The organism is Martelella sp. AMO21009 (genome assembly GCF_053484295.1).
Genome location: NZ_JBAKFR010000003.1, coordinates 1 through 52,478, shown reverse-complemented (window position 1 = coordinate 52,478; position 52,478 = coordinate 1). Strand labels below are relative to the sequence as shown.

Below are 52,478 nucleotides of genomic sequence, written 5' to 3'. Positions count from 1 at the left end.
GGCGATCAGGCGTGGATACTCCGGATAGGTCGCCTCGACCAGCTTCGCCGTGATCGTGCGATTGCCGATCTCGGCAGAGATGCGGCGATCGTCTATCCTTAGCGATATTGTTCCGGTCTCCGGCAGCGCCTTTGCAAGGATGCCGACCATCTTGTCGGAGATGATGATGCCGGGCAGATCGGCCGGGCTGTCGAAGGAATCGATCACGCGCACCGTCAACAGGTGGCCGTTCGACGCTACCAGCGCAATATCATCCGCGCGGCGGTGAAGATGGACGCCTTTCAGATAGACGCGATCCTCTTTCTGGCCCGCCATGGCAAAAGCCGTTTCAACGAGCGCCTGGCGGAAGGGCTGGGCGTCGACGGTGATGGGCTTGGCGGTCATCTCCGGCAGGGTCGGGAAGTCCTCGGCCGGGAGGACAGGCAGGCGGAATTTCGAGCGGCCGGATTTGACCGTGACATCCTGCAGGGCGTTGGCCTTGGCGTCCGCATTGGCGATGGTGATCGCGCCGTCGGGCAGGCTCTTGACGATCGACAGCAGCATGGCGGCCGAGACCGTAAAGGGCTCGAAGCCTTCCGCCGCATCGGCCGCGAAGCTGACGGTGATCTCGATATCCAGATCCGTTGCGCGGAGCGTGAGCCTGTCCGGATCGTCCGCCCGCTCAAACAGGACATTGGCGAGGATCGGGATGGTGTTGCGGCGCTCGACCGCGCTGTTGGCCGTTTCGAGCGCAGAGAGCAGCGCGGATTTTTCAGCGGTGAACATGGACGGGCTCCTGACGCAGGGCTTCGAGCTTTAACTGGGTTGACGGCGCCAGCAGGCGGACTTCGGGCGCGAGCTCGCGCAGAAATGTGAGGGCATCCTCGGCCTGACCGCGCGCGATCAGATTGGCGAGATGCTCGACATCTTCACGCGAAGCGTTGAAGCATCCGAGATCGCGCTGGTTGACCTCTTTGCGGATATCGTCGTCGCTCAGGGCGTCGATCACGTCGCTGCGATCGATCGCGACTTCAAGTTTGATTGTATCGCTCATCGCTCAATCCTCGCCTTCAGGTGCGGGGATCATGCCGAGCGCGATCATGTAGGTGTCGAGCACGGCTTCCTCTTCCATGCGCTCGCTCTCGTCGAGCTTGCGCAGCGCGATGATCTTGCGCAGGGCCTTCGTGTCGAAGCCCGTGCCCTTGGCCTCGGCGTAGACATCCTTGATGTCGTCGGCGATGGTCTTCTTTTCCTCTTCCAGCCGCTCGATCCGTTCGATGATCGAACGCAACTGGTCGCGGGCAATGCCATGTGCATCTGTCATGTCGGTTCTCCTCAGAAGGGAATGTCGTCGTCGAGATTTTCGCGGGACGGAAGGTCGCGGCCCGGCTCACGCGTGGTTTCGCGGCCGTAATCGTCGGGATCGGTCGCGGGCGGCGGGCGGTTTGAGCCCGTACTGTCGAGCATGGTGAGGACGGCGTTGAAGCCGTTCAGCACGACCTCTGTCGTGTAGCGGTCCTGACCGTCATTGCCCTGGTATTTGCGGGTGGAAAGCTGGCCCTCGATATAGAGCTTCGCGCCCTTCTTCAGGTATTGCTCGGCGATCTTCGCCAAGGCTTCCGAAAAGATGACGACGCGGTGCCATTCGGTGCGCTCCTTGCGCTCGCCGGTGGCGCGATCGCGCCAGCTTTCCGATGTGGCGATCGACAGGCTGGCGATCTTGCGGCCATCCTGCATTGTGCGGATATCCGGATCGCGGCCGAGATTGCCGATCAGGATGACCTTGTTGACGGAACCTGCCATCTCGTCTTCCTCACACTCTGGCCGCGCGGGGCTGCTGACCGGCGAAGATCGGCAGGAGGCGGCACATGTCGTTGAATTTTTCCTCGGCCTTCATTGGCGGCCAGGGCTTGATTGCGCCGCGCGTTTTCGGCGGCCTTGAAGGCGGCAGGGTGCGGGCGGCGGCGGGGCCGAACAGGGCTTCCACCTCGGCGCGCAGCATGCGGTTGTCCATGTCGTGCACGGCGGCATGGCGGGCATTGGTCCAGTGCTCGGGCGGGGGCAGGCCTGCGGCGTGGCAGATCGCGCGATCCCAGCCGGCCTTGATGCGCGCAGTCGCGAGCATGAAGTGGTTCGCCGCCTCGGCGCTTTCCGTGCGGATGGTGGCGGCGATCAGTTGCTGGGCCGGGCGCGTCCAGTCGCCGATGAGGTGCTCATGGGCATCATGAATGAGGAACAGCGCCGCGGTGAAATGATCCGCGCCCTCATTCAACAGCGCGTCGGCGCCCATGACGGAATGCTGGGCGACCGAATAGGCCGGGCCGGGCGCCGTGCCATTGAAACGGGCGATCTTCGAAAGGCCTTGCGCGATCCGGTCAAAGAAAATCTCGGCGGGGTTTGGTGCCGCAAGGTCCATCAGCGTGCCGTTGGCGCGAAAGGCCTGGACGGGGTATTCGGTGAGGCGGGGGATCATTCCGGCACCTCGCCGACTTCGACCAGGACGGGCGGGTGCACAGTGCCGAGAATGCGCAGCACGACCGGCGCGCCGGCGGCGATGCGTTCAAGCTCGGCCGGGTCCGGCATCCATGCCGTTTCCATGACCGGCGTGCCCGGGCCGTTGACGGTGTCGTGCACCGTCGTATCGCGCACGGCAAGGCCGATATAGCCCTGGCTTTTGCCGATCACGCGGTTGTGGAATTTGATCACTCCGGGGATCATGCGTCACACTCCTGTGCTGGCCGCGATCGCTGCATCGTAGGCGGCGAGCTGGTGGGCGGCGGTGATGATGAGGATGGCGAGGCCTGCGAGGATGGCGGGCCACAAAGCCCGGCGCATGGCGGCGCAATCGGCCTCGGTGAGCGGGTGGCGGGCGGTCATGCGATCACCTGCCTTTCGTCGTCACAAACGTGACCCCAGCGGATCACGGCGGACGGCTGCATAGGAAAGGTGACCAGAGATATTTCCCAAAGGTCTATCTCCAGCAGGCTTCGCGTTGCAGATGCGCCCGTCACCTCGCCACGGACGGTCCGGTAGCCAATGGAAAGGCCATTCAGAAGCCCTCTTTTCAGCATCGCGCGGGCTTCCCACTCTGCGGGCGCTTCGCGGGACAGGGAGCCCTCGACGTAAAGGCCGCATTCATCCTCGCGGATCGCGGACCATCTTCCGATAATCTTGCGCGGATCGTGCTGAAGCAGCATGGGAACGCTGGACAAGCCCTTGAGCCGAAGCGTCTTCGCAAACGCGCCACGGGCAACGATGTCGCCGCCGCGATCGATCACGCCAAATCGGCAGGCGTAGCCGGAAAGACGATCGCTCATGCCGCACCGCCTTCGCCTTTCAGGCGGGCGCGGGCGTCGTCGGAGAGGGGGAGGAAGGCGGCTTGCCAGTCGCCCTTGATCCATGCGCTGATCGCGCCCTTGATGACGGGGGCGTCTAGGCCTGCGGTGAGCAGGGCGGCGACGAAGGCTTCCATGGCGCAGGGGCGGCCGTCTTGAGGAACGATCGCCAGAAGACCTTGCCGAATGGCGACTTTCGCGCCCGCCTGAAAGCACTCAATTGCAAGATAGGACGAAGACGAGCCGTCAATCGTATCTGCCCTGCTGTCCATAGCGTCAATCATCTCTTCGCTCATGGGCAGGTCTGGCATTTCGTAGGGTGCCATTAAGTCGCGCCGGTTCATGTCGCGTCTCCCTTTCTTGCGGGATGGACTCCTTTCCCGGCCAAAACTAAGGTTGAGGGGCCGGGTGCGGTGGTGTTGAAAAAGGGGTGGCTATGTCGAAAGATGACGAGTGGGAAAATCTCGACTACAAGAACGGGACGCAGATTGTCGGTGCGCTCCTGAACCTGCAGATTGCCGTTGGCCGGCTTCTGGCCACGCATCCCGATCGCGAAGCTATTCTTGAGGATATGGAGGAGCATGTTGGCATCCTCGCCGAAGATCTTGAGGCGCACAGGGCGGCAGGCCGCGCGGATATGGCGAAGCTGTTTCACGATCTTCACGCCGGCGCGCAGGAAAACTACCATGACCTGATCGGCACGGTCGGGATGCATGAACCCGATCATTGATCCGCCCCCGCCTTGAGACGGATGCCGCGAAATCTATTGGTTTCGGAACGGCGGGCGAATATTCCCTTGTCCCAAAGCGCCCGCGAGATCTGTCGGCGAAACTCGCTGATGTTCAGCGGCGTCTCTCCAGCCTTCTTGGCGTACCAGAGGTAGGCGGTATAAAGATCGCCCGGCGACAGTTCGTCGGATTGGTCGCTTGTCGTCTCGATGCTGTCGAGCAAGCGCTGAAGCGGGGACGCCATTGACCTTTTCCGCCGCGCCGATCTGCGCTTCAGAAGTTCTGTGACGATGAAAATCGGCCCCAAGACCATGGACTGGGCAGCAATCGCGGTTTCCGCGTCGGTGCAGAGTGCGACCACAAAACCACCAAGGGCCGTGGCTCCAGCGCCGACCGCGAAGGCATGCGGGTTGTCGCCGAAACGTCTCGTCAGTCTTGCGGACATCATCTCTTCCTTCCCGTGGGGTGATGCCGCCGCGCGGGTGGGGAACGGGCCTGCGCGGCGGCGGGGTGCGGGCCGGACGGTTGGCCTGCTGGGAAGAATGTTGCATTACGTGCAACTGTCTGTCAACTTTTAAATTGCATATCATGCAACTCGTTGAATGGTCTGCCGTGCGTATTGCTTGCTTGCGGTGCAAAAAAAAGCCCGCGTGAGGCGGGCTTTTCAGAGACGGGCATCCGAAGAAATAGGTTAGCTATCCGTCTTTGCGGCTTCTTCCTTGGTCGCCAGATAGTGCTCTATTCGGGCGAGGCTCTCGGCGTTGTCCTTTGCCCATCCGAGTAACGCTGCCAAGCCGAAGGCCAGAATTGCGCTGCAGAAAAGCACAGCCGCCATTGTGAGTTGAATGTCGGATGGTGCGGCGATCGCGACCAGAGCTGACAGGCAAAGCCACAGAGCTCCGATGATGTAAAGAAAAACTCTCACGGTTACCTCACCAATTACAAGCGTCGCGCAGCGGTTTGATCACTTCATTGAGGCCAGAAATATCATATTCGGCGAGGACTGAATTCTGTCCGTAGGGCGTGAATTGCAACAGGAGCCTGTCGGCTTCGAGCATTCTTTTTATGAAGGGGATCGCGCGGTCTCCGCGCCAAAGCCCGAGCGCTTCATTGCTGGTTGATGCGTCCATGTCGATCTTGTCAGCCGGCTCATCGTCAAGCCGGTATGTGACCTCACCATAATTACTGTAATCGCTCGATGCCAAATGGCAGTCGGTGCTGACGTAGAATGAGGTTACATTGTCCATGCAACGAACGATGATGGTCGCCGGACTGTTACTGTATCGACCGCAGTATATATCCTCTTTAGAGTCGTTCTGGATAAACACATTGGTCATATCGGTTAGCTTCGATGTCTCGCTTCGAACGCGCCATGCAGAACCGTCGGCCTTGGCGATGTTTACCGAAGGCGACCGGCCGCTCGCCTTGTCGTAGCAACTGAGGCGATCAAGGTTATTGCTGATAGCGGCACATGCCTGGATGTCGGCTTCTTCTGCACTTGCCGGTAGGATCGTGAGCGCAACAGCAACGCTCGACAGACCTAACAAGGATAATCGCATTTTCCCCTCCAAATTCATGCAACCTTGAAGTGGTAACCCACAGGCGAGGGGAAGGCAATCATATCAGCGGCGATAGCGTTGTACGCGATCGAGGCGGAGTAATGTGAGGCGAAGGTTAGCCGTCCGTGCCAGTTGGCTTGTCGTTGAACAGGATCTTCAGCATGTCGAGGGCCTGCTGGCGCTGTTCCTCGCTTCGGTCCCGGAACATGCGGGTGATCCAGTCGTCGTCCGGGTGGCGAAACAGTGATGAGATGTCATCGAGTTGGAAAAGGCCCGCCAGAGCTTCAAGGTAGTCATACTTCGGGATGGTGCCGCCCCACCAACGGGACACGAGGCCCTTATCCACGCCAAGCTCGCGGACGATATCCTTCTGTCGCATGTTTCGATGCGCTGCCCACTCGACGATGTAGTGGACGCGTTTGGGCGTTTTATCCGCGTGAATTCTGACCGGGTTGCTCATTGCGCAACTGTACAAAATCCGTCTCCGATCATCGTTATGACGCCATGCAACTTTTTCTCTTGGCAAATGTTGCAAGATATGCAACCTTTGCCGCATGGGACAGGTTAGCGAAATCGCGAAGTATCGCGCTGAGAATGGCGGAATGAGCCAAGACGCGTTTGGCCGCCTATTCGATCCGCCGGTTGATAAATCGACGGTTCATCGGTGGGAGCGCGGCAGGTTGTCGGTTCGCCGCGCAATCGATGTGGAACGCATCACAGGCATTCCGCGCTGGCGCCTGTTGCCCGACATCTTCCAGCCATCGGAGCCCGCCCAATGACCCGGTTTGTTCTGATCATCATGGCCGGTCTGGCGGTTGCCGCGTTTTCGGCGATGCCGCCGATCGTGGGGCTTTGCGTGGGGTCGTTCGCGGCCTGGACGCTGTTCCTGATCGGCGAGGGCTGCGCCCTGCACGGCGAGGACCTGGCCGACGACCTGAAAGACGAGTGGGAGGATTATTGATGACGCGTTCATTTTCCACTTTCCTTGAGGATCTTGGTTTTCCGGCCGCGTGCTGCCGTTTCGGTGAAGTCCTTCACCATGGCTATGGCCCGGGCGATGGCGGGTTCTGCCTCATAGGTGAGGGCCTCATGCGAGAAATCCGGCCCATCCTTGATCTTGGCGATCACCTTGCGCTCGACGGCGGCGATATCGTGCTCCGTCAGACGCTTCTTCCGGGCGGCGGTCGTGATCTCTCCATAGAGATCGAGGGTCATGACGTTGACCAGAAGCTGCGTGAGCTCATGCGGGGTTTTCGGGTGCATCCGAGGTTCCTTTCCGTGCTGCTTTCCATGGGCTGCGATGCCGCCATTCGCGTGGAGGCTGCATGACCCGGGACTATCCGACAATTCCGTCGCAACGTCGAATCGACCTTCCGCGCATCGGGCGCTCCTCCTCCCCGCCCGTGGGAAATGCGCGGTTGCGGCCCGGCCTGTTCGTTCCTGCCAGACAGGCCGGGCGGGATTGCTGTTCATGGTCGTGTTCTCCGTCTTCCTATTGCGTGACGGTAGGCCCGCGCGCGGGGCGGATCACCGCAGAATTTTTCGAAAAATCTTCCTTGCATTTTCCGGAGGCTCGCCATGCGCGTGATCACTGAAGACGACGGGCGCGCGCTGAAGGCCGCATCGCGGCGCGCGGTGCGGGCGGCAGGCGGCGGCGAGGCGCTTTCGCTGGTCTCGCGGGTCTCGGCCGCGCAGCTTTCCAAATACGGGCTTGCCGGCGACGAGCATGCCGAGACCTTCATGCCGCTCGACGTGGCGCTTGAGGCCGACCGCGAGGCGGGCGCGCCGATCATCGCCGCCGCCCTTGCGGCCGCGCAGGGGTTCCGGCTGGTCTCGGCCGATGGCGAGGATCATGCGCATGATCTCGATTACCGCGACGTGACCACGGTGAGCGTTGCCTTTGCCGGGTTTCAGACCCGGATGCATGAGGCGCTTTCCGACGACGGCAAGGTGGACGAGGCGGAACGGCGCGCGATCATGCGCGATTTCGACAAGCTGATGCGGGCGCTGTTTCATGTGATGGGGCGGGTGTGATGGCGGGGCTTAATTCCTGGCTGGTTGCGCATGGACCCGACACGACCGTCGACATGCTGGCGCGCCTGACGATCGAGAGCGGTCGCGACTGGCGCTCGCCGGAGCGGCTGCGGATACCGGCGCCGGCGCGGCGATCGGGGGCGCTCTATAGCGAGGCCGGATTGAACGAAGCCTGCAAGCTGACCGAGGTTTGCGGCTTCAGCATGTGCCATGTGTGCGGGGGCAATGACATCTATGACGCGCCGTTTACCTGCGGGGATGCGTCATGAAGTGGACCCCTGAAAAGCTCCAGGAAGCGGCCGCGATGAAGCGGGACGGCTGCACCTATGGCGATATCGCCGCACATTACCGGGTTTCGCGGTCATCCGTGCTCGGGATCGCCAATCGCAACCGCGATCTGTTTCCCAAGGAAGACGAGAGCGAACGGGCTGCGCGCTATGAGCAGCGGCGTGGGGCTGAGACCGCGCCGGAAACGACCGCCGCGCCGCGCTTTCAATGGACGGATGCGCTGCGGGCCGATGCGGCGCGGCTTTATGCCGAGGGGCGAAACGCCCGGCAGATCAGCGAGGCGATGGGGTGTTGCTATTCGAGCGCGACGAAGATGATCGCGGCGAACCCCGCTCTGTTTCCGAAGAAGAAGCGGGTTGTCGCGGCGAAGGCTGCCAAGGCGGTGAAGCCTTCGGCGCGGATGGCAGACCTGGCGCTGCCGGGGCGGCCGGATGGTTCCGCCGCCAAGCCGCGCGCGGTGGAAGTTGACCTTTCGCAGTTCTCGATCGCCGGGGTTACCCCGAAAACCATACTGACGGTCGGCGCAGGCGAATGCCGGTTTCCGCTTTCGCCAGCCGATGCCGCCGGCGGGCCGGATATGCCGGTCTGCGGCGCGCCGGTGCGGGCGGGCGCGAGCTGGTGCCCGACGCATTGCCGGGACGTGTTTGTCGAGCGGGAGGAAGCGGCATGACCTTCGACGAGGACGATATCACCCGGTTCATGGGCTATGTCGAAAAGCTGCCCAATGGCTGCTGGTTCTGGACCGGGGCGCGCTCGCGCGGGAAGGGGAACCGCAAATGGTACGGGTCTTTCCGGGTCAAGGGCAAGGTGGTGCGGGCGCATCGCTTCGCCTGTGACGCGATCGGCGGCAAGCGCCTGAAACCGGGCGATCATCGCGATCACACCTGCTGTTTCTCGCTCTGCGTCAATCCCGACCATCTCGAAATCGTCACCCATGAGGAAAACCAGAAGCGGAAGATCGCGCGGAGGGCTGTGGCATGAACGCCTATGTCGATTTCCTGAAGGCCAAGGTGCAGATGGCGAAGGTGGGCGGGTTTGTCGTCGAGGATGACGATATCAATCCGATCCTGCTGCCGCACCACCGGGCGATCGTGAAATGGGCCTGCCTTGGCGGGCGGCGGGCGGTCTTCGCGGCGTTTGGGCTGGGCAAGACCGTCATTCAGCTTGAGATCATGCGGCTGGTGCTGGCGCATGCCGGCGGGCGCGGGCTGATCGTGATGCCGCTTGGCGTGCGGCAGGAGTTTCGTCGCGACGCGGCGATGCTGGAGACCGGCGCGCATCCGAAGATTACCGACCGGCAGCGGCGCGCGCTTGCCAAATGGCGGAAGGGGCGGGCCGATCGGTCTTATGGCGTGAAATTCATCCGATCGGTCGACCAGGCCGGGGAGACCGGGCTTTACCTTACCAATTACGAACCGGTGCGTGACGGCAAGCTTGATCCGCGGGCTTTCACCTGCGCCTCGCTGGACGAGGCGAGCTGCCTGCGCGGCTTTGGCGGCACGAAGACGTTTCGCGAGTTCATGCGGCTGTTCGACGGGATCGCCTACAAGTTCGTTGCGACCGCGACGCCGAGCCCGAACGAATTTATCGAGTTGCTGGCCTATTCCGCCTTCCTCGAAATCATGGATGTCGGCCAGGCGAAGACGCGGTTCTTCAAGCGCAATTCCGAGAAGGCCGACAGCCTGACGATCCATCCGCACAAGGAACGCGAGTTCTGGCTTTGGGTGGCGAGCTGGGGGCTGTTTGTCGAAAAGCCCTCCGATCTCGGCTTTTCCGACGAGGGCTATGACCTGCCGGCGATCGACGTGCGCTGGCATGAGCTGCCCGCCGACCATGCCTCTGCCGGTGCGGAGAAGAACGGGCAGGGGCGGCTTTTGCGCAATGCGGCGGCCAGCCTTTCCGATGCCGCGCGCGAGAAGCGGGAGAGCCTGCCGGCGCGTGTTTCGAAGATGATGGATATCCGCGCCGAGGATCCGGGCGCGCACCGGCTGATCTGGCACGATCTGGAGGCCGAGCGGGCGGCGATCGAGGCTGCGATACCGGGGATTGCCACGGTCTACGGCTCGCTCGACCTCGATACGCGCGAACAGCGGATCATCGACTTTTCCGAGGGGCGGTTGCCGGAGCTTGCGGGCAAGGCCTCGATCATGGGTTCGGGCTGCAATTTTCAGCGGCATTGCCACTGGGCAATCTTCCTCGGGATTGGCTTCAAGTTCAACGATTTCATCCAGGCGGTGCACCGCATCCAGCGCTTTCTTCAGAACGAGGAAGTGCGCCTCGACCTGATCTACACCGAGGCTGAGCGGCCGGTGCGCGAGGCGCTGGAGGCGAAGTGGAAACGCCACATAGAGCAGAGGGCGATCATGACCGGGATCATCAAGGAATACGGACTGTCTGCCGCCGCAATGGCGGAAAGCCTGACGCGGGCGCTGGGCGTGGAGCGGATCGAGGTTTCCGGGCCGGGGTTCCGGCTTATCAACAATGATTGCGTGATGGAAACGCGGACGATGGCGGCCGACAGCGTCGACCTGATCGTCACCTCGATCCCGTTTTCCACGCAATACGAATACTCGCCGAACTATGCCGATTTCGGCCATACCGACGACAATGACCATTTCTGGCGGCAGATGGATTTCCTGATCCCCGAGCTGCTGCGGGTGATGAAGCCGGGGCGGATTGCCGCGATCCATGTGAAGGACCGGATCGTGCCGGGCGGCATGACCGGGCTCGGGTTTCAGACGGTCTATCCGTTTTCCGATGATTGCGTGCGGCGTTTTGTTCAGCACGGCTTCGGGTTCATGTCGCGCAAGACGATTACCACCGATGTCGTTCGCGAGAACAACCAGACATATCGCCTTGGCTGGTCCGAGCAGTGCAAGGACGGGACCAAGATGGGCAATGGCATGCCGGAATATCTGCTGATCTTCCGCAAGCCGCCGAGCGATGCATCCAACGGCTATGCCGACGAGCCGGTGAAGAAGGAAAAGCGGATATGGGACGAGGAAGCGAAGGCCTGGAGCCCTTCCGAGGGGTATTCGCGGGCGCGCTGGCAGCTTGATGCGCATGGATACATGCCTTCCTCCGGAGACCGGCAATTGACCGTGCCCGAGATTGCTGTGCTGGAGCATCACCAGATTTTCAAGCTGTGGAAGGCCTATAGCCTCGATGCGGTTTATGATTTCGAACATCACGTGAAGATCGCCGAGGCGCTGGAGGAGCGGGGCATGCTGCCCTCGCGCTTCATGCTGTTGCCGCCGCATTCCAAGCACGCGGATGTGTGGACCGATGTGACGCGCATGCTTTCCATGAACACGCTGCAGGCGGCGGCGGGAAAGGAAATGCATCTCTGCCCGCTGCAGTTCGACATCGTGGACCGGGCGATCGCGCAATATACCGAGGCCGGCGAGACGGTGTTCGACCCGTTTGGCGGGCTGATGACGGTGCCCTACCGGGCGATACGGCTGGGGCGGCAGGCGATCGCGACCGAGCTGAACCCGGGCTACTTCCTCGACGGCTGCAAATATGTGCAGGCGGAAGCCGAGAAGATGGCGATGCCGAGCCTGTTTGACCTGATGGAGGCCGATGCCTCCGGAAAGGCGGCGGCGGAATGAGCGGCAAGCGGCTTTACATCATCACCGACGATGCGCGGCGGGCCTGCCTGACGGTGTTCGGGATCGGGCTTTACGGTTTGCCGGACTGGGCCGAGATCGTCACCACCCCGGAGGGGATTGAGGCCATTCCCGCAGGATCGCTGCACCGGGGGCTCTGGCATATCGAGAGTTCCGATAGCCGCACGCTGCAGCGGCTGGCGACCGAGCGCTGGGCGCGGGGCGAGCTGGTGACCGCGCCGCAGGCCTTCATGGACAAGATCGAGGCGATGATTGCCGCGCGCGACTGCAGGCCGGATGCGCCGGCGGCTGCCGACGCGCCGGGCGCGGCCGCGATCGCCAGCGAACCGAATCGACAGGCAACAGCGAGGAAGGCGAGCAAATGGCACTGATCGAATTGAACGCCGACTGGGAAAAGCGCGAGTTCGGCGTGTTCGGCCTGGCGCGCGATGCGTGGCGGGTTTTGAGCGAGGCCGAACGGCGGGAGGCCGAGGCCTTGCGGCGGGAGAAGCTTGCCGAATGGGGCGAGCGGCCCGCGCGGACGCGGGAGGCGGGCTGATGCGGCGATACCGGATGCGTGGCGAGCGGGTGCCGATCCTCCTGGTTGTGGCCTTAAACCGCCATGAGGCGGCGCGGGCGATGGAGGCGCATGGGCTGGATTTCGCGCGCATGGAAAACATGCGGATCGTGACCAAGGCCTATCTGCTTTCGCAGTGGTCGGCCGGGGCGGCTTATATCACCGCTTTTCGCGAGACATGGGGCGCAACGGCCGAGGGGCGGGCGTTGGACGACGTGCTTTCGATCCGCACCCGCAGCCATGCGCTGCGCCCGGCGAACGAGCGCGATCTGGCGCCGCTGATGCGGGTGATGAGGGAGGCTGCGGAGTGATGCGATACGGCTCCGTTTGTTCCGGCATCGAAGCGGCCAGCGAGGCGTGGAAGGCACTTGGCTGGCAAGCCGCGTTCTTTTCCGAGATCGAGGCTTTTCCCTGCGCTGTGCTGGCGCATCGATACGGCTCCAACCTGCCGGGGGAGCCGCTTTCGCAAAACGGCGTGCCGAACCTTGGCGACATGACGAAATTCGAGGAGTGGGATGATTATGCAATCGACATTCTCGTTGGAGGCACACCGTGCCAGGACTACTCCATCGCAGGACAGCGTCTCGGCATGGCTGGGGATCGCGGGCAGCTCACCCTCACATATATTGGCATTGCTGGGCGATATCGCCCCCGGTGGGTGGTATGGGAGAACGTCCCCGGTGTTTTCTCGACCAATGGCGGACGCGACTTTGCAAGACTTCTGGGCGACCTCTCGGGCCAGAAGATCGACGTGCCGAAAGGGGGCTGGCGAAACCACGGGATCGTTGCCGGCATCCCCGACGCCTACGGCCGCGCCTGGTGCGTGCGTGACGCTCAATATGTCCGAGTGGACGGCTACGAGCGCGCCGTACCACAACGACGGCGACGTGTGTTCGTTGCCGGATATCTTGGAGACTGGCGCCCTGCCGCGGCGGTATTACTTGAGCCCGAAGGCATGCGCGGGGATCCTCCGCCGCGCCGAAAAACTGGGAAAGAAATTACCACCGGCGTTGCAGCAAGCCTTAACAGTGGTAGCTACCCGGACGGACGCGGCGGCGAGGCGCAAGAAGTAGTCGTCGGCAGCGGAGAAATAGCCTTTGACTGCAAAGGGACACAAGTCCAATTCTCGACTGACGGGACTGCTCCGACTCTCAGAAGCATGGGGCATAGGAATAGACGCCAGAACGCTGGTGGGCATTCCGCAGTGGCATACGATATGCGCGGCCGAAAAGGCGGCGCGCAGTTCGAGGGTCCCCACGATACAGCAAGTATAAGAGCCAGCTCCGGAGGATCGTCTCGGTCCTACGTTTCATACCCGTGGACTGTGCGACGATTAACGCCCCTGGAGTGCTCCAGATTAGACGGCTTTCCCGATGACCATGCGCGCATTCCGTGGCGCGGGAAACCCGCCAGCCAGTGCCCGGATGGGCCGCAATACAAAGCCTATGGCAATTCCATGGCGATCAACGCGATGCGGTCGATCGGCCGGCGGATCGAGTATGTCGAGGCGGTGATGCGGGAAGGGCGCTGGTATGTCTGAGATCATCGACGCCTTTGTTGCCGAGGCGCGGGCGATCGCGCTTGCCGATTATGCGGGGCGGATCGGGCGGGTGCCCGTGCGCGGGGCGGAATGGACCGGGCCTTGCCCGTTAGCCGGCGGCAAGGACGGGTTTGCGGTGAACCCCGGCAAGGGCGTGTGGAACTGCCGGAAATGCGGGCTTGGCGGGCATGATGCGATCTCGCTCGCCGCGCATGAGATGGGGCATGACCTGAAAAGCCGGACGGGGTTTCTGGAGGCGTGTGCTGCGGTTCTGGACCGCGCCATACCGGATCCCGACCAGCGCGAGAGCGATGAGGAGCGGGCGGCGCGGGAAGCGCGGATGGCGGCTGCGCGGGAGAAGGCGAAACGCCAGGCCGAGGCGCATGCAGAAAAGCAGAACCGGTATCGGCAAATAGAGATCACGAAGGCGCGCGGCCTCTATTTTCATGCATCGATGGTGGCCGGATCGGCCGGGCGCGCCGTGCGGGACTATCTGCGGCTGCGCTGCGGGGCGGATATGGACGATGCCGTGTTCGAGAATATCCGGTTCGACGACCGGCATACCTATTGGCACGACAAGGATGAATTCGGCAATCCGCTCTCGCTTCATGTCGGGCCGGCGATGATTGCGCCCTATGTCGATCTGACCGGCAGCGTGACCGGGTGCCATGAGACGTGGATCGACCTTGCGAACGCGCCGAAATACCGGCCGGCACTGATCTGCCCCAAGGAAGGCAAGCGGCTTTCCGCCAAGAAGATGCGCGGCGCGAAGAAGGGATCGGTGATCCCGGTATGCGGCGATCTTTCGGCGCGGCGATGGGTGCTTGGCGAAGGAATCGAGAATGTCGCCGCAGTGGCCGCGCTTGAGGGGTTTCGGGCCGATACATTCTATGGCGCGGCTGGCGATATCGGCAATCTTTGCGGCCCGGCCGAGGGGCGCGAGCGGCACCCGACGCTGACCATGACCGACAAGCGCGGCCGGGTGCGCGCGGTGACCGTGCCCGGGCCGATGCCGAAGGCGGGGCTTGCGCCCGGCGAATGCCTGGATGCGCCAGACCATGTCGACGACCTGGTGCTTGTCGCCGATGGCGACAGCGAGCCGGTGGAAACCGCCTTTGCCATGGCGCGGGCGGAACGGCGGTTTGAGCGGCCGGGACGCGTGGTGGCGACCGCGTGGCCGCCCGAAGGGGCAGGGGACTTTTCAGAAGTGATGACGGAGGCGGATTTTGCCTGAGAACAAGAAGAAGAAGGGCGGGCTTTCGCCGGAGGCTGAGGAGGCGATTGCCAAGAGGGCGGCCGGGCGGGCGGCCTATCTGAAAAACCCGGACCCTTTGCCGGTGCTGGAGGCTGAGGAGGAGGAATCTGTCCTTGATCTCTCGGCCGAAGAGATCACCGAAGAATGCGCGGCGCTGCCCGAGACCGACATTGGCAATGCCAACCGGTTTTTGACGCGGTATGGCGATCGGGTTCGCCATGTCACGCATGTCGGCTGGCACGGCTATGATGGCCGCCGCTGGCTGGAGGATCAGTCCGGCGCGAAGGTTCGGGTCTGGGCGCATCGCACGGCCGAGATGATCGACGAAGAGGCGATCAGCCTTGATTGTTCGGAGCGGGAACGCGCGGACATCGATGCCGGGCGGCAGGCGCGCGAGGAAATGCGCGAGCTTGGCAAGCGCGGCAAGGACTGGGATGCGGAGAAGCTGGCGAAGTTCGACAAGCTTCAGAAACTCATCGAGGCGGGCGATCTGGCGGACAAGGAACGGCGCGGGCGGCAATCATCCCGGCATAACCATGCCAAGAGCTCGGCGGGATCTTCGAAGATCAACAATATGCTTGCCGAGGCGGCGCCCTATTGCTCGCTCTCCGTCCAGGACCTGAATACCGATCTTTATGCGCTGAACACCGTCAACGGCACTCTGCGCTTCTTCACCGTCACCTCCGCTGCCGGGAAACCTGTCTGGCAGTGCCGGCTGGACAGGCATCGCGCGACAGACCTGATTTCGAAGCTGGTAGAGGCGCAGGTGTTCTCCGATGCGGGTTGCCCGACATTCCTCCAGTTCCTCATTCGCGTGATGCCGGACCCGGACAGGCGCGCTTTCCTGCAACGCTATATGGGTTATTGCCTGCTTGGACTGACCGGCGAGCAGTGCCTTGTGTTCTTCTACGGCGCGGGCCGGAACGGGAAATCCACCTTCGTCGACCTGATGGTGGAAATCCTTGGCGACTATGCCGTATCCATGTCGATCGACAGCTTTGCCGGCGACAGCCGCAGGGGCGGAGCCGAGGCAACGCCTGACCTTGCCCGACTGCCCGGCGCGCGCCTGGTGGCGGCATCCGAGCCGGAAATGGGCGTTCAGTTGAAGGACGCGCTGATCAAGACGCTGACCGGCGGCGAGCCTATCGCGGTGCGGCGGCTGCATCAGGACTTCTTCGAGCTGATACCGCATTTCAAGATCATCCTTTCCGGCAACCACAAACCGCAAATCCGCGATGACAGCGACGGGATATGGCGGCGCGTTCATCTGGTGCCGTGGGAAATCCAGATACCGGAGGAAGAGGTAGACCGCGATCTGCCGCGCAAGCTGCGGCAGGAGCGGGACGGGGTGCTGGCGTGGATGATCAAGGGCGCGCTCGACTATCTGCAGAACGGGCTTCAGGTGCCGGACAGCATACGGCTTGCGACTGCGGAATACCGGGAGGAGAGCGACCCGATCGGCGCTTTCCTGCGGAACGCCTGCGATATCACGGGCAAGGATGACGATACGGAAGGACCATCTGCGCTCCATGAGGCGTATTGCCGATACGCGGCAAGGGAAGGTCTTTCAGAGTTCAAAAAAGCGACCTTCACCAAACGGCTGCCAGACCAGACAAGAAAGACATGGAAGGGGCCTGACGGACTAATGCGATCGTTCCGGCGCGGCAAATCCAGCGGAACAGTCTATTTCGGCATTCGCATCAAGGACGAATGGCGTGCAGAGGATGGTCCTGGTCCGACTGGCGAGGATTGGCCCGATGAATTCTGATCGCGAAACACCCGGACCCTTCGACTGTAAGCAAAGGCCTCAGCCCGCCTACCATCCCGCACGGCCAATGAGAAGGTCTATCTTCGGGATGGTAGGGAAGGAAATTCGAAGTCGTGGGAAGGAAACGATTAGTCAAAAGGTCCGGAAAAATAATCAATATCAATAGGTTGGAATGTCACGGGTAGGTAGGGAAGGAAATCCGCGTGTTTACGTGATGCGCGCGTAAAGAAGAACGAGAGCATAGCAAGAGCCTCATCACATAAACCTTGATATTTGCTCCCCTACCTTCCCGTTAAGGTTCAAGTTGTTGTTTTTAATGTGTTTTATGAGCTCTAAATAGCTGAATTATCTACCCATTTTGAAAACCTATCTTCCCTACCTTCCCAAAACGGCAAAAGGAGCCTGAAAAATGAAGAAAATGACCATTCAGCAGCTGCTGACCTGGGCTTTCACGGAGGAGCTCTGCAAGACGGAAGCGACGGGCGGGCGGATATCGCCACGGCTGAGCAGTGCGAATGCCGGGCTGAACGCTGCCGGCGAGCTTGGCACGATCATCGCCCGGACGCCGAACGAATGGGGCGTGGTGCCGACATGGGAGGACGGCGTTGCGCCTGACCCCGATGCGCTGATCGTGGGCGATGCCGTCAAGGCGCTCACTGGAACGGGGTTCGATATTCCCGAAGGCTGGCAGCCGTTTCCCGAATGGGCGAATGACGAGCACGGGCTGATCGCCGGCGAGGTTGACCGGGTGCTTGCAGAGGAACGCCAACATGGCGTGCGGCGCACCGGCTCGCATGCCTTCAGCCTTCTCGTGACATGCGCGGTGCTGAAGCGCGGGCCGGACTGGTATGCCGAGCGGCCGAAGGTGCGGATGGTGGAACGGCAGGGCAAGCCGGTCTGGTTCATCACCAAGCGCCAGAAGGACAGCTTCGGGCGCTGGCATGAGGTGGAGACGGATGGCTATGACCGCAAGGCCAAGCGGCCGAAGCGCGGGGCCTATCGGAAATACGTGCTGTCTCACGGGTTGCGCGGCGAAATCCAGTCTCGGATCGACTGGATCGTGTGGCAGGCGGCGCTGCAGATGCTGGAACGGGAGCTTGCTGGCAGGCTGGGCGAAAAACAAATCACCCCTATGCGCTTCGACATGTCGCCTTGGATGAGGGAGGTTCGCGCGTGAGGCGTTCGGTTATCGTATTGATTTAGAAGGGAAAATGTGGCCTCATTTTTCCCTTGATTTGCGGCAGTGAGTTGACATACCTTGATAGCATAGAAAAGGTTTACGTAGACCCGCCAGCGGACAGCCCGCTCGGCGGGTTTTTGTTTGGCGATGATCTCCGCACATATCGATATCGATCTCACCCGCTTCGAGGCCAAGCTGACCTCGGCGCAACGTCGCGACCTGCCCAAGGCGGAAGTGATGGCGCTGAACTGGCTTGCCTATGATGGCATGCGGGAGGTTCGGGGACAGATGAAGTCGATCTTCGACCGTCCGACGCCTTATGCCGTTCGCGGTGTGGTCTATGATCAGGCCCGGTTAGACAACCGGGTCGCGGCGGTGACTGTCACCGGAGACCGGACTAATGGCGGATTGCCGGCAACGGCTTTCCTTGGGCCTCATATCGAAGGCGGTATGCGTCGGCACAAGGCGTTCGAGAAGCAGTTGATCGGACGCGGCCTGATGAGGAGCAACGAGGTCGCCGTGCCAGGCCGGTCCACACCGCTGGATCGCTACGGAAATATGACCCAGGGTTTCTTGAACAGGGTTATGCGGGACTTGCAGATCGATTATCGCGGCGCTGGCGCGACCCGAGTTTCAAAGGGTAGCAGTCGACGCAAGCGGAAGATCAAGCCAAACCAGTACTTCGTTCCCAAGGGGCGGCCCGATCTCATTCGTGGAATTTGGTTTTCGGGGCGTGAGAACCGCGAATTCTATCCCGTGATTTTATTCGTGAAGGCGACGCCTTATTCGAAGCGTTTCAAGCTGAATGACATCGTGGAAAAGCTGGTGCGCGAGAAGAAGGATCGCACCTTCGCCCGTGCATTCCGCAAGGTGTTTCCTGACCGATGACCTGCCCTTCCTCCTGAGAGGTAGGTTCAAACTTACGGGTCCTTCCCTGGGGCGGCCCAGGATGCGGGTATTTGACACCGCGCGGGTTCGGTAGTCTGAGGCCGAATTTCAAGCCTTAATTTGGAGCCTTAATTTTAAATTTGAGGCAAGTTTAGCGACGATGCAAGAGCAAACGGGATCGGTGAGCAAAGGCGACTTCGCGGCGATGATCTCGGTCTCGCGCGCTCGCGTCTCGCAGTTTCTGAAGGATGGCAAGATCCATGGTCCGGCGCTGGACGGCGAGGGGCATCGATCGCGCATTCACCCCGATATCGCGATCCGCCAACTCGGGATTTCCATCGATCCCGCTCAAGGCTACGGGGCGAACGGGAAGGCGGCGCTGGCGCGGCCGGCGAAGCAGGAAGCATTCCCAGTCCAGCCCGCGCCGACAGTCCCGGTCACGGATGTCTTCGCCGACAAGCTCGCCCAGGAGCGGCTGAAACAGCAGCAACTCAAAACCGCACAGATGGAGCGGGCCGAGAAGGCGGAGGCCGGAATATACATGCTGACCGCCGCCGCGCGCGCCGAAATGACCGGCGCGGTCTCGGATGCGTTCAAAGTGATGGAACAGGGTATCCCGGACATGGCGACGGCGATCGCAGAGGAGTTCGGAATTCCGCAGCGGGATGCCCAAAAAACGCTTCTGCGGAAATGGCGCGATATTCGCGCCCGCGCCGCAAAGGATTTTCGTGAACAGAGCGAAGGCGTCGAAGATACGTTGGTCACCATGGATGAGGGTGAAGACGCATGACGATGCTCTTCAATCCGGAACGCTTGCGCTATGACATCCTGGCAAAGGTCTGCGAGCCTCCGCCGCCGGTAGACTATCTGAAGTGGGCGACGGAAAACGTTGTTTTCTCCGAACGGATTTCGGCCTTGCCGGGTCCGTATCGGGAGGACATGTTTCCGTTCTTCTCGGAAATCCTGCGGGCGCTGTCGCCGGATGACCCTTGTTCGATCGTAACGCTTGCAAAGTCCGCCCAGGTTGGCGGCACGGTGCTTGCGAATATATTCCTGCTCGGGACACTCCATCTCGACCCTTGCGATTTCCTCTATGTCCATCCGACTGAGGAAAACGCTTCGCGGTGGTCGAAAACAAAGTTGATGCCGCTGCTGCGGGAAACAGCAGCCGTCCGCGCCTTGTTTCCCGATGGCAGCCGCGATGGCGGTAACTCGATCCTCTACAAGGAGCGGATCGATCGCCGCGGCGCGGTGCAGGCGGCAGGGGCCAACTCCGCTGCCGGCCTGTCGATGATCTCGCCGCGTTCGCAGGTTCAGGATGACCTTGCGAAGTGGTTGACGAATGAGGCGGGCGACCCTGAGGATCAGGCCGACAGCCGGTCGAAGGCGTTCTTCAACCGCAAGGTTTTCAAGATATCGACGCCGTTGATCGCACCCGGCTGTCGGATCACGACAAACTACCTGGCAGGCACGCAGGAGCGATATCATGTGCCTTGCCCGCACTGTCACGAACTGCAACCGCTCGAATGGGAAAACATGCGCGATCACATCGATCCGCAGCATCCCGAGAAGGCGCATTTCGTTTGTGTTCATTGCGGCTGCGAGATTCATGAGCATCATCGCCAGTGGATGGTTGATCCCGCCAATGGCGCTTCATGGGTTGCCAAGTATCCCGATCGGGCGCGCTACCACCGCTCGTTTCATATTTGGGTACCGTACTCGCCGCTCGAAAGCTGGGAAGCGATCGCTAGGGCTTGGCTGAAAGTGCAGTCCGGTGCGCCCGACGACAAGAACAAGGGCGCGGGCGCCGAGCAGGTCTTCTTCAATGACATGCTCGGCCTTGCCTTCGAGGCCGACAACAAGGCAATCGACTGGGAGGATCTTCGCGACAGAGCCGAGGAGACCGGATTTCGGCGGGGCGTTGTTCCCGCGGATATGCTGGCGCTTACGATGGGGATCGATGTCCAGGGTGATCGCGTGGAATGGTTGCTGCGCGGCTGGGGCCGGAACAAGTCTAGCGCCGTCATTGACTTCGGCGCAATTGATAATCGTGCCGGCAGTCACCTTCCGGGCTTTCGTGAGCATACCGGCCACATTTCCGAGCCGGAGGTTATGGCGGCGCTGGATCGCCTGATCGCGCGGACATGGCCCGATGAGAACGGGAAGCGCCGCGAAATAGATAGAATTGGCATCGACGGCAACGCCTATACAGAGGATGTCTGGTTCTGGTCTCGCCGCCATCCGCGCTCGAAAGTTATCATGGTGCGCGGCGACAACCGGGACGCTGCTCCGATGCTCTCGCATGTTCGCGAATACGACAAGCGCGGTAAGCCGAAGAAGCAAAAGTGGTCGAGCCGGTTTTACAACTTCAACGCCTCGGTGATGAAGATGGGAGTCTATCGGGACTTTCGGAAGGAAGACCCGGAGCAGCCGGGTTACATTCGGTTCGCGATCGGTCTCGGCGATACGTTCTATCAGCAGGCGACTTCGGAAGTTCGGGTCAAGGAAACAGACAGAAACGGCTATCCGCGCTGGAAGTGGAAGCTGCCGGATGGTCAACGCAACGAGGTTCTCGACATGCTGAACCAATCGCGAGCTGCGGCCATCAGGCTCGGCGTGCCGTTCTGGACGGACGAGGAATGGGACTTGAGAGCAGAACTGCTCTCCCAGCAGGAACCGGCCGCGCAGGGCGACCTTGAAGATATGATTGACGGCCTCGCGTCCGTCACCGCAGCGTTGACCAAGCGGTCGCCGGACGAGGTTCGTCCTTCAACAGAAGTCCCGGTTTCAGACAGGGTGGCGGCGGCGATGCGCCGTGCCGAACGCGCCGCTCAGCGCAACAGTCAGGATTGATCATGGCGCTTACGACGGAAGAACGGCTCGCACTGGAAACGCGCCTTGGCGAGGCGAAGCAGGCGTTGCACCAACTCGAGATTGGCCGAAGCATCGCGACGATCACCTACGACGGTGAAACGCAGAGCTACAGCGCCGCCGAGCGTGGATCATTGCGGGCTTATATTCGCCAGCTTGAGACCGAACTCGGTATCCGGACGGCGAGCCGTCCGCGTGGCCGGGGAGTGATCTTCGGATGACAGTCGAAATTTACGGACCAGACAACCAGCCTTTGCCGGCGGGTTTGCGGCAGGCTGCGCGCGCAAAGGCGGCAGACAATGTCGCGCAACAGCACAGAAGCCGGGGTATGGTGAGCGTTTCAGGAGCTGCGATTTCGCGGTCGGCCTATCAGGGCGCGTCCTATGCACACCCGTCTTTCGCCAATTGGCATGCAGGCGGATTTTCCGGCCAGTCCGCACTATCCCTCTCGCGCTCGACGCTTGTCGATCGCCTCAATGATGTGGCGCGCAATGATGGCTGGGGTGCGGCCGGCACGACACGCCTGGTTGACAACATCATCGGGGCAGGCTGGAAGCTCGCCGCGCGACCGAACCATACGACACTCGGGCTGACGTTCGACCAGGCCGAAGAAATTGCCACCCAGATCGAGGGGCTTTGGCGCGACTACACGCAGGATGTCGACATGTGGTGCGATGCGGAGCGCACCAAGAATATGGCCGGGATCCTCGGCCTTGCAGCGCGCAACCGCTTCGGGCCGGAGGGCGAGGCATTCGGCGTGATCATCTGGCAGGACGATGCACCACTGTTTCAGACAGCGGTGCATATGATCGATCCGGCGCGATGCTCCAATCCGAAAGGAGCGCTCGACGGCGAGTTTATGCGAGATGGCGTCGCGATCGACGCCTATGGCGCGCCGCAGGGCTACCACTTCCGAAGGAGCCATCCTGGCGACATCTACGCCGGCAACACCAACCTTTGGTCATGGGAATATGTGGAGCGGTCGACCGAATGGGGCCGCCCGATCGTGGTTCACACCTTTGATCCGAAGCGGCCTGGCATGACGCGCGGCGCATCCGACTGGGCGCCGATCATGCGGTCGATCAAACAGTCGACGGATTACGAGGATTTCGAAAGTCAGGCCGCGATGCTCAATGCCATCATGGCGGCTTTCATCGAAACGCCCTTCGATCCCGAAGAGATGATGAACGCTCTCGACGCAGACGGCGGCGATGGCACGCTTGCCAAGATCTATGGCGAGATATCGGCCGCGCAGTCCGCCTACTACGGCACGGCTCCGATCAATCTGCCGGGCGTCCGGGTGAATACGCTGCTGCCAGGCGAGAAAGCGACACTGACGAAGCCCGAGCATCCGAACGCCAATTTCGAGGTGTTCGTGAATGCAGCCTTGCGCAAGGTCGCCTCCGCTGTGGGACTTACCTATGAACAGCTCACTATGGACTGGAGCCAGGTGAACTACTCCTCTGCCCGTGCGGCGCTTCTGGAAATCTGGCGCGGGTTCACGGCAAAGAAGGGCGGGTTTGCTGCCCAGTTCATGGCGCCGATCTATCGCGCGTGGCTGGAGGAAGTCTTCGACAAAGGGTTGATCGACCTGCCGGAAGGCGCCGTTTCCTTCGAAGCCAACCCGTCCGCATGGTGCCATGCCGATTGGATCGGCCCGGGTCGCGGCTGGATCGACCCGCTGCGCGAAGCCCAGGCGGCGGGCGAGCGGCTCGACCGCAAGCTGACCACGTTGCAGCAGGAATCTGCAGAGCAGGGTCGCGACTGGAAGATGGATGCTGACCAGCTTGCTCGTGAGGCTCGCTATTATCGCAGTCTTGGCCTTGTTCATCCATCGCAGCAGTCTGACGTCATCGGTCACAATGGCGGTCCGCCGCTCGATGATGTCGACCAAGATACAGAGATTGAGGAAAGCGTGAACGGGCGCTCCGTGCAATCGGCGCGTGCGTCGCGCCACCGGCTCGGCATTCCGCAGATCGGAAGGCAAAAACGATGAACTATCCCGAAATCGCAAGTCGGATGTTCAACACGCCGCTGATGCTACAGCCGGCAAAGGCAGAGACGATCGCGCGCGCTTTCGGTCCGCGCGTTCTTGGCCTTGACGACGCTAATGGTCGGCAGATGGGGATCGTCGGCGAAGGGCTGCGCGAGGAGGTCGACTGGTACGGCGAAAAAATCTATCGCGGTGCGCATCGCGTCCGTGACCAGATCGGGCTGATCGAGATCGAGGGTTCACTGATCAACAAGGGAAAGTGGATCGGTCAGTCCTGCGGCATGACCACTTATGAAGCGATCGGCATACAGGCCGACGACTGTCGAACGGATGATGCAATCAAGGGCGCGATTGTCGAGATCGACAGTTTCGGTGGCGAGGTGACGGGCGCATTTGATTGCGCCGAAAAGCTCTTTGAGCTTTCCGCCATCAAGCCGACGATCGCGGTGCTCACCGATCACGCTTGTTCTGCCGGATACCTCCTCGCCTCTGCCTGCCAACAGATCATCGTCCCCGCATCGGGCCTTTGCGGCTCGATCGGCGTGGTTTCGCTCCATGTCGATGTCAGCGGCTGGCTGAAGAAGGAGGGGTTGAATGTCACCATCCTGAAAGCCGGCGCGTACAAGGCCGACTTGAACCCTTACGAGGCGATCCCCGAGGATGTTCTCGCCCGCGAACTGGCGGAGCTCGAGGAGATGCGGGTCGAATTTGCAGCGACCGTCGCGCGTTATCGCGCCGGTCGGTTGTCGGTCGAACAGGCTCTTGCCACGGAAGCCAGAGTCTATCGTGGCGAAAAGGCGGTTGAGGCAGGGCTTGCCGATGCCGTTGCAAGACCCTCGCAGGTGCTTGACGCCTTCGAGGCACAACTGGGCCTTTCGGCCTGATCCACCAGCAAAGAAGGAAGACGATATGTCGAACCTGACGCGCGGCGTGTCCGCCGGCGTGCTCGCTGCCCTGCGCGGCGGGAAGGCCAAAAACCGTATGGAAGACGATCCCGAAGAGGATCTTCCGCCGGAAGAGATCGAAGGCGAGGAAGAGCCGGTCGGCGAAGACGACCCCGACCCCGCCGCTGAAGAAGAAGGACAGGAGCCGGAAGCCGAAGGCGATGAGGAGGACGACAAGATGTCGGCCCGTCAGGCGCGCGGAGCCGAGCGGCGCCGTATTCAGGCGATCCTGACGCACCCGAAGGCCTCCGCCTCAGCAGACCTGGCGGCGCATCTCGCCTTTTCCACGACGCATTCCGCAGCGCATGCGGGCGCGATCCTGAATGCCGCCGGTAAATCCGGCGGCGGAAATCGTCTGGCTGACCGGATGGCCGGCAAGACGCCCAAGCTCGGCGGTGGCGGCGCGCCTTCCGCTAAAACCGAAAAGCAGTCGCTGCTTGCCGCTGTAGGCAGCGCCATGAACGCGCGGCATCGCCGCAAGAGCAACGGAGATTGATCCCATGGCAACTGCCATCTATACCCCCAACGACCTGCTCGTTTCCGACGTGCAGGTCGTCACCCGCACTGTGACAATCGCGAGCGGGCAGACGCTTTCTCGCGGCGCAGTGCTCGGCGAGATCACCGCCAGCGAAAAACACATCCTGTCTCTTGCCGCCGCCGAAGACGGATCGGAAGTGCCGGATTGCGTGCTGGCCTTCGACGTGAACGCCTCGGGCGGCGATGTCGAGGCGCAGGCCTATTTCGGCGGCGCTTTCGATGCGTCGAAGATGACGTTTGGCACCGGTCATACCGCCGCAACCGTCGAACAGGCGTTCCGTCGCAACGGCGCCGCGCTCTACGTGCGAACGCTCGCCTAGGCGTGTAATCGCCGGGCGGGACCGTTCCCGCCGCCTTCTTAGCCATATCAGGAAAGGTTTTGAAACATGGCTGACATCCTTCTCAATACGGCGGAGCTGGTAACGGTTCTGCCGCCGCGCGATCGCCCGGAAGCGTTTCTGCGCGATCGCTATTTCTCCACCGTGGTTCTCTCCGAACAGGAGGAGATCGTTTTCGATAAGATCCTGCCTGATCGCGAGCTTGCACCAGTGGTCCATCCTGACGTGCCGGGAAAAGATTCCTCCAACCGGGGTTTCAAGGCAACCAGTCTGAAGCCGGCATACGTCAAGCCACAGAACACACTTCGCCCGTCCGGCAATATGATCCGGATGCCGGGCGAGCGCCTTGGCGGAGATATGACGCCGGAGGCGCGTTACGCATACAATCTCGCTCAGATCCTTGATGATCAGGACCAGCGCATCACGCGCTATGAGGAGTGGATGTGCTCGCAGGTTCTTCGCACCGGCCAGGTTGTCGTTGAAGGCGAAGACTACCCAACCCAGACCGTGAACTATCAGCGCAATGCGGCGTTGACCATCGCCCTCACCGGCGCCGCAAGATGGGGGGAGTCTGGCGTCGATCCCTACGACAACGTTGAAGAGTGGGTTGCTCTGCTCGCCGATACCGACGGGTTTTCGGCCCGGGAAGTTACGCTCGGGCCGTCCGCTGCTGTTCTGCTTAAGAAGTCGCCGCGCTTCCTCGCTGCGCTGGATAATCGCCGCGCCGCCGGCGGTTCTTTTGAACTCGGACCGGTTTCGAACGGAGCCGAGGGTAAATACTCGACGGTGCTCGGCACGATCGGGGAGGTGACCTTCGTTCAGTATTCCCAGAGCTACACCGTCAACGGGGTGAAGCAGAATTTCTGGCCGACCTATGGTGTCGGGATCTTCGATCCGGCCGGTTTCATGGGGCACTTCGCCTATGGCGCGATCCTCGACAATCAGGTGTTGCGGGCAATGGAGCGTTTCCCCGACATGTGGGTCGAGCGCAATCCGTCGAGGACCGTTGCACAGACCCAGGCGGCCCCGCTTCCAATCGCACCGGAACCCAACGCGAGCCTCTTCGCGCTGGTGCGCTGATCATTGACCTGTAGAGATCGGCCGCTCGCAGGGCGACCGATCTGTTTTCCTACCATCGGAGTTTTGAACATGGCGACGACGAAACTGAATGTCAGGGTGACGGTCGGCAAGAAGACCTATGATCCCGGCGATGACGTGCCGATCACAAAGACCGGCTTCACCGAGGAAGACGTCGAACGGATCGAAGCTGTTTTCGGCAAGTGGCGGCCCGGTGAGGGCACCGAGGCCGACAAGCGGATTGCCACGCTGACTGCGGAGCGCGACCAGCTTGCGGACGACCTCGCGACGCTGGCCGATGAGGTCAAGGCGCTGAAGGCCGGCAATGGATCTGGCGATGATGTGGCAAATCAGCTTGCCGATGTCACCGCAGAGCGTGACGCCCTTTCTGCCGAAGTCGAGAAGCTCAAGACCTCGGCGGATGAGGCTGCGAAGAAGTCGGCTGACGATTTCGAAAAGCTGAAATCCGAACGCGACCAGCTTGCCGATGACAATGCGTTATTGGCGCAAGAGCTGCAAAAGCTTGAGACGGCTTCCGATGGACAGACCAAGGCTGGTAAAGCTGACAAGGGCGCCAGCGAAAAGTAATGCCCGCAATCAATCGCCCACCGCAGTTTTCCAACATGGGGGCGGGGTTTGTCTCCGCCTTCGGCAATGTCGATTGCGTGTTCACCGTCGATGGCGTTGATCAGTCGGCATCTGTCCGCGGCATTCTTCGGCAGAAGCGTGAACTGGAAATCGCCGGAGAGTTCGGCGACCAGGACGTGGAGGCCGTCACCCATGTCCTGTCGGTGGCGGCTGTCGGCCTCGAGGCTCTGGAAGCCCAGCGGGACAGTGTGACGATCGCCGGAACCACCTATGACATCAAGAACCAGATGGATGACGGGCGGGCGATGCTGAAACTCTACCTGACCGGCGACATCTGATGGCCCATTACCGCACACGGATATTCAACGCCATCACGGCGAGGCTTTCATCCATTCCGGACTTCAGCGGTGTTGGCCATGTCAGCAGAGCGCGTACCGCGGCGCTCACCGTTAAGCAACTGCCAGCGATCACCGCCACATGGTCGGAGCGGCAGGAAACGGTCACGATGCGGCCCTGCGCGGACCTGAATGGTGAAGATGGTTATGATCGGCGATTGCCGATCGATCTGATCGTGCACTTCCAGCATCGCGATCCGGACGTCGAGTTCGACCGGCTGGCTGTGCTGATCGAAAAGGCGCTCGGTGCTGCGATCAAGCTCGACGGGCTTGTTATCGAACTGACGCTTTCGGAATGCCGTCATTATATCGACCGCGCCACCGGCATTTCCATGGGCGTTGGCGCTCTCACCTATATCGCCGATTACAAGACCGTGGCCTCCGATCCCGAGGCTGCGGCGCTTTAAGGGAAGATGGATATGGACCCTACGTCGAAACCGGGCGGCCTCGACCAGCCCTTCTGGTTCGGGACAGATGTTGTTCCGAATGACGATGATGATCTGCCGCAGGCCGCGACGCTCTACCTTGGAGCTGAAGGCGATATATGCGGCATCACTGCAGGCGGAACGGAAGTGACGCTTCGCAATCACCCTGTCGGATACGTTCTTGGCGTTTACACCAGGGTCAAGGCCACCGGCACGACCGCCGACAACATCGTTGCGCTCTGGTGAGCGCGTTTTCCCCGAAAGGATATTGATATGGCACTGTTGGGCCGCGAACTGATCATCAAGCGCAAGAACGCGTCGGAGACGTTCGACATCGTCTGCATTGTCGAGCAGCGTTCGCTGAACGTCAACAATGAGGAGATCGACACCACCAAGCCGGATTGCGCCGCTCCCGGCGGCAAGCTGAAGTACTCTTCGATGGCGGGTGCTCAGTCTGTTCGTTGGTCCGGGTCGGGCGCCTATACGAGCACCGCGACGCAAGCGCTCGTGCTCGAGGACGTTATCAGCCAGGTGCCGGAAGAGTATCAGGTCACCGCTCCTGGCGTAGGGACCTGGGAAGGTCACATGCTGATGGTGTCCGCGAACTTCACCGGCGATAAAACGGGCGAGCTCGCCTGCGATCTTGCCGGGACGTTTCAGGATGACGTTGCCTTCGTTGCGGCTTCCTGATGGTCGATACAGCTAACCCGCTGCGCGGTGAGGCCGAAGTCCGGATCGGGAGGGAAACGGTCATCCTTGCCGTCAGCTTCTCCGGACTGATGCGCCTGTCGCAGGCGATCTCGGCGCGCACGATGGACGAACTCTATCAGCGCCTCCTTGGCTTCGAGCCCTTCGCGGTGTCGTGCGCGATCCGCTGTCTTGCCGTCGCCGACGATGACGACAGGCGCGCCGAACTCGCCGCCCGCATCCTCTCCGAAAAGAACATATCCGCCGCCGATCAGAGCAATTGGCGCACCGGCATCGAAAAGGCGCTGACGGCGCATATCGAGGCCGGTCGCCGGCTGCAGGACAAAACCTCCATCGTCGAGGATGTGGAGGCGGCCGTCACCGGAAAAAAAACAGAGACGTCCTGATCGCCGACCAGGTCAGGACGTATTTTCAGATCGCGGTCGTTTCCGAGCGATTGCGGTGGTCGCCCGAAACATTCTGGTCGTCCACGATCGCCGATCTGACGATGGCGATCGATGCGATAGCCGGAAACACAAAGACGCAATCCCCTGTCAGCCGCGCCCGCATCCGTGAAATCGTCGCCGAACACGGCGCGCAACCGTCCATAAGAGCGAAAGCCAAAGCCTGATGAGCAGACCGGATATTCCCGTTACGATCGGCGCTGACGAGCGTGAGTTCAAGGGCGCTATGACCCGCATTCGCATGCAGGCCCGGACGGCGGCTAATGACACGGCAGCTTCGTTTATGTCGATCAAGTCCAAGATCGGCGGCGCGGACTCTCTTTTTGGTATGCTTTCCGGAGGCCCGGGCGGCCTTGCTGCATCGCTGGGGATTGGTTCCTTCGTCGCCGCCACGCAGCAGGCCGTTGATGCGGTGGCTGATCTTGGTAAGGCCGCCAAAACCGCAGGCGTTGATTTCGAGGCATTTCAGGAGCTTCGTTATGCGGCGGTCAAAAACAAGGTCGAGGTGGACGCACTCACCGATGGCCTGAAGGAAATGCAGCTTCGCGCGGATGAGTTCATCAAGACCGGCGGCGGTGCGGGGGCAGAGTCGTTCGAACGCCTCGGCCTGTCAGCGCGTCAGTTGACGCGGATGCTCGAGGATCCTGCGACGATGTTTGAAACCCTGATCGGCAAGATCAGGGAGCTTGATCGCGCGGCCCAGATACGCGTCATGGACGAACTGTTCGGCGGTACCGCCGCCGAGCAGTTTTCGTCGCTGATGGATGATGCCGGACAGAGTATTGCCGATGCCCGTCGTGAGGCGCGCGAGATGGGCGCGGTTATGGAAGATGACATTCTGCGGAAGGCGGAGGATGTCAATGCGGAGTGGGAAGCGATGGCGCTTGTCATCGGCACTCGCGTCAAATCCAGCCTGGTTGAAGTCGGCGCCATGGTATCGGCGCTCGTCACAAACCTGGGTTCGTTTCGGAAGTCCCTTGATGAGGCGCTCGAAACGGCCGGCAATGCTGGCATCTGGACCGGGCTTGGCAATATGCTCGGTATCGACATGGGCCAGAAAATGGTCTGGCGCGACGGGGCCTGGGTTGCCGATGACGGTAGCGGCACGACTACGCTTGATCCGATCAGCGTTGAAACATCCCGCAGCGTTGCCGACGACTATGCCGATTACAATTCTGGTCGTGAAATCCTGGAAGAAAAGCTTGCGGCCAACCGCGCGGTCACGGCCGAAATCCAGCGCCAGAACGGGCTGACGTCCGACCAGCTTGCGCTTGAAAAGGAGATGGCGGCGGTTCGCAAGCTCTATGAAGATGCAGGCGGCGCACCGACCGAAGAGATGATCCGGGCGCAGGCTGCGGCACGTCTTGCCGCGAGGGCCTCGCGTGATGCCAGCGAGAAGTCGCGTAGGTCGTCTGCCTCTGAAGCTGCCAAGGAACGGGAAGCGGTCGAAGACCTTATTCAGAAGCTTCAGGACGAGTTGAAAATGCTCGGCATGGTCGCCGACGAAAAGAAGGTGTTCGAAAACCTGCGTCGCGCCGGAGCGGCCGCGACCGACGCTGAGCGGGACTCTATCCGCGAGTTGACGCTTGCGATCGAAGATCAGAAGGATAAGCAGGAACAGGCAGCCGAGACGGCTGACTTTTTTCGTGACAGCGCCCGAGACAGTTTCCTGTCTCTGGTGCCGGTGATCGAAACCGGCAACGACGCGCTCGACAGGCTGATCAGCCGGCTGATCGAGGCTGCCGCGCAAGCGGCGCTGTTCGGCGACGGACCCTTCGGCGGCTTGTTCGGCGGAGGTCTGCTCGGCGGGCTCTTTCCCGCGCATGCAACCGGCACCAACTTCACGCAACGCGGTATGGCCCTTGTCGGCGAACGCGGCCCGGAACTGGTGAACCTGCCGCGCGGCGGCGAGGTGATACCGCGTCACCGGGTTTCCGCCGCGCTTTCCGCAGGTACTTCGGTCGGCGGCGGTACGATCAACCATATCAATCTCGGCGGGATCAGCATTGCGGTTCCTGAAGGGACAAGCACGCGGGATGCCGAAGCGATCGGGCAGGCCGTTCGGCGGCAGCTCGACCAGTTTTCGCGCTATGAGCTGCCGGGACGGGTGCAGCAAATCCAGCGCAATCCGAACAGGGTGGGCTGATGAAGTCGCTTGCGCAGTTCTTCGACCATTTGAAACTGATGCCGATGCGCTGGGATATCCAGCGCAATGACGAACTTTCGGGAACCGGCGAGGGCGTGGTGTATCAGGCCGAGCTTGCGCCGCCGCTCTGGAAGGCTGACGTTACGATCCAGCCGGTACGGCTGACGGAAGCGCAGGCGATCTCCGCGCTTGTGCGCGGCCTCGGCGGGGCGCTTGAGCCGTTCATGTTTCGCGATCCCTATATCTGCGGCCCGCGGCTTGATCCGGCCGGGATATGGATTGTCGGGTCGACCGTCACGATCGGGTCGGTGAGCGGCGGGCGCATCAGCCTTTCCGGCCTGCCGCAAATCCTCGACTACCAGGCCACGGCCAATGCATTGTCCGAATGGCCGGAAGATGAGGCCGATCGGACGGCGGTCAGCGTTGCAGGCGCGCCTGTCGGCAATTACCAGCTTTCGACGGGCGACAAGTTGCAGGTCAGCGTTTCGGGCGGGCGGACGTATTTCCTCGAGGTCTCGGAAGACGTGACGGCGAGCGGCAGTTCGACGCCGCTGTTTTCGGTGTTTCCGCGCCTTCCGGCCTCGGTCGCCGCAGGCAATGCCGTGACGCTCTATCGCCCGGCCTGCCCGTGTGTCGTCGTTCCCGGATCGTTTCAGGCGGGCACGGTCAGCGGCAATATCGTTTCCGGCATGGGTTTTTCGATCGTGCAGAAAAGAGGCGTGTGATGTCGTCAGAATTCGTGATGTTCAACCCAAATGGCGGGCTGGCACTCGTCAACCTATCTGGATGTAGTCTAGCCGCCGTCTTTCTGAGCAAGGCCGAGGCGCAATGTCTGAAATTTCGCATCGATCAACTCGACAGCGAACCCAAGAGCGTCCGCCTCGGTTTCCATCGAGATGTCTTCTGCAATCGTACCTTTAGCGGCGACAATGGATTGCTCTCTAAGCTCATCGAGCCATGACAGGTCGGACGTACCTTTTTCTTCAGCGAGCTTTTCGATGCTCAGATCTAGTGCACTCGACACAGCGATGAGCGCGGCCCCTAATTTAGGTATTGGATTGCCGTCATCGATTTCCAGTTCCAGCCTCATTGTTCATTCCTCCGCGAATTGAAAACGAAATTAGCCTGCCAGTTCAGGAAAGAGTCAATTGAAAAACGTCTCATCTTCATTCATCGCGGCGCTTGTCGGCGCGCGGGAAAACGGGCTTGTGGCGCGGTCGCTGGTCTATGTGACGGCGCGGGACCGGGCGAGCGGCGCTCCGGTATCGATCGGTTTCTGGACCGGGGGCGAGGACCTCGATATCGACGTGATCGACGGGTCGAGCGGCGGGATCGTCACGCGGACCTATCTCGGCGACGTCAATCTTGAGGTTCCGGAAATCCCGCGGGTTTCCGACATGACGATCCAGACGGTCGATATCCGGCTGTCGCAGATCGCGCCGGCCGTGCAGCAGCTCGTGCGCGGCTGGGATGCGCGGCTTGCGTCCGTCGAGGTGCATCAGCTTCTGATCGACCCGGAAACGGGGCAGGCGGCGGGGCCGGCCGAGGTCACGTTTCTCGGCATAGTGGATGGCGAGCCGGTGGAAACGCCGGCGGCGGGCGAGGAGGGCGGGATCACGCTGAACCTGATCTCGGCCGCGATCGCCATGCTGGCGCGCACCAATCCGCTGAAGTCCTCCTATGAGGGACAGAAGCGCCGGCAGGATGACCAATGGGGCCGGTATTCCGGCGTTGTCGAGAACTGGGATATTCCATGGGGGCGCGACGCATGAGCGCGCTTATCCGCATCGATGGCTGGCGCGCGCGGTTTGATGCCGCCTGCGATGCCATGCGCCGCAAGCCGTTTTCCTGGGGTGATCACGATTGCCTTGTCGGGCTTGTCGGCGACAGCGTGGAAGCGCTGACCGGCGCCGATATCGTCTCGCCCTGGCGGGATCGTTACACCACCGGGATCGGCGCGCTCAGGGTGTTGCGCAATGACGGGTTTGCCGATCTCGGCGACCTGGTCGCGACGATCCTGCCGGAAATCCATATTTCCCGCGCCCGGCTTGGCGATATCGCGGCCATTCCGTCCGATGACGGTTTCGGCTCAGCGCTCGGCGTCGTCAATGGCGAGCGCATCCTCGTTCTGCGGCCGGAGGGCTTCGGGACGGTCGATCTCTTGAGCGCAACGCGCGCCTTCCGCGTCGGGTGACATGATCAGATTCCTGCTTTATACGCTCGTCGCCTTTCTCACCGCGACGACGACGGCGCATGCCGGTTTTCTGTTTGGCGCGATCGGCGCTGTTGCCGGCTGGATCGGTTCGCTTGGCGTGGTCGGACAGGCGATCGTCGGCATCGGCCTCAGCGTCGGCGCGAGCCTGATCCAGCGGGCGATATCCGGCAAGGAGAAGAAGACAGAGACCCGCGACCCGGGCGTCAACCTGTCGATCCGGATGGGCGACAATGAGCCGGTCACCTTTATCGCCGGCGACTATGCGACCGCCGGCCGGCGCAAATATGCGGGAACCTGGGGCGAGGTCGACGGCACGCCGAATGCCTATTTCGTCGACGTGATCGAACTCAGCAGTCTGCCGCAGTCCGGGCTCAATGGCGTCTGGGTAGACGACCAGAAGGTGACGCTGCTGACCGGCGAGGCGCATGGCGAGTTCGGCTTTCCGGTTGCCGAGTACCGGAGCGGCGGCGCGGACTATATGTGGGTCAAGTTCTACAACGGCTCGCAGACGACGGCGGACGCCTATCTGATCGATCGCTTCGGCGGCAATGCCGACAGGCCGTTTACCTCGGCGATGATCGGGCGCGGGGTGACCTATGCGATCGTCACCTGCCGGTATGATCGCGACCTGTTTTCGAGCGCGCCTTCGATGCTGTTCGAACTGGGTTCGATCCCGCTTTACGATCCGCGCAAGGATAGCACGGTCGGCGGCAGCGGGTCGCATCGCTGGGATAATCCCGCCACGTGGGAATGGTCGAACAACCTGCCGGTGATCATCTATAATGTCATTCGCGGCGTCTATCACGGCAACCAGTGGATATATGGCGGGCAGGATCTCGCCGCCTATCGCCTGCCTGTCGCCAACTGGATGACGGCGATGAACGAAGCCGATGCGTCGGTCGATGACGGCGCGGGTCCGGTCCCGGCGTTTCGGGGCGGGTACGAGTTTCGCGGCGATGAGCGGCCGATCGATGCGATCGAGGAGTTGCGGCTTGCCTGCAATGCGCGGCTTGCCGAAGTGGGCGGTATATTCAAGATCTCGGTCGGCGCGCCGGGCAGCGCGGTCTATGCGTTTTCGGACAGCGATATCGTCATCACGAAAGGCCAGGCGCTCGACCCGCACGGCTCGTTTGACGACACGGTGAATGCCGTCGAGGCGATCTATCCAGAGCCGGCGGAAAAGTGGACGATGAAGGATGCGCCGGCGCGTTACGACAGCGCGCTGGAGGTGCTGGACGGTGACAATCGCCTGCCGCAGGCGGTGAGCTTCGAGGCCTGCCCCTTTGGCGGGCAGGTGCAGCGGCTGATGCTGGCGATGCTGAACGATGCGCGCCGGTTCCGGACGCACCAGATATGCCTGCCGCCGGATGCCTGGCCGCTGGAGCCCAATGACGTCGTTTCGTGGACCAGCGCGCGCAACGGATACGAGGACAAGAAATTTCTCGTGGTCGCGCTCGCCGCGCCCATGAGCGCCAATGTCATCGTCTCGCTGAAGGAAATCGACCCGGCCGATTATGACTGGTCGGCGGACGATGCGCTGCCGACAGCGGTGGGCTGGATCGGGCGGATCGGCGTGCCGGCGCAGATCATGACCGGCTGGACGGTGGAACCGGCAACGCTCTATGACGCCGCCGGCAATGCATGGCGGCCGACGATCAAGGTTTCGTGGGCTGGCGGGCTTGAGGATGTCGAGCGGGTATGGGTGCAGGTGCGGCTCAAGGCCTCCAGCGCTGTGGTCTTCGACAGCGACAGCACGCGCTATGCCAGCCCCTATTACGCGCTGCTGCAGCCGGTGTTTCGGCACAACACGGAATATGAGGTTCGCGGGCGCTATGTCCCCATCTCGCGCCGGCCGACGGAATGGTCGGCATGGCTTTCCGTAACGACGCCGGATGTCTCGACCGATCTCGATGTCACGCTCGATACGGTCGGCGAGGATGTGCGCAAAAGGTTTGAGGAGCTTCAGGCCGGTTACGATTATCAGAATTTGCGGATCGCCGACATCGCCACCTCGATCTCGCTGCAGGGCTCCGTCGGATTGCTCGACCGGCTGGAGCTGCGGCAACAGACCGGCAATGCGCTCGCCCAGATCACGGAAGAGCGTCTGGTGCGCGCCACGGAAGACGAGGCGCTGGCGCAGGAGATCGTATTCATCGGCGCGGAGCTTGACGATGCGACGGCGGCGATTGTCGAGGAGTCGATTGCCCGCGCTACCGCAGACGAGGCGCTGGCGGAGCAGACGACCGAGCTTGCCGCGCAGCTCAATGACAGTTTCGCCAGCGGGCAGATCAAGTTTTCGGCGGCCGCCGACCAGTCGGGCGTCACCGCCCGGTTTTCGGTGCTTGTCCGCGCCGGAACGGGCGGCAGCTTCATCGAGAGCGGTTTCTTCCTCGAAATCTACACCGAGGGCGGCGTGCAGAAATCGCGCTTCGCCGTCAATGCCGATCAGTTCGTGGTGCTGAACAATGGCCAGCGTCCTCTGGTCTTCGAGGGCGGCGAGCTGAAGCTCAATATTGCCAATATCGGCACGGTGAATTCCGGTCTCATCGAAAGCCTGAACGGCAAGATGACGATCAACCTCAATGCCGGCAGCATCGTGATTCGCTCATGACGCAGACTCTGATCGGCATCGACAGCCAGGGCGTGGCATCGGTCAAGATATCGACCGATGCCTACGACCCGATCACGACGCCCGACACGACCTATGGCGCGTGGCTCTACAATTCAAAATTCGACCCGATCCGCTATTGGGGCGATTACACCGCGGTTGATATGGATGGCGCGCCATCGGTGCAATATCTGCCATCCGGCACGAACCAGAGCAATTTCCAACTCGCGATCACGGGCGGGACGGTGACGCGATACTGGTTTCGAAACGCCTATTTCGCAGGGCTGCATTACACCCAGCCGGTGTTTCAGAAGAAGATCAAGACCTTCTCCGGGCGGTTTTCCGGGCGCGTGGTGCAGAGCTATCACGGTTATCAGGACCGCAGCGGATACTTCGCCTCATCGGGGGCGTGGTCGGAGCCATGGCATACTGACTGGAACCGCCTCGATCCGTCGACGGTCGGCTATCTCGGCAATGGCACGCTGGTGGACCCGAACTACAACCAGAATGCCGATCCGGAAAGCAATACGGTGTTGCAGGTCTGGGACCTGCCGGGCAATGCCGACCCGATCCTCGACCCACCGCTTTCGCCGGTTTCCGGACAGACATCGGTGATCATCAACAATGCGACATGCCGGGTGGCAAAGCCGGGCTATGACGCCAATACGGCGAGCGAAACCCAGCTTGCCTTCGACAGCGCGGTGCTGCCGATCAAGGTGGTTGCCGCCAATGACGTTGCCGTGCCTTCGGGCGTCAGCTCCGTCTCTGTCGGGGCGATCCCGGACGATTGCCTGATCGACGTGCATTTCTATACCGGGAGCGACATCTGGTATCCGATCTCGCCGCTGACGAGCGGCAGCTACAATCTCGGGGCGGAATACTGGCTTTCCGGCGGGCAGTTGAATTTCGACAACCCGTATGGCGCCTGCCGGGCGCGGTACATGGTCTATGCCAGCAACGGGGCCGGGCCGACCTATGGCGCGAATGACGTGCTGCGGCAGTTCAATGACGGGTCGCAGAATGTGGTGCAGTTCCTGCGGCCGGGCGCGGGCGCGAGCCCGAGCTTTCGCGACATCATCCTCGACAGCCGCTGGCCGGCCGTCAGGATCATCAAGCAAGGCTATATCCCGATCACGGCCGACGGCAACCAGGAATGGCCGGTGAGCTTCGATGCGGGCGGGGCATGGCCGTTCGTCAAGTTCATGACCGTCCATGGCGGGGCGAGCACGGCTGGCGAAAGCTATTCCTCGGCGGTGCGCGAGCCGTTCTCAAAGGTCCTCTACATCAACACGCCGGGCTCCGGCGGCGGAACGGCGGGCGATACCAGCTATTGCAAGCTGACTGCCTCCGAAGCGCGGTTCTACACATTCCGGGGCTCACCGGTGCTGAGCTACTACGCCAACGCCTCCGACTATTCCAGCGGCACGCTGACGCACCGCTATGATGACAGCCCGATCCAGGGCATCCGCTATTACATTTTCGGGATACCGCAGCCATGACTTATACGACGGGCACAATCACGCTCACCAACGGCTCGGCGGCCGTTGCCGGCAATGGCACAGGCTGGGCGACGGCGCTGATCGCCGGCGGGGTGATCTATCCGCAGGCGGCGGGCAATCCGCTGCCGATCGCGAGCGTGGACAGCGACACCGCGATCACGGCCGCGACCGAATGGGTTGGCGCGACGGGCACCTATGCCTATGCCCTTCAACGGCAGGATGACGCCAACCAGGTAATCGCCAATGCGGCGGCGCTGGCGGATTATATCCAGCGGCTCGACAATGAGACGCTCTCCGCCCTTGCCGGGCTGACGCCTGCGGCTGACAAGCTGGCCTATTTCAGCGGGGGTAGCACCGCAGCATTGACCACGCTGACGAGCTTCGCGCGGTCGCTGCTCGATGACGCCAACGCGAGCACCGCGTTGACGACGCTGGGCGTCTCGACGTTCGCGAAAACCTTGCTGGACGACGCCGATGCCTCCGCCGCCCTGACCACGCTGGGCGTCTCGGCATTCGCCAAAACCCTGATGGATGACGCCGACGCCTCCGCCGCGCTGACCACGCTGGGCGTTTCGGCGTTCGCGAAAACCTTGCTGGACGACGCCGATGCGTCTTCGGCGCGCGACACATTAGGGGCACAGGCCGCATTGGGTTATACGCCTGTTGACGCCGATGCCCCGAATGTTACCGGCTCTCTCATCAGCACCGGCTGGTTTGTATCAGGCGGCGCGTTTAACAATACCCGGTCTTTGATACTTCAACAAAGCGCGGATGCCGGCGCTGTCCGCGCTGAAATGCAGGCTCTGGAAAGGATAGGATTTTACTATACCTGGCTTTTCCGCCTTAGCGCTGGCGGGGCCAGCGTGGATATGGAGTTTCGTTCAGACGGATCCCTTACCGTCCCGGGATCGATCAACGGAGCTTCCAAGAATTTTCTTATCGACCATCCGCTCGATCCGACCAATCGCGACCTGACCTTCGCCTCGACCGAGAGCCCGCATTACGGCGTCGAGGCCTGGGGCGTTGCGCGACTTGAGGGCGGCCGCGTCACGGTCAATATCGATTCGGCAAGCAATCTGACGGCCGGCACATGGGAAGCGTTGACGCAGAACACAATCGTCACGTCACTGCAGAACCAGGAGGGGTTCGCACGGCTGAGGCCCGGCCCGGTTGCCGGAGGGCAGTTCGAGATCATCGCCGATGACGAGACGTGCGGCGACCTCGTTGCATGGCGCGCGGTTGCCGATCGCAATGACACGATCATCAGGACGCTCGGCAATGCCGACCCCGAAACCGGGCTGTTGATCCCGGAAGCGGACAAGGCGGGTTCGGTATGAGCGATCCGGCAGTTCTGGAAATCACATCCGATCCGAACGGCATCTTTTCGGTGAGCGGGCTGGCCCTTCTGGCCGATCCGGATGCCACCGCGGGAAGTTATCCGGTGAGCTATCGCGTGTCGCGAAACGGGCGCGTGCTGCTGGAACGATCGGATACGATCACTGTCAGCGCCTCGCCCTACAAGGCGGCCAATGCCGCAGGCGGGGCGGGCTGGCCCGGCGCGCTGCTGGATTTCAGCGGCGATCATTATCGCCTGACCGCCAATGCGGATATCGAAAACGCGAGCGCGGATGCGATCTGGTATCCGGCGCCCGCGGTTGATTTTTCAGATGTCGTGAGTTTCACCCGCGCCGGCGCAGCCACCTATATCGATGCGGCCGGCGTGATCAGGATTGCAGCAGCCGATCAGCCCCGTTTCGATTATACGCACGGCCTGCGCGGAATATTGCTGGAAGGACCGGCAACCGGCCTGTTCGGAGGTGAGACAAACCCTCGCCTGACGACGCTCGGGTCGGTCACAACGACCAATGAGGCGACCCCTTTCGGCGATCTCGTCAACGGCATCCGGGTCGCTTCGACGGGCAACCCTGCCGGAACCACGCGTTATGGCCGCGACGTGTCGCTGCTCGCAGGCGCCAAACTCTCTCTCGTGTGGTGCCTGGCGGTTGGCACTTCCGGACATGCGAAAGCCGGAATTATCAATTCGACGACCGGACAGCGGCTTGATCTTATTGTCGATTTTAACGCCGGATCGATCACGGTCGATACAGCAACGGTGGGTGCGGTTACCAGCACAAATCTACGCCAGTTGAATGGCGCGGTTCTTCTGGAAGTGGCGCTTACCCTCGCAAACCCGTCGAGCTACTTGCAGATCAACGCCGGACCATATTCCGCCGTCGCGGGTGAGGATGTCGTGCTTTACGCCATGCAAGCCCTCTCCGGTGAGGCCAGCAGCATAATCCACAATACGACGGCTAGCCTGGTTGCACGGCCTGCCGACAGGGCGCAATTGAGCGAACCCGTCGCAGCCTTGCTACGGCGCGGCGAGGCGACCGTGCTGATGCAGGGCAAGGGTGCGTACGGCGCCTCGGGTCGTCTCATGGGCGGCGCGGCGGGCACGCGGTTGCTGGGGCTTAACGCGGCGCAATCCGCCATCGTGGCCGGGAACGCCACGACGCTCTCGCTCGGTGCAGTAACGGTACCGCTCCCCTCCTTCGGGGCGGCTTTCGGCTATGACGGGTCCGGCAAACGCGGCAGTTTCAACGGCGGCGGCGTGGTGATCGATGCGACCACGATGAACGCCGATCGGACCGAAGCCCATCTCGGCCGTGACAACGGCGGAAACTTCGCCAGCGGCTGGTACTCCCAACTCGTGATCTGGCCGTTCCTTATGACGAATGCCGATCTTCAGGCGAGGGCGGCGGCCTATGCCTGATATGCAATTCCTGCCGGAGGTGGCATGATGATTGGATTTTCACTCGGATTGGGGCTGAGCCCCATGATCGTCTCCAGAGCAACTGGCGGCTATCTGTCGGAGACAAACACCTATTTCGCGGCTGGCGTGACAGATGGCGGCAGTGCGGCTAGCCCGACCTACAAGACGATCGTCAACACATTGGTCGCGGGGCTGAAGAACGCTGGCGTATGGGGTAGCTTCGACTACCTGCACCTTCTGCGCGGGCATGACGCGTATATCTCCATGATCAACCTTGTAAACCCGAGCAGCAACAAGGCATCCGCGATCAATTCACCGATCTTCACTCCCTATATTGGCTATCTGGGCGATGGCTCGTCGGCCTACCTAACCACAGGGTTCGACCCCACGTCCGGGACGCCACAGTTTCAGCGTGACAGCGCCCATATCGGAGCGTGGGGCGTTACGAGCGCAGGGCAGTCCGCATCGGCTCTCATTGGCGCCAGCGTGACAGATGTCGCGCTTTTTCCCCGCAACACGTCGAACGTCATGACCGTGAGGCTGAATTCGACCGTCTCCGTCCAGAGCGGTGGCGTTGTAACTGATGCGAGCGGTCATTTTGTCGCATCGCGGGACAGCGCGTCGACGGTCACGCTCTATCGCAACGGCTCGCAGCTCGCGCAAGGCACGTCCAACGCCTCAGCGGCTGTTCCTGCATCCGGTCTCAATTACCTCCAATCATACCCCGCGCAATACGCCGCCCGCCGCATCGCCATTGGTCATGGCGGGCGGAAACTGAGCGCGCAGCAGGTTTCCGACGTCAACGCGCTTTTCGCGGCCTATATCGCCGCCACCGACGCCCTTGCGGCATAACAGGAGATGCAATCATGATCATGAACTGGTTCGTTCTTACTGCTTCGCAGAAGTCCGCCGTCGAGGCGTTCAATGGCGAGGCTCTTGGCCTGATTGACGCCCGGGCGATCGACAACGCCACGCCGGGAACCGGCATCAACCTCAACGACAATGCGATTGATTTCGAGCCCGGTGATCCCGTGACGCTGACAGGGATGTATGTCGTGCCGAAGCGCGTCGTCGATGATCCAAACCAGGCGGCGGACGCAAAAACGCTGTTGCTGACGCTGCCGTGGTGCGCGCTCGAAAACGAGACGATTTTCGCGCCGTATCTCGGCGACGACTAAGCCAATCAGCCGGACCACCCGGCCCATCCTCAAACAAACCCAGACACCCGCACCGCCTCCGCATCAAGGCGGGCGGCGGAGCTTTGCTCAATTGGAGGCTGAGAAATGAAAGTGACAATCGATCTGATCAGACGCATCGCCCGCCGTCCGCTGACCGGCAAGCAGGTGGCGAATGCCGAATCGGTGATCATGGCGTTCGATCGCTACGGGTCGCGCGCCGGCCTCGATCTGCCACACCGGCTGGCGCAGTTTCTGCCGCAGGTCATGCATGAGAGCGGCGAGTTTCGCTATGACCGCGAGGTATGGGGGCCGACGCCGGCGCAGGCACGGTATGACACGCGCACCGATCTCGGCAACACGCCGGAGCGGGATGGCGACGGCAAGAAGAATGCCGGCCGTGGCCCGTTGCAGGTGACCGGCGGTTTCAATATCGGCGAATTCCAGGGCTGGTGCGTCGAAAACATTGGCGGCAACGTCCCGAATTTTCGCGAGAACCCCGACCTGATCAATACCGACCCGTGGGAAGGTCTGTCGGCCATCTGGTACTGGAGCACGCGCGGGCTGAACCGCTATGCCGATGCCGGCGATATCGAGATGATCACGAAGCGGATCAATGGCGCGCTGAACGGCTATGCCGATCGCCTGGCGCTCTATGTTCGCACGGCGCTGGTCATGCTCGGCTACGAGCCCGATGCGATCCGGGCATTCCAGATCGATGCCAAGGCGAAAGGTCTTTACACCCGGGCAATCGACGGCGATGCGGGGCCGGGCACGCGCGCGGCGTTGCACAAATCCCTTGCCGCCCTCTCGAAATCGCGCGTTGATGCCGCGCCCGTCACGCAAAAGGAACCGTCCGGCAGCGCGGTCGCGATCGCGGCCGGCGGCGCTGCGCCGGCGGCAGCCGTGGCGGCGCCATCGATTGAGGAGGTTGTGAGCGCGGTGACCGACCAGCAGCATGAGCTGGCGAGCGGCGATATCGCGCGGATCGTCATTGCCGCGGTCATCGTCGGGCTGACCGTCTGGCTCGCGATGAGGCGGCGCTGATGTTCGGGCAGATCAAAAACTGGTCGCTGGCGATCGCCGGCGGTCTCGTGGGCGTGGCGATCGTCATCGTGGTGGTTTGGGCCTTCGTGCTGCCCGCCGCCCGCCGTGATGGCCGACAGGATGAAAAGGCGGATCGGGCGCGCGACACGCTCAGCCAGGTGCAGGAAAGGTTTGAAGACGATGCGAAACGCGAGCAAATGGATAGCGCCGATCTTTGTGATGACTACTTCCGTAATCTTGGCCGGGTGCCCGAGTGCGACACTCTCCGGATGCGGCCCCTTCAAAAAGAATAACCTTTCGCCGGCCGGGTTCGTCGCGCTCGCCAATGCCGACCGCAACGGGCTGAACAACGTCACCGGCAATGATGCCGCCGGCGAAAGGCTGGGCTGCTGGTGACCGACGACCCTTTGAGGATCAACGCGCTCATCCTCCAGCGCATCGAAGATGTCGGCAAGAGCGTTGACCGGGTAGAGCGCCGGCTCGAGGCATCCGAAGCAAGCGCCAGCGAAAGCCGGCGCGGCATGCACCAGCGGCAGGAGCAGCATGAGCGCGAGCTGCTGAAGATCAACCACCGGCTGGAAAACGTCGAAAAGGCCGTCAGCGAGGCCGCGCCGACGCTGGAGGATTACGCGCTCAAGAAAGCGCAGGTGGAAGGCGCGGGTCGCCTCGGCAAGCTCCTATGGGTCGCCGGCGGCTTCCTGCTGGCGCTCGCCGTCTGGCTGGTCGGGCAGAAGGAAAACATATGGAGCTGGCTGTCGAGCCGCTGAAAGCCGCCTCGGGAAACCGGGGCGGCTTTTTTGTTTCAGGCTGGCAGCAGGATTATTGCGTCGTCCCTCAGCGGCCGCTGGAGCCCCTTCGCCTCATCCCACGGCGCGCGCATCCACACGTCCATCTCTTCCGCCGTCGTCAAAATCACCGGCATCGCCTTCGGGTGGATCGGCTTCACTACGGCGTTTGCCTCGCAGGTGAGGAACCCGAACAACTCGTGGGTGCCGGTCCGCGGGTTCTTCTGCGAGCCGCGCTCGCCCTCCCACACCGTCCAGATCCCGGCAAAGGCCGCAAGCGGCTTGTCCTCGTTGATGGCAAACCAGCGTTTGGTCTTCTTCGGCTTGGTGTTTTCCCATTCGCAAAACGTCGTCCAAGGCACCAGGCAGCGGTTTTCCGGCCCCAGCCAGCGCCGCCAGTGGGGCGATGCGGTGTTGCGGATATTGGTGACGCCGGTATCCGGCCTGCCCTTTGTGACGAAGGGCGGCGAGGGCATGCCCCAGGTCGCGAAGGCAAGCTCGCGCGCGCCATCGGCCATGCGCACGATCGGCGCCGGCCGGTCCGGGTAGCAATCGCCGTTGAGGTCGGCACGGTTCGTCAGGTCGCGTTCGGGCTTGAAGAGTTGGCGCACGGCTTCGTGACTGGTCGTGTTGTTGTACAGGTTGCACATTACGGCTTATCCCCCAGCTTCACCGTGCGCCATACCTGGCGCATCCCGGCCGGCCTCCTCACCCGTATATCACCATAATCGCCGGGCCTTGGCGAGAGCAAAGCCGTCGCCATGTATTCCATGGTCTTGCAGCGCGAACAGGCGAAGGGCGGCTCGTGGGCATAGTGCAGACCGCCGACGATCGGCACCAGGTCGGAGGCGAGATAGTTCACCCGCCGCCGGCAGCCGCCGCACCAGACCTGCAAAATGTGGCCTTCCGAGGCTGCATCCTGAAGGGTGCGATAGCCCTTTCCGGGCGGTAGCCCGGGCGGCGGTCTTTGTGCCGGCATGATTTCTCACCTTCCGCATGTTCATTTTTTGTTCTATTTTCGGAAATAGCGAAATCGGAGTCAAGAACACGCAATAGCCGCCTCGGGAAACCGGGGCTTTTTTTCTCGTTTTGGACTTATCCACATCGATGGAATATCCGTGGACAATCTTCCATCGGTGTGGGGCACACTCCCTCCAAGCAATTGTTTCTGCTGAAAAGGTTTTGCCAATGCGTGGGGCACAATGAGCTTGATATCGTTGACGAAAATGGCAGTATCGCAGTCTTCCCGAGCGCGCCATTTCTTCATCCAAGCATATTTGGAATGTCTTCTCGCCTGCCCGAGGCAATCCGACATCTTGCTGCTTTCCGCACGCTCCGGCGCGTTTGACGCTATTCCTCCGCCCATTCCGGTAGCGGAAACACCATGTCATAGGCCCAGTTGAAGGCGAGCGCGTAGACCATGTAGAACAGCGCGAAGGATATATCCATCACCAGCGCCTGCCACAGCGATATGCCGAGATACCAGGCGATAAACGGCATCAGCACGATCAGCAGGCCGGTTTCGAACAGGACCGCATGGACCACGCGCGACGGAAATGCCTTCTCCGTGGTGGCGAACAGGCGCTGCATGATGTGGTCGAAGATATAGTTGTAGACCATGTTCCAGAGAGCGGCGAGCGTGGCGCTGACGACGCCCACCACGCCGATGTCGTGCATGGGCATGCCGAAGACGAAAGCGCCGAGCGGAACGACCAGAAGCAGGCCGATAACCTCGAAACTCAGTGCATGGCGAAGGCGATCGAGAGGGGAGCGCATGGGCAACCTCAAATGAGATGCCGGGTCGTCCCGGCTGTTGTCCAATTCGGGGAGGTCGTCCTCACAGCGACGGAGGTAGCGTCCGCCATGCCCCGTTTCAAGTGCCGGCACAGTGAGGTGCGAAAAAGATTGCTTCGCGCATTCTGGAAAGAACGAGACCCGCGGGAGGCGCCGGTCACGGCAGCGCGTTATCCTGGTTCACGACACGATTGCGGCCGCCACGCTTGGCGACATAGAGACGCGTGTCGGCGTTCTTGAACAGGGCGTTCCAGCTTTCGGATGGTTCGCGGGTCGCGACGCCGAAGCTCGCGGTGACGCCAGTTGCGCCATCCGGTAAGCCATAGTGATGCGCTTCGACGGCGGCCCGCAGGCGTTCGGCGAACTGCAGCGCCGCCTCGCTGTCGGTATCCGGCATTAGGATCGCGAATTCCTCGCCGCCCAGCCGCCCGATGATGTCGTGCTTGCGGGCATTCTGGCGCAGGACCGCGCCCACTTCCCTCAGGACCACATCGCCCTGATCGTGACCGTAAAGATCGTTTATGCTCTTGAAGTGATCGATGTCGCAAAGAACGAGGGAAACCGGATTGTCGATAACCGGCAACTCCACCTCGATCCGGTCGCCGAAGCCGCGCCTGTTCAACACCCCGGTCAGGGCGTCATAGTCACGCTCGCGCCGCAAATCGTGCAGCACGTCGGAAAAGGCCGCAAACAGCAGCGTAAGCGCCAGCGCCGCCGCGAGGAGACCAACCGAGAAGAGCATGGCCTGCCAGAACATCGAATTTGCAAAGGCGGCCACGCCGGGAGCGATCCAACTGCCGATGGTCAGCATGGTTCTCGGAAAGAAGTGAAGGGCGAAAAGCAGCAGGACCCAGAAGAGAACGCGATCGACGGGGCGTGGCGCCGGACGCTTCGCAAGGGGAGCCGTTGCCGACAGCATGATCAGGCCATAGCCGAAATGCTGGACGTAGATGCGGGCGGTGAGATTTCGATCGATATAGAAAAAATACCAGAGCAGTGCCATTATGATCGTGAATACAGCCAGGCAAAGCCACCAGTTGAACGGCTTTCCGGCGCGCAGGAGTATACCCTGCACGGTCAGCAATACCGCAAGCGTGTAGAGTGCGCCGGAAACAAGGGCGTTCGCTCCAACGCCGGGAGGCCAGCCGAGAATTTGCGAGAGCGAGCCCAGCGTGAACAATAGGCACGATAGCGCTAGCACAGGCAAATAACGCAGCCGTCTTTCGATCAGCCAGAACACTGCAAAGGCGAGGCTGAATGTCAGAACGATGCCCGGACCCGTCAGGGAAAGGATTGTTCGCGCTACCACAGTATCCATTGGACATCAGGCTTCTGAAATAAACAGCTGGAGGAAATCAACATCGGAGAGGGCTGAGACCAATCTCTCCGGACTGCAGTTGACTGCTCGTATAGATTGTTTCCGGAGAAAAAGTAAGCTATCGGTTTCAATATATTTCATTGCCGGCACGTTTTCAGCACGGTCGGCAAGAAATGTGAAAGCCAATTAGAGCAATTCTGTTTGAAATGGAAGCAGTTATGTACGTCCAGTCCTACCTTTACATGCGGGCAGGTGCACCTGACATGGTCATTGCTGTGGTTGAGGATTTCGAAAGCGCGACAGCCGGTTCGGCGTACAGCCGGTGACTTTTATGATTTCGGGATTACGGAATGCCCGCGATTCAGCCACCGCAATCGACTGCGAGCACACTACCGTCTTATGTAGAGGGAAGTAACGCCGTGTTCAGGGCAGGTCACAACAAAACAATCCGCCGCGGATGTCCGCGACGGGTCGGCTTGCGAGAGATCGATTTTTGCTGAAAGGTCAGCCGTATTCCGCCATATCGGCCGCCACGGCGGCCTGCATCTCGTCCAGCACGTCGGGGAGCGCGCTCAGGACCCGGTTCCAGCGCGGCATCAGCGGCGTGGCGTCCGGGGTTTCGAGGAAGGCGTTGCCGGCTTCCGTCAGGTTGGTCGCAAACAGTTCGACAGCCTGTTCTTCCTTGTGCCGGTCAGTGGAAAGCCCGTTCATGCGGGCGTCGTTGTGATAGGTTTCCACCAGATCGAGCGCGGTGCGGAAATAGGCGGCCTTCACTGTTCTCAGCGTCTCCTGCGAGAAGGTCACGCCGTCGGTCGCAAGCTTGCGGAACACGGTCTTGCAGATGTCCGTCGACATGCGCGACAGGCCCTGCCGGGCATCCTCCTGTGAGAGCGGCTGGTGCTTGTGGTCGTAGGCGTCGGAGATATCCACCTGGCAGATGGCGTTGTTGGAATAGTTGCGCCACAGTTCCGAGAGCACGCCGATCTCGAGGCCCCAGTCCCACGGAATGCGGATATCGGGCAGAATATGCGTGCGCATCGCGAATTCGCCGGCGAGCGGATAGCGGAACCCCTTCAGGTAATCGAGATAGGGCTGGTGGCCAATGGTCTTTTCCAGCGCCAGCAGAAGCGGCGTCACAAGAAGCCGGGTCACGCGACCGTTCAGCGAGCCGTCGGCGATGCGCGGGTAATAGCCCTTGGCGAACACATAGGGAAAGGCGGGGTTGGTGACCGGATAGACCAGCCGGGCCAGCATCTCGCGCGAATAGGTCACGATGTCGCAATCATGCAGCGCCACGACCGAGGAGTTGCGCGCGCCGAGAACATAGCCGATGCAGTACCAGACATTGCGGCCCTTGCCCGGTTCCTCCGGCGCCAGCGACGCTTGGCCGAGCCGGTTGTGAACGGCCTGCATGCGCGGCCCGTCATTCCACAGCACGGCGTGTTGCTGGGGCAGGCGGCTGAAATATTTCAGCGCGTAGCGATACTGCTCCTCGTCGGCGCGGTCGAGCCCAATGACGATGTTGGAGATATAGGGCACCTCGGTCAGGTGCTTGACGATGTTGTCGAGCGCCTCGGCCTCGAGCTCGGAAAACAGGGAGGGGAGGATCAGCGTGATCGGGCGGGTCGCCGAAAAACTCGAAAGCTCGCGCTCCACGCGATGCAGCGAGCGTTCGCGCAGGTTGTGAAGCGTCGCGACGACGCCGTTTTGATGAAAGTCAGCCATGGCGACGCTCCTGATTTTCGTGCTTGCGGCAGCGCAGGAAAATGGCTGCCGAGTGGAATATGTATCAGAGCGGGCGGCTTTCAACGTTGCGAGGCCGCTCGATCGTCATTGTTAAGCGGCAGTTCCGCGCGTAACGGGTGGTTCCGTCCGAGTGCGAGCCGCTCATCTATTTACCAACTATATTATGCCAATAATTGCAATATCATGTCATTCCAGCCGTAAGGGCCCGGACGCTCGGACCGGGTGATGAAACCCGCGCGCTCGCGATCCGAAACCGGCATTTCGGCATGGGCGGGATTGGCGATGATGAAGCCCCGGTCGGCGGCCTCCAGCATGGCCGCATCATTGGGCGCATCGCCCAGCGCCACGGTGGAAATCGGCTCATCCGAGGTTTCGGCATAGTGGCGGGCAATCTTCGCCATCGCCTCGGCCTTCGAGGTTTTCGGCATCAGCGTGAAGAACCGGCCGCCCTGGACCGCCTGAAACCCATGCGCGTCAAGGATTGCCGCAAAGGCAGCGCGCTCGTCTTCGCTGCCGGACCACAGGCCCGGTTCGGAAAAGCGGCGCTTGCGGGCAAGGCGGGCGTTTTCCAGCGTCATGCCGGTCTTTTCAGCAACCTCTTCATCGCTCCAGTCGCCGAAACCCTTGTAGCGCCGCCGCAAATCCGGATCCATGGAGGACAGCACCGCGCGCAGCCTGTCATAGACGCCGTCTTGCTCCGCTTCGCCGCCCGGCCAGTTGACGATGCCGGCGCCGTTTTCCACGATCATCGGATGGTCGATGCCGATCGCGGCCGCGATCGGCCGCATCTCGGCCTCGGTTTTGGAGCTTGCGAGGATGAGCGGGATACCCCGCGCCTTCAAGAGGTCCAGCGCCGGCCGGGCCGGTTCGAAGGAATAGGTCTCGTGGTCGAGCAGCGTGCCGTCGAGATCGGTGAAAACGATGTGCATCGGCTCACCTCGATCAGCCACGGTTTCGGGCAAGAAACTGCCGCGCCGCGTAAAGCGAAATCGCCGAGGCATTGGAAACATTGAGCGATTTGATCTCGCCGGGCATGTCGAGCCGGGCGAGTGTGGTCACCGTCTCGCGGGTCTTCTGGCGCAGGCCCTTGCCCTCCGCGCCGAGCACCAGCGCGATCTTGTCGCCGCTGAGGCTTTCCTCCAGCACGGCGGGCCCCTCCGAATCGAGCCCGACGGTCGCAAAGCCCATGGCGTGGAGTTCATCCAGCGCCTTGGCCAGATTGGTGATCTGGATATAGGGAATATATTCCAGCGCGCCCGAGGCGGATTTGGCGAGTACGCCCGATTCGGCCGGGCTGTGGCGCATGGTGGTGATCACCGCGCCGGCGGCAAACGCGACGGCGGAGCGCAGGATCGCGCCGACATTGTGCGGGTCCGTGACCTGATCGAGCACCAGGAGCAGCGGGCTGTCCTGCAGCGCATCCAGCTTGCGCACCGGCAACGTGCGCGCCTTCAGCATCACGCCCTGATGGATCGCGTCCTCGCCGAGAATGTCGTCGATCTCCTTCGGGCGCACGATCTCCACCGGAAGTTTCGGCGGCAGCTCCAGCCCGTCGGTCAGGCGGGCAAGCGCGTTCTGGGTGATCTTGAGCGCGATCAGCGTGCGCTCCGGGTTTTCGATTGCCGCGCGCACGGTGTGCAGCCCATAGAGCAGCACCTCGTCGTCCGCCACCGGCAGCGGGCCGGCCGGTCCGCGCTTGCCCTGTCGGGCCGGGGCAGGGGGCAGATCGCCGCGCGCGCGCTTGTTGTCGCGGTGGGCGCGTCGGAGCTTGGCGTAATGGCTGTCTTTGGCGGAGCCGTCGCGGTCGTGTTTCTTGTTCATGGGTTTTTTATAGAGTGGCGGGCAGCTTCCGGCTAGACGGTTGGCGCCGGTTTTGCACTGCGGCGCGCCCCCATCGCGGGCCAGATGATTTTTCGGCGGATTTTGTGAAGCGCCGTGTTGACAGAGCGTCATCAGCCGGTCATATACGCGGCGCAGATCGAAGCGGGCCGGCGTGCCGGCGCGGTATCGATCGGCGGCATGGCCGCCATCCAGGCTGGTACTGGAGGAGTGCGTGAGTGGTTAAAACGGACGGACTGTAAATCCGTTGACTTAGTCTACGTTGGTTCGAATCCAACCTCCTCCACCACCGGACCTGGGACCTGATCCGAGCGGAGCGAGGACCGGCGGATCATGCATGCAGGTTGGAACGCCGATCCGAGTGTATCGAACCGAAACGCTCTTCTGAAGTTCCGCGGGTATAGCTCAATGGTAGAGCAGCAGCCTTCCAAGCTGAATACGCGGGTTCGATTCCCGCTACCCGCTCCAATCCATCTCTCATTCGCAGCGCAAGCCTTGTTTCATCGCCCTGACGGCGGCGGTGATTATGTTGCGTCATACCATTGCACTCTTCAATGAAATCACGTAAAGGTTGTATTTCGTTGTGATGTGTTTTTACGAGGTTGCAGGATGGGGGCATGAGCCGGGCAGGCGTGGAGCGAAAGCGCCTGCGGGGATTGACTTGGACCGCCGTTTCTTTTGAATAGACCGGAGTTCAACCTGTTCCAGGTTTATGCCGACCGATTGGAGTGGATCGACTGCGCCGTCGCCGCTCCTGCAGTCCCTGACGCATAAAGGTTTCGGTCGTCGCGGTTGCAGCAGCGTGATGAATTTGATGGGGTTCTCCGGCCGGTGGATATCATGCAGTCATTGATCGTGACGGGTGGGCTGGCGATCCTGGCAGCGAGTTTCGTCCTTGCCTGGTTTACCGGCGGCCGACAGCGCTATCTGATGCTTTTCGCTATTGCTCTGCTAACGGTGGACGCGGCCTTCATAGGCATGTTTCTCCGTCCTCACCTGCCGGATAATATCGCGTTGCCGTTCAGCAATATGGCCTTCATCGCCGCCCAGATCACCTTCGGGGAATCTCTGCTTCAGCGGCGAGGCAAGACTTTCGGTCGGACGTTCATAATCGGCATGTTCGTCCTCCTCAGCGCGGTCTATGTCACGCTCTATTTCACCTCGACGATCGAGATCCGCACCGCCGGCATCAATGTCGGCCTGATCGTTGTCTTCGCCGTCACGCTCAAGCATATCTGGATCCGTCGCGAAGACACCATTCACGACAAGCTGATCTTCTGGACCTTCATCACGCTTGGCCTGATGCACACCATCCGCACGGCCGGCGTGTTCTTCAACCAGGATATCGCCAATCCCCAGTCGGTTTTCTGGGGCTTCCTGCAGCTCTATATCCTGCTTCTGGCGATGATCCTGACGCTCGAATTGCTGGCGTCGCACTTCGTCGAACGACTTGAGACGGCAAACACGCTGCGGGATCGCGATCACCTCACCGGCGTGCTGAACCGCGCCGGTTTCGAGCGCGCGGTCGGCGCCATTTATGCCGGGCGGACGCGGGTGATGGTGAGCCTGGTGTTGATCGACATCGACGAGTTCAAGGCGATCAATGACGCGCTCGGCCATCCGGCGGGCGATGCGGTGCTGCGGCGCGTCGGCGCGGTGCTGATCGATCAGTCGCGCGCCGGCGACATCGTCGGGCGCATTGGCGGCGACGAATTCGCGATCCTTGCCGTCGACCTCGGTGCGGAAGGGGCGGGGGCGCTCGGCGAGCGCATTCGCCGGCGGCTCGACGAAGATGCCGCTTCCGGAAAGGACCGGCAGCTTGCCGCCCGCTGTAGCGTGGGCGCTGCGACCATCAACATCGAACGCGGCTACGAAACCCTCTATGAAGCCGCCGATGCGGCGCTTTACGAGGCCAAAAGGCTGGGCCGCAACCGGGTGGTGAGCGGTTCCGTCGACGTCGGCAGGGAGGGAGAGCAGGGCGGCGCGCGCGTGGTGCCGTTTATAACAGAGCGGCGGCGCACGGACATCTGAGCCGCTTTCGGACGCTTGCCAGATTTTGTCTTGCTTATTGCTTCCGAAAGCCTTAAACGGCGGCACTAAACCGGTTCGCCGGGGCATCCGTGTTACCAGTTACAGGAAGCATTCACATGGCAAAAGCAAAGTTTGAGCGGAGCAAGCCGCACGTAAACATCGGCACGATCGGCCACGTTGACCATGGCAAGACGTCGCTGACGGCAGCGATCACGAAGTTCTTCGGCGATTTTCGCGCGTATGACCAGATCGACGCCGCTCCGGAAGAAAAGGCCCGTGGCATCACCATCTCGACCGCGCACGTCGAGTATGAAACCGACAAGCGTCACTACGCCCACGTCGACTGCCCCGGCCACGCCGACTATGTGAAGAACATGATCACCGGTGCTGCCCAGATGGACGGCGCGATCCTGGTCGTGTCCGCCGCCGACGGCCCGATGCCGC

General features: G+C 61.7%; 68 protein-coding genes and 2 tRNA genes (1 of these 70 running past the window's edge). 48 read left to right on the top strand and 22 right to left on the bottom strand.

The genetic code is table 11. The features are described from left to right. The 9 genes in view from dnaN to V6766_RS04500 are tightly spaced (at most 11 nt apart) and all read right to left on the bottom strand, a layout consistent with a single transcriptional unit that may run on beyond the window. Window positions 1-765: the 5' portion of a DNA polymerase III subunit beta gene (gene dnaN / locus V6766_RS04540; protein WP_448464044.1), read on the bottom strand. 354 nt of this gene lie to the left of the window's left edge; the window shows 765 of its 1,119 coding nt (coding positions 1-765); it begins with the start codon at window positions 763-765; its stop codon lies beyond the left edge, outside the window. Beyond that, window positions 752-1,033, bottom strand: a complete 282-nt coding sequence (locus V6766_RS04535) for a hypothetical protein (protein ID WP_448464042.1) — start codon at window positions 1,031-1,033, stop codon at window positions 752-754. The genes dnaN and V6766_RS04535 overlap by 14 nt, the downstream gene beginning before the upstream one ends. Window positions 1,034-1,036: 3 nt before the next feature. After that, window positions 1,037-1,303 (bottom strand): DUF2312 domain-containing protein, encoded by a 267-nt coding sequence (locus tag V6766_RS04530; protein ID WP_448464040.1) that lies wholly within the window; start codon window positions 1,301-1,303, stop codon window positions 1,037-1,039. Between the two features lie 11 nt (window positions 1,304-1,314). Next, entirely contained in the window at window positions 1,315-1,782 is a 468-nt protein-coding gene (ssb, locus tag V6766_RS04525) for a single-stranded DNA-binding protein (protein WP_448464038.1), read from the bottom strand. Between the two features lie 10 nt (window positions 1,783-1,792). Further along, on the bottom strand, window positions 1,793-2,452 hold the full coding sequence (locus tag V6766_RS04520; protein ID WP_448464036.1) for a hypothetical protein: 660 nt from the start codon (window positions 2,450-2,452) through the stop codon (window positions 1,793-1,795). After that, on the bottom strand, window positions 2,449-2,697 hold the full coding sequence (locus V6766_RS04515) for a hypothetical protein (RefSeq protein WP_448464034.1): 249 nt from the start codon (window positions 2,695-2,697) through the stop codon (window positions 2,449-2,451). The genes V6766_RS04520 and V6766_RS04515 overlap by 4 nt, the downstream gene beginning before the upstream one ends. 3 nt (window positions 2,698-2,700) lie before the next feature. Next, complete coding sequence (locus V6766_RS04510) at window positions 2,701-2,856, bottom strand: hypothetical protein (protein WP_448464032.1); 156 nt, start codon at window positions 2,854-2,856, stop codon at window positions 2,701-2,703. After that, entirely contained in the window at window positions 2,853-3,296 is a 444-nt protein-coding gene (locus tag V6766_RS04505) for an HK97 family phage prohead protease (RefSeq protein ID WP_448464030.1), read from the bottom strand. Before V6766_RS04505 ends, V6766_RS04510 begins: the two co-directional genes overlap by 4 nt. Then, a complete protein-coding gene (locus V6766_RS04500) occupies window positions 3,293-3,658 on the bottom strand; it encodes a hypothetical protein (protein ID WP_448464028.1) in 366 nt (121 codons plus the stop codon). The genes V6766_RS04505 and V6766_RS04500 overlap by 4 nt, the downstream gene beginning before the upstream one ends. Window positions 3,659-3,750: 92 nt before the next feature. On the opposite strand from V6766_RS04500, the gene V6766_RS04495 reads away from it, so the two are divergent. Beyond that, window positions 3,751-4,044, top strand: a complete 294-nt coding sequence (locus V6766_RS04495) for a hypothetical protein (RefSeq protein WP_448464026.1) — start codon at window positions 3,751-3,753, stop codon at window positions 4,042-4,044. Here V6766_RS04495 and V6766_RS04490 read toward each other — a convergent pair. The 4 genes from V6766_RS04490 to V6766_RS04475 form a co-directional block, all read right to left on the bottom strand. Then, the gene (locus V6766_RS04490; protein WP_448464024.1) at window positions 4,038-4,487 is read right to left on the bottom strand and encodes a hypothetical protein; all 450 of its coding nucleotides are present in this window, start codon (window positions 4,485-4,487) and stop codon (window positions 4,038-4,040) included. The two genes, V6766_RS04495 and V6766_RS04490, sit on opposite strands and share 7 nt — an antisense overlap. A gap of 246 nt (window positions 4,488-4,733) precedes the next feature. Continuing rightward, window positions 4,734-4,967 carry a hypothetical protein gene (locus V6766_RS04485; RefSeq protein ID WP_448464022.1) on the bottom strand — a complete coding sequence of 78 codons (234 nt, stop codon included), beginning with the start codon at window positions 4,965-4,967 and terminating at the stop codon, window positions 4,734-4,736. Window positions 4,968-4,974: 7 nt separating this feature from the next. Next, complete coding sequence (locus V6766_RS04480; RefSeq protein WP_448464020.1) at window positions 4,975-5,601, bottom strand: type VI secretion system-associated protein TagO; 627 nt, start codon at window positions 5,599-5,601, stop codon at window positions 4,975-4,977. Window positions 5,602-5,716: 115 nt separating this feature from the next. After that, window positions 5,717-6,061: a helix-turn-helix domain-containing protein gene (locus V6766_RS04475; protein WP_448464018.1), complete on the bottom strand. Its 345-nt coding sequence runs from the start codon at window positions 6,059-6,061 to the stop codon at window positions 5,717-5,719. A gap of 142 nt (window positions 6,062-6,203) precedes the next feature. Between V6766_RS04475 and V6766_RS04470 the strand changes: the two genes are divergently transcribed. Together V6766_RS04470 and V6766_RS04465 are read left to right on the top strand one after the other, a co-directional pair. Further along, window positions 6,204-6,380: a hypothetical protein gene (locus V6766_RS04470; RefSeq protein ID WP_448464016.1), complete on the top strand. Its 177-nt coding sequence runs from the start codon at window positions 6,204-6,206 to the stop codon at window positions 6,378-6,380. Beyond that, window positions 6,377-6,562, top strand: a complete 186-nt coding sequence (locus tag V6766_RS04465) for a hypothetical protein (RefSeq protein WP_448464014.1) — start codon at window positions 6,377-6,379, stop codon at window positions 6,560-6,562. The genes V6766_RS04470 and V6766_RS04465 overlap by 4 nt, the downstream gene beginning before the upstream one ends. An 8-nt stretch (window positions 6,563-6,570) precedes the next feature. Here the strand turns inward: V6766_RS04465 and V6766_RS04460 are convergent, their stop codons facing one another. Further along, entirely contained in the window at window positions 6,571-6,864 is a 294-nt protein-coding gene (locus V6766_RS04460; RefSeq protein WP_448464012.1) for a hypothetical protein, read from the bottom strand. 315 nt (window positions 6,865-7,179) lie between these two features. Here V6766_RS04460 and V6766_RS04455 point away from each other — a divergent pair, with 315 nt between their 5' ends. From V6766_RS04455 to V6766_RS04310, 30 genes are all read left to right on the top strand, one after another. After that, window positions 7,180-7,635, top strand: a complete 456-nt coding sequence (locus tag V6766_RS04455) for a phage regulatory CII family protein (RefSeq protein WP_448464010.1) — start codon at window positions 7,180-7,182, stop codon at window positions 7,633-7,635. After that, entirely contained in the window at window positions 7,635-7,904 is a 270-nt protein-coding gene (locus V6766_RS04450) for a hypothetical protein (protein WP_448464008.1), read from the top strand. Before V6766_RS04455 ends, V6766_RS04450 begins: the two co-directional genes overlap by 1 nt. Then, window positions 7,901-8,593 (top strand): GcrA family cell cycle regulator, encoded by a 693-nt coding sequence (locus tag V6766_RS04445; protein ID WP_448464006.1) that lies wholly within the window; start codon window positions 7,901-7,903, stop codon window positions 8,591-8,593. Before V6766_RS04450 ends, V6766_RS04445 begins: the two co-directional genes overlap by 4 nt. After that, window positions 8,590-8,904, top strand: coding sequence for a hypothetical protein (locus tag V6766_RS04440; protein ID WP_448464004.1), 315 nt, complete (start codon window positions 8,590-8,592; stop codon window positions 8,902-8,904). Before V6766_RS04445 ends, V6766_RS04440 begins: the two co-directional genes overlap by 4 nt. Next, a complete protein-coding gene (locus V6766_RS04435; protein ID WP_448464002.1) occupies window positions 8,901-11,534 on the top strand; it encodes a DNA methyltransferase in 2,634 nt (877 codons plus the stop codon). Before V6766_RS04440 ends, V6766_RS04435 begins: the two co-directional genes overlap by 4 nt. Next, window positions 11,531-11,923, top strand: coding sequence for a hypothetical protein (locus V6766_RS04430; RefSeq protein WP_448464000.1), 393 nt, complete (start codon window positions 11,531-11,533; stop codon window positions 11,921-11,923). The genes V6766_RS04435 and V6766_RS04430 overlap by 4 nt, the downstream gene beginning before the upstream one ends. Next, window positions 11,914-12,090 carry a hypothetical protein gene (locus V6766_RS04425; RefSeq protein ID WP_448463998.1) on the top strand — a complete coding sequence of 59 codons (177 nt, stop codon included), beginning with the start codon at window positions 11,914-11,916 and terminating at the stop codon, window positions 12,088-12,090. The genes V6766_RS04430 and V6766_RS04425 overlap by 10 nt, the downstream gene beginning before the upstream one ends. Next, window positions 12,090-12,419, top strand: coding sequence for a hypothetical protein (locus V6766_RS04420; RefSeq protein ID WP_448463996.1), 330 nt, complete (start codon window positions 12,090-12,092; stop codon window positions 12,417-12,419). Before V6766_RS04425 ends, V6766_RS04420 begins: the two co-directional genes overlap by 1 nt. Then, complete coding sequence (locus tag V6766_RS04415) at window positions 12,419-13,648, top strand: DNA cytosine methyltransferase (RefSeq protein ID WP_448464590.1); 1,230 nt, start codon at window positions 12,419-12,421, stop codon at window positions 13,646-13,648. The genes V6766_RS04420 and V6766_RS04415 overlap by 1 nt, the downstream gene beginning before the upstream one ends. Then, window positions 13,641-14,882, top strand: a complete 1,242-nt coding sequence (locus V6766_RS04410) for a DUF7146 domain-containing protein (RefSeq protein ID WP_448463994.1) — start codon at window positions 13,641-13,643, stop codon at window positions 14,880-14,882. Before V6766_RS04415 ends, V6766_RS04410 begins: the two co-directional genes overlap by 8 nt. Continuing rightward, window positions 14,875-16,671: a phage/plasmid primase, P4 family gene (locus V6766_RS04405; protein ID WP_448463992.1), complete on the top strand. Its 1,797-nt coding sequence runs from the start codon at window positions 14,875-14,877 to the stop codon at window positions 16,669-16,671. Before V6766_RS04410 ends, V6766_RS04405 begins: the two co-directional genes overlap by 8 nt. 409 nt (window positions 16,672-17,080) lie before the next feature. Next, window positions 17,081-17,848, top strand: coding sequence for a hypothetical protein (locus V6766_RS04400; protein ID WP_448463990.1), 768 nt, complete (start codon window positions 17,081-17,083; stop codon window positions 17,846-17,848). A gap of 150 nt (window positions 17,849-17,998) precedes the next feature. Then, window positions 17,999-18,739 (top strand): hypothetical protein, encoded by a 741-nt coding sequence (locus V6766_RS04395; RefSeq protein ID WP_448464588.1) that lies wholly within the window; start codon window positions 17,999-18,001, stop codon window positions 18,737-18,739. A 181-nt stretch (window positions 18,740-18,920) separates the two neighbouring features. After that, entirely contained in the window at window positions 18,921-19,529 is a 609-nt protein-coding gene (locus tag V6766_RS04390) for a hypothetical protein (RefSeq protein ID WP_448463988.1), read from the top strand. Continuing rightward, complete coding sequence (locus tag V6766_RS04385) at window positions 19,526-21,592, top strand: phage terminase large subunit family protein (RefSeq protein WP_448463986.1); 2,067 nt, start codon at window positions 19,526-19,528, stop codon at window positions 21,590-21,592. The genes V6766_RS04390 and V6766_RS04385 overlap by 4 nt, the downstream gene beginning before the upstream one ends. 2 nt (window positions 21,593-21,594) lie before the next feature. Then, on the top strand, window positions 21,595-21,831 hold the full coding sequence (gpW, locus tag V6766_RS04380) for a gpW family head-tail joining protein (protein WP_347445876.1): 237 nt from the start codon (window positions 21,595-21,597) through the stop codon (window positions 21,829-21,831). Next, the gene (locus V6766_RS04375; RefSeq protein WP_448463984.1) at window positions 21,828-23,606 is read left to right on the top strand and encodes a phage portal protein; all 1,779 of its coding nucleotides are present in this window, start codon (window positions 21,828-21,830) and stop codon (window positions 23,604-23,606) included. Before gpW ends, V6766_RS04375 begins: the two co-directional genes overlap by 4 nt. Beyond that, entirely contained in the window at window positions 23,603-24,487 is an 885-nt protein-coding gene (locus V6766_RS04370) for a S49 family peptidase (protein WP_448463982.1), read from the top strand. The genes V6766_RS04375 and V6766_RS04370 overlap by 4 nt, the downstream gene beginning before the upstream one ends. A gap of 25 nt (window positions 24,488-24,512) precedes the next feature. Further along, a complete protein-coding gene (locus tag V6766_RS04365) occupies window positions 24,513-25,043 on the top strand; it encodes a hypothetical protein (protein WP_448463980.1) in 531 nt (176 codons plus the stop codon). Window positions 25,044-25,047: 4 nt separating this feature from the next. Continuing rightward, window positions 25,048-25,404: a head decoration protein gene (locus V6766_RS04360; RefSeq protein ID WP_448463978.1), complete on the top strand. Its 357-nt coding sequence runs from the start codon at window positions 25,048-25,050 to the stop codon at window positions 25,402-25,404. A gap of 66 nt (window positions 25,405-25,470) precedes the next feature. Then, window positions 25,471-26,502 (top strand): major capsid protein, encoded by a 1,032-nt coding sequence (locus V6766_RS04355; RefSeq protein WP_448463976.1) that lies wholly within the window; start codon window positions 25,471-25,473, stop codon window positions 26,500-26,502. Between the two features lie 69 nt (window positions 26,503-26,571). After that, window positions 26,572-27,087: a hypothetical protein gene (locus V6766_RS04350; RefSeq protein WP_448463974.1), complete on the top strand. Its 516-nt coding sequence runs from the start codon at window positions 26,572-26,574 to the stop codon at window positions 27,085-27,087. After that, window positions 27,087-27,425 carry a head-tail joining protein gene (locus V6766_RS04345; RefSeq protein ID WP_448463972.1) on the top strand — a complete coding sequence of 113 codons (339 nt, stop codon included), beginning with the start codon at window positions 27,087-27,089 and terminating at the stop codon, window positions 27,423-27,425. The genes V6766_RS04350 and V6766_RS04345 overlap by 1 nt, the downstream gene beginning before the upstream one ends. Next, window positions 27,425-27,889, top strand: coding sequence for a hypothetical protein (locus V6766_RS04340; protein WP_448463970.1), 465 nt, complete (start codon window positions 27,425-27,427; stop codon window positions 27,887-27,889). Before V6766_RS04345 ends, V6766_RS04340 begins: the two co-directional genes overlap by 1 nt. Before the next feature lie 12 nt (window positions 27,890-27,901). Beyond that, on the top strand, window positions 27,902-28,153 hold the full coding sequence (locus tag V6766_RS04335) for a spike base protein, RCAP_Rcc01079 family (protein WP_448463968.1): 252 nt from the start codon (window positions 27,902-27,904) through the stop codon (window positions 28,151-28,153). Window positions 28,154-28,180: 27 nt separating this feature from the next. Continuing rightward, on the top strand, window positions 28,181-28,597 hold the full coding sequence (locus V6766_RS04330) for a phage tail tube protein (protein ID WP_448463966.1): 417 nt from the start codon (window positions 28,181-28,183) through the stop codon (window positions 28,595-28,597). Next, window positions 28,597-29,001 carry a hypothetical protein gene (locus tag V6766_RS04325; RefSeq protein ID WP_448463964.1) on the top strand — a complete coding sequence of 135 codons (405 nt, stop codon included), beginning with the start codon at window positions 28,597-28,599 and terminating at the stop codon, window positions 28,999-29,001. Before V6766_RS04330 ends, V6766_RS04325 begins: the two co-directional genes overlap by 1 nt. A 101-nt stretch (window positions 29,002-29,102) precedes the next feature. After that, window positions 29,103-29,225, top strand: coding sequence for a hypothetical protein (locus tag V6766_RS04320; protein WP_448463962.1), 123 nt, complete (start codon window positions 29,103-29,105; stop codon window positions 29,223-29,225). Further along, window positions 29,225-31,204 carry a hypothetical protein gene (locus V6766_RS04315; protein WP_448463960.1) on the top strand — a complete coding sequence of 660 codons (1,980 nt, stop codon included), beginning with the start codon at window positions 29,225-29,227 and terminating at the stop codon, window positions 31,202-31,204. The genes V6766_RS04320 and V6766_RS04315 overlap by 1 nt, the downstream gene beginning before the upstream one ends. Then, entirely contained in the window at window positions 31,204-31,929 is a 726-nt protein-coding gene (locus V6766_RS04310; RefSeq protein ID WP_448463958.1) for a hypothetical protein, read from the top strand. Before V6766_RS04315 ends, V6766_RS04310 begins: the two co-directional genes overlap by 1 nt. 68 nt (window positions 31,930-31,997) lie before the next feature. Here V6766_RS04310 and V6766_RS04305 read toward each other — a convergent pair whose 3' ends face one another. After that, the gene (locus V6766_RS04305; RefSeq protein ID WP_448463956.1) at window positions 31,998-32,294 is read right to left on the bottom strand and encodes a hypothetical protein; all 297 of its coding nucleotides are present in this window, start codon (window positions 32,292-32,294) and stop codon (window positions 31,998-32,000) included. 58 nt (window positions 32,295-32,352) lie between these two features. On the opposite strand from V6766_RS04305, the gene V6766_RS04300 reads away from it, so the two are divergent. From V6766_RS04300 to V6766_RS04250, 11 genes are all read left to right on the top strand, one after another. After that, a complete protein-coding gene (locus V6766_RS04300; RefSeq protein ID WP_448463954.1) occupies window positions 32,353-32,976 on the top strand; it encodes a hypothetical protein in 624 nt (207 codons plus the stop codon). Then, entirely contained in the window at window positions 32,973-33,398 is a 426-nt protein-coding gene (locus V6766_RS04295) for a DUF6950 family protein (RefSeq protein ID WP_448463952.1), read from the top strand. The genes V6766_RS04300 and V6766_RS04295 overlap by 4 nt, the downstream gene beginning before the upstream one ends. 1 nt (window position 33,399) lies before the next feature. Beyond that, entirely contained in the window at window positions 33,400-36,030 is a 2,631-nt protein-coding gene (locus tag V6766_RS04290; RefSeq protein ID WP_448463950.1) for a phage tail protein, read from the top strand. Then, entirely contained in the window at window positions 36,027-37,526 is a 1,500-nt protein-coding gene (locus tag V6766_RS04285; RefSeq protein WP_448463948.1) for a hypothetical protein, read from the top strand. Before V6766_RS04290 ends, V6766_RS04285 begins: the two co-directional genes overlap by 4 nt. Beyond that, window positions 37,523-38,863, top strand: coding sequence for a hypothetical protein (locus V6766_RS04280; RefSeq protein WP_448463946.1), 1,341 nt, complete (start codon window positions 37,523-37,525; stop codon window positions 38,861-38,863). The genes V6766_RS04285 and V6766_RS04280 overlap by 4 nt, the downstream gene beginning before the upstream one ends. Further along, window positions 38,860-40,299, top strand: a complete 1,440-nt coding sequence (locus V6766_RS04275; RefSeq protein WP_448463944.1) for a hypothetical protein — start codon at window positions 38,860-38,862, stop codon at window positions 40,297-40,299. Before V6766_RS04280 ends, V6766_RS04275 begins: the two co-directional genes overlap by 4 nt. A gap of 24 nt (window positions 40,300-40,323) precedes the next feature. Continuing rightward, the gene (locus V6766_RS04270) at window positions 40,324-41,151 is read left to right on the top strand and encodes a hypothetical protein (RefSeq protein WP_448463942.1); all 828 of its coding nucleotides are present in this window, start codon (window positions 40,324-40,326) and stop codon (window positions 41,149-41,151) included. A 14-nt stretch (window positions 41,152-41,165) separates the two neighbouring features. Further along, window positions 41,166-41,477 carry a hypothetical protein gene (locus V6766_RS04265; RefSeq protein WP_448463940.1) on the top strand — a complete coding sequence of 104 codons (312 nt, stop codon included), beginning with the start codon at window positions 41,166-41,168 and terminating at the stop codon, window positions 41,475-41,477. Window positions 41,478-41,582: 105 nt separating this feature from the next. Beyond that, window positions 41,583-42,521, top strand: coding sequence for a glycoside hydrolase family 19 protein (locus V6766_RS04260; protein ID WP_448463938.1), 939 nt, complete (start codon window positions 41,583-41,585; stop codon window positions 42,519-42,521). Beyond that, window positions 42,521-42,814, top strand: a complete 294-nt coding sequence (locus V6766_RS04255) for a hypothetical protein (RefSeq protein ID WP_448463936.1) — start codon at window positions 42,521-42,523, stop codon at window positions 42,812-42,814. Before V6766_RS04260 ends, V6766_RS04255 begins: the two co-directional genes overlap by 1 nt. Window positions 42,815-42,913: 99 nt before the next feature. Beyond that, window positions 42,914-43,288, top strand: a complete 375-nt coding sequence (locus V6766_RS04250) for a hypothetical protein (RefSeq protein ID WP_448463934.1) — start codon at window positions 42,914-42,916, stop codon at window positions 43,286-43,288. Window positions 43,289-43,323: 35 nt separating this feature from the next. Here the strand turns inward: V6766_RS04250 and V6766_RS04245 are convergent, their stop codons facing one another. The 7 genes from V6766_RS04245 to V6766_RS04215 form a co-directional block, all read right to left on the bottom strand. Then, a complete protein-coding gene (locus tag V6766_RS04245; RefSeq protein ID WP_448463931.1) occupies window positions 43,324-43,956 on the bottom strand; it encodes an SOS response-associated peptidase in 633 nt (210 codons plus the stop codon). Beyond that, on the bottom strand, window positions 43,956-44,285 hold the full coding sequence (locus V6766_RS04240; protein WP_448463930.1) for a hypothetical protein: 330 nt from the start codon (window positions 44,283-44,285) through the stop codon (window positions 43,956-43,958). Before V6766_RS04240 ends, V6766_RS04245 begins: the two co-directional genes overlap by 1 nt. A 371-nt stretch (window positions 44,286-44,656) precedes the next feature. Then, window positions 44,657-45,082: a PACE efflux transporter gene (locus V6766_RS04235; RefSeq protein WP_448463928.1), complete on the bottom strand. Its 426-nt coding sequence runs from the start codon at window positions 45,080-45,082 to the stop codon at window positions 44,657-44,659. A gap of 175 nt (window positions 45,083-45,257) precedes the next feature. After that, entirely contained in the window at window positions 45,258-46,418 is a 1,161-nt protein-coding gene (locus V6766_RS04230; RefSeq protein ID WP_448463925.1) for a diguanylate cyclase, read from the bottom strand. A gap of 504 nt (window positions 46,419-46,922) precedes the next feature. Continuing rightward, window positions 46,923-48,143 carry a glycosyl transferase gene (locus tag V6766_RS04225; RefSeq protein ID WP_448427561.1) on the bottom strand — a complete coding sequence of 407 codons (1,221 nt, stop codon included), beginning with the start codon at window positions 48,141-48,143 and terminating at the stop codon, window positions 46,923-46,925. A 182-nt stretch (window positions 48,144-48,325) separates the two neighbouring features. Continuing rightward, window positions 48,326-49,093, bottom strand: coding sequence for an HAD-IIB family hydrolase (locus V6766_RS04220; protein WP_448463923.1), 768 nt, complete (start codon window positions 49,091-49,093; stop codon window positions 48,326-48,328). Between the two features lie 13 nt (window positions 49,094-49,106). Then, window positions 49,107-49,985: a TrmH family RNA methyltransferase gene (locus V6766_RS04215; protein WP_448463921.1), complete on the bottom strand. Its 879-nt coding sequence runs from the start codon at window positions 49,983-49,985 to the stop codon at window positions 49,107-49,109. A gap of 222 nt (window positions 49,986-50,207) precedes the next feature. On the opposite strand from V6766_RS04215, the gene V6766_RS04210 reads away from it, so the two are divergent. The 4 genes from V6766_RS04210 to V6766_RS04195 all read left to right on the top strand — a co-directional run. Then, window positions 50,208-50,292: transfer RNA gene (locus tag V6766_RS04210), tRNA-Tyr, on the top strand. A gap of 105 nt (window positions 50,293-50,397) precedes the next feature. Beyond that, window positions 50,398-50,471, top strand: a tRNA-Gly gene (locus tag V6766_RS04205). 372 nt (window positions 50,472-50,843) lie between these two features. Further along, complete coding sequence (locus V6766_RS04200; protein ID WP_448463919.1) at window positions 50,844-52,034, top strand: diguanylate cyclase; 1,191 nt, start codon at window positions 50,844-50,846, stop codon at window positions 52,032-52,034. 116 nt (window positions 52,035-52,150) lie between these two features. Next, window positions 52,151-52,478: GTP-binding protein (locus V6766_RS04195; protein WP_448463917.1), on the top strand; the 328-nt coding region annotated here is incomplete at its 3' end.

Excerpts from the sequence above, each read along its gene's own strand:
- V6766_RS04535 (WP_448464042.1), bottom strand. The coding sequence starts at position 1,033 with ATGAGCGATACAATCAAACTTGAAGTCGCGATCGATCGCAGCGACGTG.
- V6766_RS04530 (WP_448464040.1), bottom strand. The coding sequence starts at position 1,303 with ATGACAGATGCACATGGCATTGCCCGCGACCAGTTGCGTTCGATCATC.
- ssb (WP_448464038.1), bottom strand. The coding sequence starts at position 1,782 with ATGGCAGGTTCCGTCAACAAGGTCATCCTGATCGGCAATCTCGGCCGC.
- V6766_RS04520 (WP_448464036.1), bottom strand. The coding sequence starts at position 2,452 with ATGATCCCCCGCCTCACCGAATACCCCGTCCAGGCCTTTCGCGCCAAC.
- V6766_RS04515 (WP_448464034.1), bottom strand. The coding sequence starts at position 2,697 with ATGATCCCCGGAGTGATCAAATTCCACAACCGCGTGATCGGCAAAAGC.
- V6766_RS04510 (WP_448464032.1), bottom strand. The coding sequence starts at position 2,856 with ATGACCGCCCGCCACCCGCTCACCGAGGCCGATTGCGCCGCCATGCGC.
- V6766_RS04505 (WP_448464030.1), bottom strand. The coding sequence starts at position 3,296 with ATGAGCGATCGTCTTTCCGGCTACGCCTGCCGATTTGGCGTGATCGAT.
- V6766_RS04500 (WP_448464028.1), bottom strand. The coding sequence starts at position 3,658 with ATGAACCGGCGCGACTTAATGGCACCCTACGAAATGCCAGACCTGCCC.
- V6766_RS04495 (WP_448464026.1), top strand. The coding sequence starts at position 3,751 with ATGTCGAAAGATGACGAGTGGGAAAATCTCGACTACAAGAACGGGACG.
- V6766_RS04490 (WP_448464024.1), bottom strand. The coding sequence starts at position 4,487 with ATGTCCGCAAGACTGACGAGACGTTTCGGCGACAACCCGCATGCCTTC.
- V6766_RS04480 (WP_448464020.1), bottom strand. The coding sequence starts at position 5,601 with ATGCGATTATCCTTGTTAGGTCTGTCGAGCGTTGCTGTTGCGCTCACG.
- V6766_RS04475 (WP_448464018.1), bottom strand. The coding sequence starts at position 6,061 with ATGAGCAACCCGGTCAGAATTCACGCGGATAAAACGCCCAAACGCGTC.
- V6766_RS04470 (WP_448464016.1), top strand. The coding sequence starts at position 6,204 with ATGAGCCAAGACGCGTTTGGCCGCCTATTCGATCCGCCGGTTGATAAA.
- V6766_RS04465 (WP_448464014.1), top strand. The coding sequence starts at position 6,377 with ATGACCCGGTTTGTTCTGATCATCATGGCCGGTCTGGCGGTTGCCGCG.
- V6766_RS04460 (WP_448464012.1), bottom strand. The coding sequence starts at position 6,864 with ATGCACCCGAAAACCCCGCATGAGCTCACGCAGCTTCTGGTCAACGTC.
- V6766_RS04455 (WP_448464010.1), top strand. The coding sequence starts at position 7,180 with ATGCGCGTGATCACTGAAGACGACGGGCGCGCGCTGAAGGCCGCATCG.
- V6766_RS04450 (WP_448464008.1), top strand. The coding sequence starts at position 7,635 with ATGGCGGGGCTTAATTCCTGGCTGGTTGCGCATGGACCCGACACGACC.
- V6766_RS04445 (WP_448464006.1), top strand. The coding sequence starts at position 7,901 with ATGAAGTGGACCCCTGAAAAGCTCCAGGAAGCGGCCGCGATGAAGCGG.
- V6766_RS04440 (WP_448464004.1), top strand. The coding sequence starts at position 8,590 with ATGACCTTCGACGAGGACGATATCACCCGGTTCATGGGCTATGTCGAA.
- V6766_RS04435 (WP_448464002.1), top strand. The coding sequence starts at position 8,901 with ATGAACGCCTATGTCGATTTCCTGAAGGCCAAGGTGCAGATGGCGAAG.
- V6766_RS04430 (WP_448464000.1), top strand. The coding sequence starts at position 11,531 with ATGAGCGGCAAGCGGCTTTACATCATCACCGACGATGCGCGGCGGGCC.
- V6766_RS04425 (WP_448463998.1), top strand. The coding sequence starts at position 11,914 with ATGGCACTGATCGAATTGAACGCCGACTGGGAAAAGCGCGAGTTCGGC.
- V6766_RS04420 (WP_448463996.1), top strand. The coding sequence starts at position 12,090 with ATGCGGCGATACCGGATGCGTGGCGAGCGGGTGCCGATCCTCCTGGTT.
- V6766_RS04415 (WP_448464590.1), top strand. The coding sequence starts at position 12,419 with ATGCGATACGGCTCCGTTTGTTCCGGCATCGAAGCGGCCAGCGAGGCG.
- V6766_RS04410 (WP_448463994.1), top strand. The coding sequence starts at position 13,641 with ATGTCTGAGATCATCGACGCCTTTGTTGCCGAGGCGCGGGCGATCGCG.
- V6766_RS04400 (WP_448463990.1), top strand. The coding sequence starts at position 17,081 with ATGAAGAAAATGACCATTCAGCAGCTGCTGACCTGGGCTTTCACGGAG.
- V6766_RS04395 (WP_448464588.1), top strand. The coding sequence starts at position 17,999 with ATGATCTCCGCACATATCGATATCGATCTCACCCGCTTCGAGGCCAAG.
- V6766_RS04385 (WP_448463986.1), top strand. The coding sequence starts at position 19,526 with ATGACGATGCTCTTCAATCCGGAACGCTTGCGCTATGACATCCTGGCA.
- gpW (WP_347445876.1), top strand. The coding sequence starts at position 21,595 with ATGGCGCTTACGACGGAAGAACGGCTCGCACTGGAAACGCGCCTTGGC.
- V6766_RS04375 (WP_448463984.1), top strand. The coding sequence starts at position 21,828 with ATGACAGTCGAAATTTACGGACCAGACAACCAGCCTTTGCCGGCGGGT.
- V6766_RS04370 (WP_448463982.1), top strand. The coding sequence starts at position 23,603 with ATGAACTATCCCGAAATCGCAAGTCGGATGTTCAACACGCCGCTGATG.
- V6766_RS04365 (WP_448463980.1), top strand. The coding sequence starts at position 24,513 with ATGTCGAACCTGACGCGCGGCGTGTCCGCCGGCGTGCTCGCTGCCCTG.
- V6766_RS04360 (WP_448463978.1), top strand. The coding sequence starts at position 25,048 with ATGGCAACTGCCATCTATACCCCCAACGACCTGCTCGTTTCCGACGTG.
- V6766_RS04355 (WP_448463976.1), top strand. The coding sequence starts at position 25,471 with ATGGCTGACATCCTTCTCAATACGGCGGAGCTGGTAACGGTTCTGCCG.
- V6766_RS04350 (WP_448463974.1), top strand. The coding sequence starts at position 26,572 with ATGGCGACGACGAAACTGAATGTCAGGGTGACGGTCGGCAAGAAGACC.
- V6766_RS04345 (WP_448463972.1), top strand. The coding sequence starts at position 27,087 with ATGCCCGCAATCAATCGCCCACCGCAGTTTTCCAACATGGGGGCGGGG.
- V6766_RS04340 (WP_448463970.1), top strand. The coding sequence starts at position 27,425 with ATGGCCCATTACCGCACACGGATATTCAACGCCATCACGGCGAGGCTT.
- V6766_RS04335 (WP_448463968.1), top strand. The coding sequence starts at position 27,902 with ATGGACCCTACGTCGAAACCGGGCGGCCTCGACCAGCCCTTCTGGTTC.
- V6766_RS04330 (WP_448463966.1), top strand. The coding sequence starts at position 28,181 with ATGGCACTGTTGGGCCGCGAACTGATCATCAAGCGCAAGAACGCGTCG.
- V6766_RS04325 (WP_448463964.1), top strand. The coding sequence starts at position 28,597 with ATGGTCGATACAGCTAACCCGCTGCGCGGTGAGGCCGAAGTCCGGATC.
- V6766_RS04320 (WP_448463962.1), top strand. The coding sequence starts at position 29,103 with ATGGCGATCGATGCGATAGCCGGAAACACAAAGACGCAATCCCCTGTC.
- V6766_RS04315 (WP_448463960.1), top strand. The coding sequence starts at position 29,225 with ATGAGCAGACCGGATATTCCCGTTACGATCGGCGCTGACGAGCGTGAG.
- V6766_RS04310 (WP_448463958.1), top strand. The coding sequence starts at position 31,204 with ATGAAGTCGCTTGCGCAGTTCTTCGACCATTTGAAACTGATGCCGATG.
- V6766_RS04305 (WP_448463956.1), bottom strand. The coding sequence starts at position 32,294 with ATGAGGCTGGAACTGGAAATCGATGACGGCAATCCAATACCTAAATTA.
- V6766_RS04295 (WP_448463952.1), top strand. The coding sequence starts at position 32,973 with ATGAGCGCGCTTATCCGCATCGATGGCTGGCGCGCGCGGTTTGATGCC.
- V6766_RS04290 (WP_448463950.1), top strand. The coding sequence starts at position 33,400 with ATGATCAGATTCCTGCTTTATACGCTCGTCGCCTTTCTCACCGCGACG.
- V6766_RS04285 (WP_448463948.1), top strand. The coding sequence starts at position 36,027 with ATGACGCAGACTCTGATCGGCATCGACAGCCAGGGCGTGGCATCGGTC.
- V6766_RS04280 (WP_448463946.1), top strand. The coding sequence starts at position 37,523 with ATGACTTATACGACGGGCACAATCACGCTCACCAACGGCTCGGCGGCC.
- V6766_RS04275 (WP_448463944.1), top strand. The coding sequence starts at position 38,860 with ATGAGCGATCCGGCAGTTCTGGAAATCACATCCGATCCGAACGGCATC.
- V6766_RS04270 (WP_448463942.1), top strand. The coding sequence starts at position 40,324 with ATGATGATTGGATTTTCACTCGGATTGGGGCTGAGCCCCATGATCGTC.
- V6766_RS04265 (WP_448463940.1), top strand. The coding sequence starts at position 41,166 with ATGATCATGAACTGGTTCGTTCTTACTGCTTCGCAGAAGTCCGCCGTC.
- V6766_RS04260 (WP_448463938.1), top strand. The coding sequence starts at position 41,583 with ATGAAAGTGACAATCGATCTGATCAGACGCATCGCCCGCCGTCCGCTG.
- V6766_RS04255 (WP_448463936.1), top strand. The coding sequence starts at position 42,521 with ATGTTCGGGCAGATCAAAAACTGGTCGCTGGCGATCGCCGGCGGTCTC.
- V6766_RS04245 (WP_448463931.1), bottom strand. The coding sequence starts at position 43,956 with ATGTGCAACCTGTACAACAACACGACCAGTCACGAAGCCGTGCGCCAA.
- V6766_RS04240 (WP_448463930.1), bottom strand. The coding sequence starts at position 44,285 with ATGCCGGCACAAAGACCGCCGCCCGGGCTACCGCCCGGAAAGGGCTAT.
- V6766_RS04235 (WP_448463928.1), bottom strand. The coding sequence starts at position 45,082 with ATGCGCTCCCCTCTCGATCGCCTTCGCCATGCACTGAGTTTCGAGGTT.
- V6766_RS04230 (WP_448463925.1), bottom strand. The coding sequence starts at position 46,418 with ATGGATACTGTGGTAGCGCGAACAATCCTTTCCCTGACGGGTCCGGGC.
- V6766_RS04225 (WP_448427561.1), bottom strand. The coding sequence starts at position 48,143 with ATGGCTGACTTTCATCAAAACGGCGTCGTCGCGACGCTTCACAACCTG.
- V6766_RS04220 (WP_448463923.1), bottom strand. The coding sequence starts at position 49,093 with ATGCACATCGTTTTCACCGATCTCGACGGCACGCTGCTCGACCACGAG.
- V6766_RS04215 (WP_448463921.1), bottom strand. The coding sequence starts at position 49,985 with ATGAACAAGAAACACGACCGCGACGGCTCCGCCAAAGACAGCCATTAC.
- V6766_RS04200 (WP_448463919.1), top strand. The coding sequence starts at position 50,844 with ATGCAGTCATTGATCGTGACGGGTGGGCTGGCGATCCTGGCAGCGAGT.